Consider the following 51,071-nt stretch of genomic DNA (forward strand, 5'->3'; position numbering starts at 1 on the left):
GCAAAGCCAATTTGAGCTTGCCCGAAACCCGCAGCCCCTCCAGAAAGACGCCGTGGCTGCTGTTCATATCGCACAGCCACCAGGCGCCGCCGCTGAATTTGATTTCGCAATGGTGCCGGCTGACCGAGGGGTCCTGGATCACCACCTCGTTGTCGGCGGAACGGCCGACGCGAAAATCCTTGGCAAAGGTAAAATCGGCAACGGCGCGGCCGGAAGCATCCAATAAACTGACGACCAGCCTGCTGGCGCCGACCAGCAAAGTCCGGTCCGAATCGGCCTGCGCGGCCCCCGGCTTCGCATTCATCAGTACGGTTTTATCCTCTTCCATCGCTACCTCGTGACCGCCGTCGTCGAAAATTCCGGCAAAGAGTAGCCGATTTCTGCAGCCAACACAGCGCCCGCTACGCCGAAAACGGCCGCAATCCTGAGTCAACCGACGATAGAGGTGCCTTTGATCTGGGCAAACACCGGCATCCCCGGTCGCAGGTTCAACAACGCCGCCGATTTTTGGGTGATGTGGGACAGCAGAATTTCGCCTCCGGCCGCCAATTGCACAACGCTTTGGCCCTGGCCCAGATCCGCGACCGCGCGTACTTCGGCCGGCAATATATTCAAGATGCTGGAAGCCTGCGGCGGTTGCAGCGCAATGCTGACGTCGCGCGCATAAATTCTGATCCGTACCGGGCTGCCCGGCGCGGCATCCAGGTAGGGCAGACTGAGATTGCCGCCGGCAAATTCGGCATGACTGAGATGGTAATCGGCTTCGTGGCTCACTAGCCGGCCCTGCCAGACGCTGGCCGCCATCCGGTCCGCGGCCAGCGGCCCGTCCAGCCGGGTCAATGTCTCGGCCAGCGGTCCGCAGGCCACGGCTTTACCGGCCGCCATCACCAGCAAGTGGTCGGCCAGCCGATTGACCTCGTGCCGGGAATGGGTGACGTACAGAATCGGAATCCGCAGGTTTTGCTGCAGGCCGGTCAGATAGGGCAAAAACTCCTGCTTGCGTTCTTCGTCCAATGCCGCGAGCGGTTCGTCCATCAACAGGATATCCGGACTGGCCGCCAAGGCGCGGGCGATCGCCACCCGCTGCCGCTCGCCGCCGGACAGGCGCCCCGGCATGCGCGCCAGCAACGGCGCAATCGCCAATAATTCGATGGCCTGCTCCAGCGAAATTTTGCCTTCCCGGCAACGCATGCGCCGGACCGCATAATCCAGATTGCCGCGCACGCTCAGATGCGGAAACAAATTGGCATCCTGGAACACATAACCCAGGTTGCGCCGGTGGGTCGGCAGAAACAGGCCACGCTCGCTGTCCTGCCACAAGGTATCGCCGACACGCAGATAACCCTGCGGCGCCTGCTCCAAACCGGCGATACAGCGCAGCAACGTGGTTTTGCCCGACCCGGAATGGCCGTAGAACACGGTCACGCCGGCCGCCGGCAAATTCAAGTCCACATCCAACGCGAATCCGCCGTAGTTGAGTTGGAAACGAGCGATCAATTCGGACGCGTTCATTTGGCGGACTGACTCAAAGGCTGGGTATGTTTAGTACTGTACAAAACCAACAACACCAGAAACGAAAAGATCAACAAACCGCCGGCCAGCCAATGGGCTTGGCCGTACTCCAGGGCCTCGACATGATTGTAGATCTGTACCGACGCCACTCGGGTTTTATCCGGAATATTGCCGCCGACCATCAGCACCACGCCGAATTCGCCGACAGTATGGGTGAAGCCGAGTATGCCGGCGGTCAGGAACCCCGATTTGGCCAGCGGCAACGCCACCGAGAAAAACCGGTCCAGCGGTCCGGCGCCGGCAGTCGCAGCGGCTTCCAACGGACCGTTGCCGATGGCGACAAAGGTATTCTGCAAGGGCTGCACCACAAACGGCAGCGAATACAACACCGATGCCGTGACCAAGCCGCCGAAGCTGAACGGCAACGTGCCGAATCCAAGCCACTGGGTGAATTTGCCGACGACGCCGGCCGGCCCCATCAATATCAACAGGTAAAACCCCAGCACGGTGGGCGGCAACACTAAAGGCAAGGCAACGAGACTGTTGACGACACCCTTCCACCGCGAAGGGCTACGCGCCAGCCACCAGGCCAATGGCGTACCGACCAACAACAGCAGTAAGGTGGCAAGCCAGGCGACCTTAAAAGTCAGCCACAGCGCGGCGTAATCGGAAGAATCGGGCATTGGTAAAAGAATCGAGTCAGGATGGGGCTTATTCTCGCCAAATCACAGGCAACAAAGCCAGAAAATAGTTAAGGCGGACTGTCGCGCAAGGCGACAACGGCGCCGATGTCGGGATCGCTGGCCAATCTCCCGGCATCGGCGCCTGATTGCAGTATGTTACTTGATCAAAGCCTGCAGCCGACTCTCGACCTTGGCCGCTACCAGACTATCGTAGTGGCGTTGCAGCATCGAATCGGTCGGCCGCGGAAACAAAGCCGCTTCGATCTCGCTTTGCAATTGCGCGAGAAAATGCCTTCTCAGAATCGAATCCTCCGGCACCACCGGCGCAGTCTTGCCGCTATCGGCAAACGGCTTGTCGGCGTCGGTCTGCTTCGCTTTGGCGTAAGCCGACAAAAAACAACCCAACGGTGCAAAGGCGCATGCCGCGACGATCACCATGATCAAACCAACCAGAACAACTTCGCTCATCTCATCACCTCGAAGATATCGCCATAAACACAATGGCGGCAGGCGCTGGCACTCGCCTGTCGCCCTTTTGAAAGCCCAGTGGTTTTCGATGATTTCTCTGCAATATCAATGCCATGGACATAACCTTACGAAACACAAGGTCTAATGCGGATTTGTCGGCGAGACTGGAATGATTAGCGGAATATTTCAGTGCAGATTTACGACAAGCCGACACCAAAACCTGGAGATTGTGGCCGATCCGACAACCGCGCCGTCATGCGGCGGGCAGCTTTTTCACGATTTGCGGTTTGAAACACAGGTGCAGCAATAACAGATTCTGGCAACGGTGGATTAGCGCAAAACCACTTAGCAGGCTGATTAAGGCAATTTCGGGAAGATATTCGGTGTTGTCCGACGAAGGCAGCCAAGCCTGGGCCAACCCAACCCCGCTTAGCATTAACAGTAGCGGCGCCAAATACAAAACCAGAGACGTCAACAACAAATGGCCGTTGTCGATCGCAACCACGACCCGGTCTCCTGCTTGCAGCGCGATATCGGAATCGACCGCAAATTCGCGTTTAGGCAAGACTTTCGCCAACGTCGCAGTGCCGCAGGACGGCTGTTGCATACAGCCGCTGCAGGCACTGCTTTGCAGGCTTTTGATCCAGGTTCGGCCGTCTGTGCCGATGCGGGTGACGACGGCCGCTTCTTCGATCATGGCAAGCTCAAACTAGGCCCAAGCCGACGCGATCGATTCCAGCCAGGCGTTCAAGCGACCTTCGCTGAGTTCCTTTTGGTTGTCTTCGTCCAAAGCCAAACCAACAAACTGATCGCCCAATAGTGCCTTGGATTTTTTGAAGTTGTAACCTTCCGGGCTGGTCATGCCGACGATGGTGGCGCCGGCATCGGCAAAGGCGTCGTACAAAAAGCCCAGCGCGTCGACGAAATGGCCGGGATAACCTTCCTGGTCGCCTAGCCCATACAGGGCGACGGTTTTACCGGAGAAGTCGGCGCCACCCAGGGTTGGCAGGAACTCTTCCCAACTCTCGTTATCATGGCCGGCGCTCAAGCCCGGCAATTCTCCCTCGCCATAGGTCGGCGAGCCGACGATCAACACATCGTAGGCCAACAGATCGTCGACGCTGGCTTTATTAATGTTGACCGGTTTGTCCGCGACATCGCCCAATTTAGTGGCGATCGCCTTTGCGAATTTGCGGGTGTTACCGGTATCTGTGCCAAAGAAAATGCCTACTTTTGCCATAGTGCTTACTCCGTGTTATCCAAAAATTAAAGCTGAATCTGCAACAAACCGGGGTTGGCAGCCGGTTGTTGTGCGGCCCATTCGGCCGGGGTATGGGTTTTCAAGGTCACGGCATGCAGCCGGCCGTTCGCCAGCGGCTCGCTCAGCGTCGCCATCACCCCCTGGTGTTGTTTGATCATGGTTTGGCCGGCGAAAGCCTCGCTGACCACGCTGATACTCAAATCGCAGCCGACGCCTTCGATACCGATGGTTGCTCCCGGATACTCGGCCAAAATCAGCGCCTCCACTTCGGAATGAGTGATGGTTTGGCTCGGTTCTGCTCCGGCGGCAGGCTGAACGGCGGTTTGCAGCAACGGCAACAGGCTGCCGTCCTTATGCATCGCCTCGACGATATCGGCCCCGCCGACCAGCTCGCCTTTGACGAACAATTGCGGAAAAGTCGGCCAGCGCGAAATCGACGGCAATTTCTCGCGGATGAACGGCGATTGCAGCACGTTGACGTAGGCGTAAGGAATCTTGGTTTCGTTCAGTATCCCCACCGCCTTGGCGGAAAACCCGCACTCCGGCGCGCTGGGCACGCCTTTCATATAAATAATCACCGGGTTCTCGGCGAGCTGTTTTAGGATTTTTTCTTTGACGCTCATAGTGGGTTCCGCAATTCAATATTGAACATGGTTTCGCTACCGCGAAGCTGTTTTAATCGGGTTCTCGCACCCGAAGGCGAGATACTTTTCTTTGCTCCGCCAAAGAAAAGTATCCAAAAGAAAGGCGGCCCGGATGCCGCTTATTCCCTGCGCTCCTCGCTTTTGAACGGGGTTGCCGAAAGGGGCTCCTGCCCCTTCGGCAACGCGCCGCTTCCCTGCGGCGCCCCTAACGGGCTGGTCCGTCCAAAAGCTCCGGTGCTCGGCGCGGCAAACGGGAGAAACCCCAACGCGCATTTCAAAACCGATTTGAGCCCATAGAAGCCTAACATTTTGATTTAAAATGGTTTCATCAAGGCTTCCGCCGGAAGCTAAACCCGACATACTTAAAAACAAACTCATCGCACCAACAACACCGACTCATTCCCGTATGCCGCGCCGAGCACCGCAGTGTTTATCGAGTACAGCCCGAAGGGGCGCCGCAGGGATGCGGCGCGGCGGCGGCGGGGCTGGGAAGCCCGTTCTGCCGGCCCTCGATAAACACTGCGGAGCGCAGGATCAAAGCGGCATCCGGGTGGCCTTTCTTTTGGTGACTTTTCTTTGGCCAAGCAAAGAAAAGTCACTCGGCTGTCGGGCCGAAACCCGACTTCTAAACGATCCCTCGCGCCAGCGAGGCCTCAAGCAAATGTCAAAAATGGCAACTCACTCCCCACCCGACAACCGCTTCAAATCCGCGGAATCAGTAACGCCATCCCGCTCCACCGTTTGGATCTCGCCCTCGCCGCGAATCACTTCGGCATTGACGATGCAGCGCTGAACGTTGGTGCGGGACGGTAAATCGAACATGGTTTTCCGCAGCACTTGTTCCATGATGCCGCGCAGGCCGCGGGCGCCGGTGTTGCGGGCGATGGCTTTTTCGGCGATTTCCACCAGGGCGTCCTGGGTGAACTCCAGATCGACTTCGTCAAAGGCGAACAATTGTTGGTATTGCTTGACCAGGGCGTTTTTCGGTTCGGTCAGCACTTGGATCAAGGCATCGACATCCAGCGGCTCCAGCGGCGCCAGCACCGGGAAACGGCCGATGAATTCCGGAATCAGACCGAAGCGTTTCAAATCGTCCGGCTGAGTCGCATTCAACATCTGTTCCAGACTCGGTTTATCGTCCGGGTTGCTGACTTCGGCATGGAAACCGATCGCGGTTTTCGGCGGCTGCAGGCGTTTTTCGACATGTTTTTCCAAGCCCGGAAAGGCGCCGCCGGCAATGAACAAAATATTGCTGGTATCGACCATCACCGAATCGCTGCCGCTGTGGTCTTTGCGCCGGCCCTTGGTCGGCACTTTGACCTGCGAGCCTTCGACCAGGCGCAGCAAGGCTTGCTGCACGCCTTCGCCGGACACGTCGCGGGTACCGAAGGCCTGTTCCGGGCTGCGGGCGATTTTGTCCACTTCGTCGATATAGACGATGCCCCACTCGGCCCTGCTGATCTGGCCGTCGGCCACGTCCAGTAGCCGCACCAGGATGTTTTCGACGTCGTCGCCGACATAGCCGGCCTGGGTCAAGGTCGTGGCGTCGGCCACCGCGAACGGCACGCCGACGATCTTGGCCAGCGTCGAGGCCAGCAAGGTCTTGCCGGTGCCGGACGGGCCTATCATCAGAATGTTGGATTTGCCGATTTCGACGCTTTGGTCGGCCTCACCCAAGCCGCCGGTTTTGTTGCCGACGTGCTTCAGGCGTTTGTAATGGTTGTAAACCGCCACCGACAGAATTTCCTTGGCCAAATCCTGGCCGATCACATACTGGTCCAGCATGGCTTTCATTTCCGCCGGCTTCGGCAACGGCCCCTGCATGTCGGCCAGTTCCTTCTTCTTGCCCCAACTCGACACCACCTGGCTGGCCAGCATCACACAGGCCTCGCAGATATAGCCTTCGGTGCCGGCAATCATCGGCACGGAGGCCGACGCTTCAATACCGCAAAACGAGCAATGTTTGGGTTCTTTTGTCATGTTAGGCTCTCCTAGTGGCGGCGGGTAGACTGGCCAGCCAAGTACGCTGGCAATTGCGGCGGTAACGGTCTTGCATGATCTGCTGAATCTTGGGCGTGGCTTTTTTCAGGGACATGGTCTCGGCCGGGCTAATCTTCAGGCATTGGATGACATGAAACCCGATCTCGGATTCCAGCACCTCGCTGACGGCTTGTTCCTTCAAAGCGAACAGGGCTTGGTCCAGTTCGGGGTATAGCACACCTTTGGTCACCGCGCCCAATTCCCCACCCTGCATGGCGGTCGGACACTCCGAATATTTCAGCGCCAAATCGGCGAATTTATGCGGTTTGCGTTTCAGCGTTTCCAGAATCTCCTCGATCCGGCGGCGGGCGTTGTCGCGGGTATTCTCCGGATAATCCGGGTTGATGCTGATCAGGATATGGCGGGCGGAACGCTGCTCCGGCTTGTGAAACTTTTCCGGATGCGAGTGGTAGAAAATGCCGATTTCCACTTCGTTGACCTTAGGCGCCCGTGACCCGACTCGCTCCAGCACGGTATTGACCTTGCATTGCCGGCTCAACGCGGCCCGGAGCTGATCGACGTCCAGATGGTTGGCTGCCAGTGCGGCCAAAAAAGCCTCTTCATCGTCGAAGCGGCTGCGAATCTCCTGATAAGCCCGTTCCAATTCGATGTCGGATACCACGACGCCGGCCGCTTCGGCCGAACTCAGCACCCTGCTTTCGATTTCGAATTCGTTTTTGGCCTGCACCTCGACTTGGCGCAGCTGCAATTGCTCAAGTTCCGTCGGCGACTTTTTGAACAGACTCAAAGAGGCCCGCAATAAAGTGTAAGGTTCGATCATGACTTCAGCAGCTTGATTCATGCTACTCCTCCGGTTCGCGAAAGTTGGCCGGATCGGCGGGGTCCAATACGGCTTCCGGGACCTGCATGGTCTTACCCGGAAAGCGCACGTGGTACAGCAAGGGTTCACGGTCGCGCAGTATTTTCATTACTTCGCCTTCGGTACCGGAGGCTATCACGCCATCGGCAGTCGGTAAATCGCGGTTGCACCTGACTTTATCGCGAAATTCAAACCGACTCGGATTCCAGGGCGCTTCAGCCGGAATCAGTTCTTCGGCTCGGCAGCCGATCATTTTGCCGTGGTCCAGAAAATGTACCGTGTAGATTACCTGGTCCTGCAAAAAGGTACCGACTTCGATGACGTGACCGACGCTACCGCGGCGGATCAGCAGATCGCCGATTTCCCGGCCCGGATAAGTCCCGTCGTTGCGCACGTTGCGGGTAACCCGCACCGCCTCGCCGAACTCGAACCGTTCTTCGTCATAGCGTTCTTCAATCATGTCTTAATGTCGCCCAAGGAAACGAATACGGTTTGCGGTTCCATCATCTTGAACACCTTGAACACCTTTTCGGTCTGGGCATCCGACTCGACGAAATCGCTGTAAGCCCGCTGCAGCAATTTTTTATAAATCTCGCGCAAAGCATCTTCGTCATCCGGCATGTTGTCGCTGGCCTGACTCAGATAGTCGTGGAACCGTTGCAGGATATGCAGCCGGTTGACGTGAACCACGGTCGCGTCGTATTCCAGGCCGAAATACACCATAAAGTCTTCGGCCGATTCCATTTCTTCCATTTCTTCCAAAAAAGTCATCTCGTTACCTCATCATCAGGTGATCCAGGTGGGCGGGCTGTTCGCCCAGCGCATACACCACTAACAACACCACCAGCATTACCGCAGTCTGGGCTAGAAACGGATCGGACTTCAGTTGTTTTTTCATGGCAATCACCTTCGGGTTAATTGTGCGGACGGGGAAAGCCCATCGCGGTTGGGTTCATTTATCGGGCGGCTTCACCCGAACAAGCGGAAAATCCCTTCATCGGCTTCCTGGCGCCGGACCACCATTTCCAATAAGCCCTTGGCGCCGATCCGGTCCATGTCGTCCAACTCCACCAGTTTTTCGAAAATGGCTTTGGCCAACTCCAGATTTTCCAGCCGCATATTCAAGAAACCGATCGATTTCAAGGTAAACAGATACAACCTGACTCGGGTCAACAACTCTTTCGGCGCGTCACTGATCAAGCCGAGGTTTACGTCTCGCCAGTCTGCCGGGAAACCGATGCCGGGCCGGATCAGCACCAAGGCTTTCTCGGAGATCAGCAAGGCTTCCTGCAACCGATGCTGGTAGTAATAAAACCGGTTCAACGACACCAGCACGTTCAACGACTCCGGCGCCCGCAAGTAGGCTTGCAACAGCGGCAACTCGGCTTCGCCGGTCGCGTAACGTTCGGAGGCGTACTTGATCAATTCCTGGACTTCCGGGCTGTCTTCCTGCTCGTAGTACAAATCCTCGGCTTCGAACTGCAGCAAATCCATTACTGACCACCTGCCGCCTGTTTCAATTGCACCACCTCGTCGCCATGGCAGACGCCTTCCGCTTCGCAACTGCCGCACGTGTCTTCGGCGACGACGAAACGCTTTTGATTGTGCTCCAGCTCGTCCAGACGTTCGACCAGGCAGTTGATGGCCTTGCCGATCGGGTCCGGTACCAGGTGGTGGTCCAGATCGATGCCACGCGGGTCTTGAATCTTGACGCCTTTTTGCTGAATGATCCGTCCCGGAATGCCGATCACGGTGCAGCACGGCGGCACGTCCTTGACCACCACCGAGTTGGCGCCGACCCGGACGTTATCGCCCAACGTGATCGCGCCCAGAATCTTGGCGCCGGCGCCGACCAGCACATTGTTGCCCAAGGTCGGATGGCGCTTGGTTTTATGCCAGGTGGTACCGCCCAGCGTCACGCCGTGGTACATGGTCACGTCGTTGCCGATTTCGGCGGTCTCGCCGATCACGACACAGGCACCGTGGTCGATGAAGAAGCGTTTGCCTATGGTCGCGCCGGGATGGATATCGACGTTGGTCAACCAGCGGCCAAACGCGGCCAGAAACCGCGCCGCAAATTTCCACTCCGCCAGCCACAGCCGGTGGGTAACCCGATAGATCAGCACGGCGTGTACGCCGGGATAGGCGAACAACACTTCGAAGACATTGCGGGCCGCCGGATCGCGGGCGAAAACGCACGCCACGTCTTCCCGCCAGTCCTGCCAAAGGCTGGGTTTGGGCGCAAGCCGCGACGGCGAGAACAGCATCATTTTGCCAAGCTCCAGGTGGTTTTACCCGGCATCGGCACGCCCGGCACCCGGAAAAACGTACCCGGATAGCGCTCGTCCGGCAGCTCGCGTTGCGCCGGATTGGCGGCGGGCGCTTCGACTTTGTTTGCGGTTTTAACGACAGATTGTTGGCGGTTACTACTCATCGCACACCTCGCTATAGGCTGTGTAAAAACTGGTTCAAATCGGTGGATTGCGGTTCGCGTTTGTGCAGGCTGACGAATTCGCGAATCAGCGGCAGCAGGCGGCCGGCCTGCCAGCGGTTAATCTGGATACCCAATTGCCGGTAGGCATGCATCACGCCCTGGCTGCCGGAATGCTTGCCCAACACCAGCCGGTGGCTGCGGCCAACCAAGGCCGGATCGACACCCTGGTAGTTGTTGGGGTCTTTCAGCAAACCGTCGACATGGATGCCGGCTTCGTGGCTGAATACGTCGCGGCCGATCAGGCTTTTGCGGCTGCCGATGGTGTCGCCGGAGGCGGTCGCCACCTGATGGGACAATTCCGGGAAATTGCGCAGATCGACGCCGGTTTCGAAGCCGTACAGTTGTTTCAGGCCGACCACGACTTCTTCCAGCGCGGCGTTGCCGGCGCGTTCGCCCAGGCCGTTGACGGTGGTATTCAAATGGGTGGCGCCGGCAAAGGCGGCGGCCAGACTGTTGGCGGTCGCCAATCCCAGATCGTCGTGGGCGTGCATCTCGATATCCATATCGGTGACGCTGCGCAGCTTGCGGATCGCTTCGAAGGTGCCGAACGGCTCCATAATGCCGACCGTGTCGGCAAAGCGAATCCGAATCGCACCGGCGCTTTGCGCGGCTTCGGCCATTTGCGCCAGGAAATCGCTATCGGCGCGGGAGGCGTCTTCGGCGCCGACGCAGACCTGCAAGCCGGCATCGATTGCGGCTTTGACGCAGCGGTCGATAGTGGCTAACACCCAGGCCCGGCTTTGTTTCAATTTGTGTTGGATATGCTGGTCGGAAGCGGATATCGACAAATCCACCATGCCGACGCCCAAGCCCAGACAATGTTGCAGGTCGTCGTCGCGCATCCGCGACCACACCAGCAGATTGCAGGGCAAGTTCAGCGCCGCAATGGCTTCGATTTCGGCCCGTTCCTGGCCGCCCATCGCCGGGATGCCGATTTCCAGTTCCGGCACGCCCAACGCCGCCAGCCGTTGCGCAATCGCCAGCTTTTCCTCCAGCGAAAACACCACGCCGGCCGACTGTTCGCCGTCGCGCAACGTGGTGTCGTCGATGATGATGTGTCGGTTTTGAGCTTGCATTCTTCACCTCTGGCGGAACGTCGATTGCGGTTTTGCTGGGGTAACGCCTTTGTCAGAGATAATGCAAAACACTTGCCAACTGCCGGAAACCGGCGTTCTGCGGCATTGGCAACTGCGGTTTGGCGGGATAACGACAAGAAAAACCGGAATCGAAAAAACACATTGTCGGAAACCCTACAATGGCTAATGAAGTTGGCGGCACCGCCTGATTAGGCCGAGTCCGGCCATTGATCCAGCCGCATCAATACGCGCTGGCTCAATCGATGTGAAATGGAACCGTGAGAGACGGGGCCGCCAAGCACCGTGCTTGGAGCCCCGAGAGGGTATGGTAAACGTCGTATCGCAACCCTAAAGATGAGACTGCGGCTGGTATCGTGTTTCTTTAAGCGTAGGCTGCGAGCCGCGCCAGAGCGAACGCCATCTACCAGCCGAACGCTAAACCGGCCGCGAAATGCTTGCCAACCGACGCTTAGGCGCAATAGCCGCCAGACCGACGGCGAACAATGCCAAGGCCGGCGGCAGGGGCACCGGTGCATAGCTATAGCCGCTTTGACTGGTCAATTGATAATTTGGATCGAGCACGCTGATAAAGGTGCGCGCGGTATGGCTGAAGTCAACTTGCGAGCGCTTCCTGAATGGATCGAACAAACCGAGGTAACCATCGGCTCCGGCAGCAACGCTCAGTAATCCGCTTATCGAAATATCGGTATTGGTACGCAGGGAAAAGATAGCCGTACCATCGCAAGCCCCGGTGTCGCCCGACCAGGTGCCGCAGGTAAAGGCAGGCGCAGAGTAGTACGATTGCGCAAAGTCAATTTTGCCTTGACTACCGCCAAGTTCGACAAATCCGGATGCGCCGCCGGGACCGCTAATGCCGCCCTCGACACGAAAATTGAGCAAAACCTGCACAAACCGCAGATTGCTGGATCCATTTAACCTGATGGTGTCGCTAAAGATCGATTTAGCAAATGCAGCGGAAGTTGACGTTCCGCTCTCTACGCTGGCCGCCGCGTAGGCTTTCAACACCCCGGCATTCGCCGAGGCAAAAGCGCTGGCGGCATAGCCTTCGTAAGTTGCCAGTGCCGATGCTACCGCGGGCAAATCCACATGTGCATCGACATTCAATTCGCTGTCCACACCGTTTGCCGCACTGGCACTGGCTTCGACCGAAGTCGAATAGGCCGTCGCCGAAGTGCTGACCGATAGCAAACTCGCCATTACCAAGCAATAGATTCTGTTCATGATTCCCTCCCGGCTTAACCGGCCAAATTTGAGCGACGCTTGCCAAAACCCAGCAAGCCCAAACCACTAACGAACAGCCAGGTCGCCGCCGGCAGCGGCACCGCTGCATAGCTGTATCCGCTTTGGCTGCTCAACGAATAATTGGGATCCAGCACGCTGATGAAGGTCCGCGCGGTATGGCTGAAATCAGTTTCCGCGTGTCGTTTCTTTGGGTCGAACAATCCGCCGTAGCCATCGGCAGTCGCCGCTACCTGTAGTAAGCCGCTAATCGCGAGTTCGGTATTGGTGGGAACCCAAAAGACCGAGACGCCATCGCATGCGCCGGTGCCGCAGGTATATACAGGCGCGCTGTAGTAGTTGTGCGCAAAGGTAATATTGCCGCCGGCGAAGTTGATGAAACCGCTGGCTGCACCGATACCGCTGATGCCGCCCTCCACCCGAAAATTCAGCACGATTTGAGTCGACCGCGCAGCGCCGGATCCGCTAATTTTGATGGTGTCGCTAAAGAGCGACTTGGCGTAGCTGGTCGAATCCAGCGCCCCTTTTTCGATGTTGGCCCCCGCATAAGCCTTCAACACGCCGACACCGGCAGAGGCGAACGCACTGGCAGAATAGCCGTCGATGCTCGCGGATGCCGAGGTGAAAGAGTCCTGGTCGATATGGCTGTCGGTGTTCAAGTCGCTCGCCAGCGACCGTCCGGACGAGAAACCCGCACTGGCTCCGGTTTCGACGGAAGTTGAGTAAGACCAGGCGGAAGAGCTTGTTATCAGCAAGCACGCCAATGTCGTGTAATGAAATCGATTCATGATCGCTCCGAAATTCTCAGAAAATGCGATGCGCTGCCTCCAGCCACCGTCGGCCGGGAGTGTAATGCCATATGGATACCAAAACAATACCAAATATTACCGTGCGTCTGTCGGCGTTTGGCTTTAGGCTATTGGCTTTAGGCTATTGGCTTTAGGCTATTGGCTTTAGGCTATTGGCTTTTTTAACTCCGTCAGGACGCTTCATGCTAACGCTGGTTTTAGGCAGCTATGTGCAGGCCAATTGTTTACAAGTTCCGGATTTACCGGCAGCCGGCCAATCGTTGCTGGCCGCAGGTTATTGGTCGGAACATGGCGGCAAAGGCTTGAACGTCGGCGTGGCTTTGCACGCCCTGGCGGCTGAAACGGCATTACTGCTGCCGGTCGGCGACGACAACGGCGGCCGGCAAATTAGCGCAGAGCTGTCGCAGATGGGGCTTGATACGCGCTGGGTAATTGTTTGCGCCGCGCAATCCGGCTACGGCGTGGGCTTGATCGACGCCCGCGGCGATAATGTCATCGCCGTGTTCCCCGGCGCCAATGCTCACCTCACTCCAGCTATGGTTTGCGACGCCTTGGACCAGTCGCGTCCGCGCCGGGTTTACGCCCAACTGGAAATCCCGCTGGAATCGGTCTTGGCGGCATTTTCGGCGGCGCGCCGGCTCGGCAGTTACACGGTGCTGAATCCGTCGCCGTGGCGGCCGATTACGTCGGAATTGCTTGCGCTTACCGACACGATGATCGTCAACGCCGCCGAAGCGGCGGCGCTGTTTGCCGATAACGGCGCCCGGCTGACTTTATCGGCGGAACGGTGGCTGGAGCTGCTCCCGGCAATGGCCGATACCATCGCTTGGCAAGGCGATTGGTTGATCGTGACGCTGGGAGACCAAGGCTGCGTCGCACTGGGGCGGCAGGAAGTAATCCACGTCGGGGCCTGGCCGGTCGAGGTGCGCGACGCCACCGGCGCCGGCGACGCGTTCAGCGCCGGATGGCTGTGGGCGCAGGATCGTTACCCGCCCGAGCACGCCCTGCTTGCAGCCAATGCCTGCGGCGCCTATATCGCCGAGCGCGATGGGGTTTTGGCACATTTGCCGGACAATGCAGCACTGACAGCGTTTATGGCTAGCCGGCCTGCGCCTGGGATTCGACGGATCAGCCGGGCATTTTGAGCTCGACCCGATAGGTATAGGCGTCGCCGCGAAAGGTGCCTTCGACGTACTCGACCATCGTGCCCTGGTCGGTATAGGTTTTTCGCTTCAGCAGCAAACAAGGGCCGGGCTGTTCGAAACCGAATACCCGCATTTCCGCCTGGTTGCAGATGACGGCTTCGATGGTCTGGTCGGCGCGTTGCAAGCTCAAACCGCAGCGTTCCTGTAAAAATTGGTAGGCGGAACCGTCTCCGCTCCATTGCGCGAAATCCGGGGCCGGGGTCAAATCGTACCAAGCGACTTCGCGCGACATCGGATTGCCGTCGCCCAGACGCAAACGCACAATTCTAAAAAAACGGTTGGATGCCGGCCGATTGAAGATCGAGGCAATGGTGCGGTCCTCGACGATGCCCTGCTCCAAAATCCGGGTCGACGCCACCATGCCGAGTTCACGCATTTCTTCGGTAAAACCCTTCAACCGCCCCATTTCCGGCGCGATCCGTTGCGGCGCCGCTTTTACCGTCACCCCGGCGCGGCCATGGGTATCGATATGGTCTTGCGCCCGCAATTCTTCATAGCAGCGGCGGACGGTGGTGCGACTCAAAGCCAGCGCTTCGGCCAGGGCCCGCTCGGATGGCAAGCTAAAGCCGTCGCCGAGCTCGCCTGACTCGATCAATTGCACGATGCGGCGCAACAACTGTTTATAAACCGGTTCGGCAACGCCACTGTCGGGGCGGATTTTGTCGATAAAGGCGGTGCTGTCGTTGGCCGCTTGAGGTTGCGGTTTGACAGAGGATCGGCTTTGATTCATAGATGGACAATGCAGGCGGCAGCGCTTCGATACCGGGCAGATTAGCACAGAACATCCGAGTTAGGCCTGTTAGCCCAAGACACCTCAACCCATTACCGGCAAGTGGATTCGTCCGGAATTTGTGCGCACGATGGTCGAAACAATATAAACCTACCCGACATAACGCACCGCTCAGCTTAGGAGATTGCGCCTCAACCTGCCCAAAAAATTTGCCGGCCGGCCGAAATCGGCGCATGATCCGGGCCGCACGCCCCATCCAGCCACCAGGCCGGGCGCCGAGCGTACCGGCCGCGAACCCAGCAGCGAGGTCAGCATGTCATTAGGATATTACCGCTACATCAAAGGCCGTCTCGTCGTGCGACAACGGCAATCGCCGGACGGCGACAGCATGCGTTTCATCGCCGACGACATGACCTTGTTCCAGGGTCTGCCCCGCTTCGCTCAGCCCAGCGAGGCCGGCGGCCAGGAAAGTTACCAATTGCGCTTTCAAGCGATAGACGCGCCGGAACTGCACTACGGCGGCGCCGAACAACCGCACGGACTGGAAAGCCGCAACGGTCTGCTGGAGTGGTTGGGCGTCGATCCCGCCGGCTGGGACTGGACGGTCGCCCCCAGCGGCTTCGCCTGGGAAACCGAGGCGGCGATACTGTGCGACGGTTTCGAGGGCCACGGCCGACCCATCGCCTTTGTGTTGCCGCGGCAGAAGATCAAGGACGGCGCGGACGTGAAACTGACCAAAGCCCTGCTCGGCAAAACCTACAATTTTCACGCTGTCGCCAGCGGTCTCGCCTACCTGGGCCTGTACTCCGGCGGCCTGTCCTTCGACAGCCAGACCCGGCTGATCGCCGCCTACCAACAAGCCAAAACCGCACGGCGTGGCATCTGGCGACTGGATCGCAGCAAGCGTTTCACCGTCTCCACGCTGGACGACCTCGGCCCCGAAACCGGCGTGCTGGTCTACCCCAAAATCTTCCGTCGCTGCGTGGACGCCCTGCGCTGGGTCGGCGGCGAATTCGAACCCGGCCGCGACCTGGACAACTTCCTGGCCGCACGCAGCGGCGAAGACGACCAGTTCCTGGTGCGTGCCCTCCACGGCGGTCAGGTCAAAACCCGGCTCAGCCAGGCTCTGGAACAGGTCAACAACCAGATCAGAATTCAGGTGGACTTGAATACGGTCGAGTTCGTTTCCAAATAAACGGCGTCTCCAAGCGATTGGGGACGGCGCGGAAGCTTGGCGAAGCCGCCGCGACACCGCCGATCAAAGCGGTGTCGCGGTATTCGCCATCAGGCGTAGGTCGGCTGGAAGGCTTGCTCGGGGTCGGCCACCGGGCAGTTGTTGATACTGTCCCAGTACGGCGACAGCTTGCGCAGGTTGGCGACGATGGTCGGCATCACTTTCAACACCTCGTCCACTTCGCTCATGGTGTTGTAACGCGAGAACGAGAAGCGGATGGTGCCGTGGGCGGCGGTGTAAGGGATGTCCATCGCCCGCATCACGTGCGACGGTTCCAGCGAGCCGGAAGTACAGGCCGAGCCGCTCGACGCGGCAATGCCGGCCTTGTTCAGCAGCATCAGGATCGCCTCACCTTCAATGTATTCGAAGGCAATGTCGGTGGTATTCGGCAAGCGGTTGTTCAGGTCGCCGGTGATGAAGCAATGCGGAATCGCCTCGACCACGCCTTGCTCCAGCTTGTCGCGCATGGCCTTGACTTGGGTGTTCTCGAACTCCATGTGCTGCAGCGCCAGTTCGCAAGCCACGCCCAGACCGACGATTGATGCAGTATTCTCGGTGCCGGCCCGGCGGCCGCGCTCCTGGTGGCCGCCGCGCAGCAAGGGCCGGAAGCGGGTACCGCGGCGCAGATACAACACGCCGATACCTTTCGGCGCGTGCAATTTGTGGCCGGACAGGCTGAGCATGTCGATCTTGGTATCCTGCAGCATCATCGGAATTTTACCGACCGCCTGCACCGCATCGGTATGGAACATCACACCGGCAGCATTGGCCATCTCGGCCATTTTTTCGACCGGGAAAATGGTGCCGGTTTCGTTGTTGGCCCACATCACCGAAACGATGGCGACCTTATCCGACAGCATGGCCTGATAGGCTTCCAAATTAATCCGGCCGCGCTTGTCCACCGGCAGCCGGTGGATGGTGTAACCTTCTTTTTCCAGGTTCTCGACCAGATTCAAAATCGCCGGATGCTCCACCGCCGTGGTGATGATTTCCTTGCGGTTGGGCTGGCATTTGATCGCCGACAAAATCGCGGTCGAATCGGATTCGGTGCCGCAGGAGGTAAAAATAATCTCCGAGTCGTGCTCCGCGCCCAGCAATTCCTGCACTTGACTGCGGGCCTTCTTGATCGCCCGCGCCACGCCGTCGGCGAAGCGGTGAATCGACGACGGGTTGCCGAAGTATTCGGTGAAATAGGGGATCATCGCATCGACGACGGCCCGGTCCACCTTGGTCGTGGCGTTGTTATCCAGATAGATATCAGGCATGACCGGCCTCCTGGATATTCACCAGTTTCGGCATTTGCGACGCCGGCACGACTTTGATGAACTCGCCCATCACTTCGATCAGGCGTTGCTGAATACCGGCGATGGTCATCGCCGACATTTGGCAGCCGTTGCAGGCGCCGGTCATGTTGACGTAAGCAGTCTTGTCGACCACTTCCACCAACTCGACGTCGCCGCCGTCGGCCATCAATTGCGGCCGGAACGACATGATCACTTCCTCGATTTTTTTGATCCGCTGCAAATTGGTCATCGGTCCTTTCTCGGCTACCACCGGCGCCGGTTTGGCGACCGGAGCCGCGTTCGGATCGAAGCTTTCGCCGCGTTCTTTCAAGACTTTTTCCAGGAGGCCTTCGATGTCTTCATGGCAGGAAGCGCAACCGCCGCCGGCCTTGGTGAAGTTGGTGACGTCCTCGACGGTACGCAGCTTGTTGGCCCACACCATCTCTTCGATCATTGCCGCATCGATACCGAAGCATTTGCAGATCAGCGCGCCTTCTTCATGGTCGTCCTTCCATTCTTCACCGCGATAGTTGGCGACGGCGGCTTGCAGAGCTTCGCGGCCCATTACCGAGCAGTGCATTTTTTCCGGCGGCAGGCCGTCCAGTTCGGCGGCGATGTCCTGGTTGGTCACTTTCAAGGCTTCGTCCAGCGTCATGCCTTTGATGATTTCGGTCAACACGGAAGACGACGCAATCGCCGAGCCGCAGCCGAAGGTTTGAAAGCCGGCGTCTTCGATGACTTCGGTGTCTTCGTTGACTTTCAAGGTCAGACGCAAGGCGTCGCCGCAACTGATGGAACCCACTTCGCCAATCGCATTGGCCCCGGCGACCGCACCGGCATTTTTCGGGTTGAAGAAATGGTCTTTAACTTTTTCTGAATAATCCCACATGGCAATAACCTCGCAAACTTAAGAACAGGATTTAGGGGCGCCGCCGTTGTCGCCGGTGGTAAACGACGAACCGCAGGCACAGCTTTTCACCGCGTTGGGATTGGTAAATTTAAAGCCTGAACCTTCCAGGCTATCGACGAAATCGATAGACATGCCGTCCAACTTGGGCATGCTCAACGGGTCGACGAAGACTTTGACTTCGCCGCAGTCGATCACGGTATCGGCTTCGCTTTCTTTCGCTTCCAGGCGCAGGCCGTAAGACAGGCCGGAACAGCCGCCGTCGGTCACTTCGATGCGCAAACCGCCGGTGGGCTTGTCGGAACTGCTGATAAAACGGCCCACGGCTTTTATCGCGCTTTCGGTAAGGGTAATCATGGATAAGTCTCCTGAAACGGGTTGGCATTGATCTTGTAACTCGTTCAAGCAACCAGCATGCCATGCGCGATTCTCCAGCTTAAGCTATTGAAAAAACTAGCAACAGCGTGCCGGCCATCCCTGATCGGCAAGCCGTTTCCCAACATTTTGTCGGCTTTGCTACAAACCACTCACAGGAGTACAGAATGAACGTAGAAGACTTGGATTTGGGCGACGTCGTGTACGCAGCGCATACGATTATCGACGACGGCAGCATGCCGGACAGCGAAGAAGGTGCGATACTGGCCGAAGCCGGAGCGCGCGGCGTCATCGTTATGAAAGGCCATGTCGAAGAAGACCCGGGGCTGACCGTTTTTTTGGTACGCTTTGAAGACAGCGAACTGAATTTGGGTCGGCCGATCGGTTGCTGGACCGAGGATCTGATCGCTCCGGACCTGGAGCCGGTAACGACGCATTGATACACGCGCGACTAACCGGCGGGACACCCGGCCGCAATGCCTCTCCGCAAGGCCGCCAGTCCCTGCCCCACCCAATTTCGCACCAACAGGCTATGAGCGACGACTCCCAACAGGTACTTGCGTACCACCAACGCACCAAACACCAACTGAATGCTTACGCCAAAGGCCCGGCATCGCTGGACTGGGACGACCAGCCCAGTCCGTTCCGCCGGTTCGACGGCTGCGAAACGTTGGCTTTACCACAGCCAGGTGCGGAACTGGACTGCAAGTTCGCCGAGCTGGATGCGCCGGGGCTGATTCCCGTTCAACCGCTAAATGTCTCCAATCTCGGCTTGTTACTGGAACTCAGTTTCGGCCTGTCGGCCTGGAAGCAATTCGGCCCGGACCGCTGGGCCTTGCGCTGCAACCCGTCCAGCGGCAATTTGCATCCGACCGAAGCCTATCTGCTCAGCACGGCCCCGGAGGTATTGGCGCCGGGCGTGTACCATTACGTCAGCCACGATCACCTTCTGGAACGGCGCTGCCGGTTCGATGCCGCCGGTTTGCCGGCCGGCTTGTACGTTGGCTTGTCGTCCATCCATTGGCGCGAAGCCTGGAAATACGGCGAACGCGCATTCCGCTATTGCCAGCACGACATCGGCCATGCCCTGGCGGCGTTGAGCTATGCCGCCGCCTGCCTGGGCTGGCACGTTGAGTTGCTCAGCGAAACCGGCGACGCAGAGCTCGCCGCCTGGCTGGGTTTGGATCGCGACGCGGATTTCGTCGCCGACGAGCGCGAAACGCCGGACCTGTTGTGCCGGATCGATACCGGTGACGGCTCCGAGGGTGAATTTTCCGGTCCGGCATTGTCGCAAGCGCTACAGTCCGCCGAATGGTTCGGTAGCACCAAACGTTTGAGCGGCCGCCACTTCTACCGCTGGCCGATTATCGACCAAGTCGCCGAGCACACGCTCAAACCCGCCACGCTACGGGAACGGCTCGAATTCCCGGCCGCCTCGCTACCCGCTGTCAGCCACGACCAGCTCGCCAGCCGTTTGATCCGCCAACGCCGCAGCGCGCAACATTTCAACGGCAAATCGGCGCCGCTGCCGCTGACCGACTTTTACCGTATCCTCGCCGCACTACTCCCCGCCGCAAAGCCGCCGTTCACGGCCTGGAACTGGCCGGCGCAGGTGCATTTGGTGTTGTTCGTGCATCGCGTCGACGGCCTCGAACCGGGCCTGTATTTCCTGCCGCGCAGCACGGAAGCCTTGGCAGAAATCCGCCCCGCCTGTTCCACAGACTACAACTGGCAACGTATCGACGCCCCGTTCGAGTGGTACCGACTGCAAGCCGGCAACGTGCGTCAGGCGGCGAAAACCTTGTCCTGCCATCAGCCGATTGCCAGCGACAGCGCCTTCAGCCTGGGCATGCTGGCCCGCTTTGCCGACAACGTCTCGGCCGAGGCTTGGCGCTACCGCCGGCTGTTTTGGGAATGCGGCCTGCTCGGCCAGATTTTGTATCTGGAGGCGGAAGCGGCCGGACTGCGCGGCACCGGCATCGGCTGCTTCTTCGACGATGCCGTGCATGGCGTGCTGGGGTTAAAAGACAACGACTGGCAAAGCCTGTACCACTTTACCGTCGGCGAGCCGCTGGACGACAGCCGCCTACAGACGTTCCCGGCGTATGCTCATCTCAACAGTTCCGCGTCAGACAAGGTGTAAAAATAATTGGCGGCCAAGCGGTTCGATTGCGATTAGAATCATCGGCTTACTTCCATCCACCGTTGAAGGCCCACTATGAGCTTAGCAGCCAATTTAATCCGATTCGCCATCAAAATAACGCCCAACTCGCTGATCGTTTGGGTCGCCAACCACGTCATGAAAGGCATCGCCGAATTGACCCAGTTCAATTTCGATCTGGATGCGCGCAAGGTCTATGTGCAAAGCCGCTTGTACGGCGAGGATTTCACGATAGACGTGGTATTGGAGGATTTTGCCGTGTTTAACGACGGCGAAAGCTACCGTTTCATTCTGCACCACGCCCATTCCGACCGCCCCTGGTTGCAGAACATCCTGGCCAAATTCGTCGGCAAGGCCTGGAAAATTCCGGCCATACCGGGCCTTACCAAGCCCTTGGCATTGGCCGCAGAAGTATTCGCAGCCCAAGCGCCGGCATTGCAATTGATAGAAGGTGAAGCTTCCGCCGAGTAATCCCCAACTCCCCGCCGCCAGACTCGACTGGCGGCGTTGCCAAACCAATCTATCGCCCCGGCTAAAGACTATTCTCTTGATGCCCTTCCGGTTACTAAAGGCGTCGACAGCCGGCAGCCTCCGGCTTCGACACGCCCAATCCGAACGGAATACCGGTCAAAAACAGGGTGGGTTATAACTGCGAACGGCAAACCGGCCGATCCCGTCCCATCTGATTCGCCCTCTCCCGGCCAACCGCTTTAGTCGACGACGCTTGCCGGCATACCCGCCTACCACGCTTTGCTGTCGCCATCAAGCCAGCCATTTCACCCGCTCCGTATTCGCTAGTCCATCGCATTGCGAATAGTCCGATAGGACAATTGAACCTGCAAATTATTAGTGTTTGACAATCGTCAAATCAGGACTACTATAAGCCCGCACAGTTCGTCGGATTGGGCTTTTGTCAAGGGGGGAAACGTGAATAACATCGCTTGGCTCAAAAAAATTTTCCAGCTTCTGCTGGCTTGCTTCACACTAACTCTTGCCGTAAACCCGCAGAGTTATGCGGATAGCGGCATCAATACCGGATCGATGAATACGCTGGGCCAAGCCGGTGTCGCCAGTTCCGGCCAACTTGCGGTATTTCAAGCCATCAGCTCGCAGTGCGGCGGCCCTATCACTACGCTGCAGGCGCTTTGCGGCTCAAATTCGGGCGTTGCCCTACAACAGCTGTCACCGCAAGCGGCGCTGCAAGCAGACTCGATTGCAATCACGTCACCGTACGATTTCGTCAAAAAAATCAATACTCGCTTGCAACGCCTTAACGATTGCGACGCGGCCGATAAAACCGCCAAAGACCGGGAAGATTGTCGAAAACGCGGCGGCGGCAGCGGCGATGCCAGTTACATAGGGCCATTCGGCATCTCGATTAGCGGCGGCGGCGGCTTCGGCGACCGCAACAATGTCCGCGGTCAAACCGGTTTCGACGTCAACACCCAACATGCCAACGCCATTCTGGATTACCGCTTCGACAAGCAATTTGCCGGCGGCCTTTCTCTGGGCTATCTGCATTCCGACCGCGATTTGAATTTCAATAGCGGTTATCTGAACTCCGACGCCTACCGAGTAGCTCCGTTTCTGGTTTACTCTCCTTCCTCGCAAAGCTATGTCAGCGTTCTGGCAGGCTACAGCCGGCTGGAATTCGACTCCTTGCGCTCAGTCAACGCATCCCTTGCCAACAACGTAACCATCGGTAACGCCTCAGCCAGCTATGGTGCCTACCAGTTTTTCACCAGTCTCGGGGCCGGCTACATAGAGCAAATGGAATGGTTCAATTTACGGGGCTTCGTTCGCGGCGACTACAGCCACACCGAAATCGACGGATATACCGAACAAGGAGCGGCCGTAGTAGATGGCGGCGGCGCGCTAAGGGGCTCTGCTCCCATCCAAATGAACGGCCAAGCGATCGACTCGTTCACAACCACGGTCGGCGCCGAACTCAGCCGCGCCTTCAGCGTGCCCAGCTTATATACCGTATTCATCCCCCGTTTTCGGGCCGAATGGGTCCACGAATTCGAAAACCGGAGCCGGCAAATCAATGCCTCGCTGGCCGGGACCGTTCTGAACCCAATTACGACCGGAGCGCCCGAACGCAACTGGGTCAATCTGGCCACCGGCGTGCAGATGCTGTTGCCGCAAAACATTACCGCCTTCGTCGATTACGAAGCGTTACTGATCGAAAACGGCAGCAACCAGATCGTTTCCGGCGGAGTAAAGATTCAATTTTGAGCTAGGCCCATTAACGCAAAGCTGAGTCGAGGCCGACCTTTCCGAAAAGACCTCGATCGTCCCGACCATAACAAACGGCCGCTAACGGATCGGATATCCGGCAAACCAGTACCGGCCACTAAATAAAGCATCAACGCTAGAGGGGGAATCATGCGCAACAAAGCCATTCTGAGAACGGCACGCCAGCCGGCGTCCGATCGCGCCCAACCAAACCGTTGCAGTCCGGCAAAGCCGCAGTCATTCGCCCGGCCGGAATTGCGACGGACGGCAATCGCCAAAGCCCTGCTACCGTTTGCCCTGATTTCATGTCTCGCCGCTTGCACCACGCTGACGCAGGAATGGGCCGAAGACGAAGAAAAAATCACGGCCGGTATTTTTCTGGAACCCGACGAGCGGGCGGTATTGCCGCCCGGCATGGAACTCAGGCCGATTTACGACAAGGGCCTGGACCTGACCAAATTCATGGAAGGCTTCAGAAGCCTGCCCTACCACGACGTGGCCTACTTCTGCACCATCGGTTACGGCCATCTGATCAAGCAAGCCCGCTGCAACGGCACCGAACCGGCCGAGTTCCGCAACGGCATCAGCGAACCGCGCGGCGGCGAGCTATTGGTGTCCGACATGGAACGCGCCCAAATCGCGGTACTGACCAAAACCAAAGTGCCTTTGACTGACGGCCAATACGCCGCGCTATGCGATTTCGTCTACAACGTCGGCACCGGCAACTTCGCCAAGTCCAGCCTGTTGTCGGTGGTCAACAAGCAACAATTCGACCGGGTTCCGGCCCAATTCCGCCGATGGAGCAAAGCCAACGGCCGGGTCATCAAGGGCTTGAAAATCCGCAACGAAAAACGGATCGATCTGTTTTTCGACGGGATCGGCGTCCCCCGCGCGGTCCCGGAAGCCGAGGCGGAATTGCCTGAAATCGATATTCGCTTGGGCGAAACCGGGCGATAACCGAACTTTTCATTCAGAGGCAGCAATGCCCAGCGATCACGCACCTTAGGAGAACCCCATGGCAAGCACCCATTTCAAATGGCTGATATTGGCAATCGTTACCGCGTTGGCAGGCTGCGACCTGTTCCCGTCCTGGATCAACGTCACGGTAAATTTCAGCGATGCCAAATCCATCAAACCCGACGATCCGGTCGAATTCAACGGCGCCGTGATCGGCAAAGTCACCGGCTTAACCCCCATCAGCAGCGGCGTCACGATTGCGCTGGCGCTGGAAAAAGCCAAAGCCGCACCGGTACAAGCCAACGCCCGGGCCGCAATCGCCGTCGAGCCGCCGCCGGCCAAAATCGTTATCACTAATCCGCCGGAATCCGCGCCGCCCTTAGCGGACGGCGGCGTGCTGACGGCGTTGGAACCCAAATCCGGATTCGGCGCGATTTTGGGCGCCATTTCCGATATGAAACAGGCGGTCAGCGAGGCCGCCAAAAACCTCGGCGACTATTTCAAAGACGCCAACCAGGAATGGGCGGATTCGAAACAGAAAATGAACGAATCGCTGGCGGCATGGCAGCAGGATGCCCAATCCACCGAAACCGAAATCCGCGACCGCTACCAAAAACTGGTACAGGAAATGGAAGCGATCCGCGGCGAAGCCGGCGAACAAAGCAAACAGATTTTTCAAGATTACGACGAGATCGAGAAAGCATTGCTGGCCAAACAACAGGCGCTCAGAGACCAGGGCCAAGCCAAAGCCGCCGAAGCGCTGCAAACCTTCCGCGACGAACTTAAACACAATGTCGACAAGCTGAAATAAAACAGCGCCGGGCTAAGGCCCGGCAAAGTCTCCGACCACAGCTTTCGCCGGGAGTCGAAACCATGAAACGCTCCAACCGCCTCGCGCTAGAGATTTGTTGCAGCCTGCTGGGTTTTTATCTGGCAGCGGCCAGCCCATGCTTTGCCGCGATTCAACAAATTCCGGGCTGCGCCATCGAACAAACCACCGAATCCGGCGGGGTCAGAAAGCTGGCTTTGGTCGTCGGCGTCGGCCAATACATCTCGGACAAAGTCCCGGATCTGGCCGGCCCGCCGGCAGACGCGCGCCGGATGCAGGAAATATTGTCCGGCAAGAACGGTTACGGCTTTCCGAGAGAAAACGTCTGCATGCTGCTGGACGACCAGGCCACCGTACAAAATCTGCAGGCAGCGTTCGACAGCTTTTTGTTGCCGCGCTTGAAAGAAAAGGACATCGTCGTGTTCTACTACGCCGGCCACGGCTCGCAAACTGTCGATAAAAACGGCGACGAACCCGACGGCCAGGACGAAACCCTGGTATTGCACGATTCGCGTACCGAGCAAAACGGCGCCAAAATCGGCGATTTTACTGACGACCGCTTGAACGGCCTGTTGGCCAAACTCTATAAAAAGAGCGACAACGTCACCGTCATCCTCGACTCCTGTAATTCCGGCACCGCGACCCGCGGCGACCGGGAAACCATGGTCGCCCGCTTCGTCGAACCGGCCCCGGATCAAGCCGACGCTCCGCAAACCGAAGGCGTCGGCGACGGAGCCGGCGATTTAGCGCCGGAATCGATGCCGAATCTGATTGCGCTGACCGCGGCCAGCGACGGCACCAGCGCCCTGGAACAAGCCGGTCGCGGCATATTTACCGACGCCTTGTTGCAAGTGCTCGGCCAAGGCAGCAACCAAGCCCTGACTTACGCCCAGGCCGCCCGGCAAATTCCGGCCCTGGTCGCCGCCCGCAGTTACCAAATCCCCTATTTCCAAGGCAAGCTGGACCGGCCGGTATTCGGCAATAGTCTGCGTACGGCGCCGGTGGCCTGGGAAGTCACCGAATTGGGGCCACCGCTGAAACTGGCCGGTCCGCCGTTACCGGGACTGGGCGCCGGCGCCGAACTCCGTATTTACGACGGCGCGCTGAGCGGAGCGGATACCCGCGATCCGGCCAAGGCCAAAGCCAGCGTGGCAATCGACACCATGACCGGCCTGACGGCGACGGCCAATATCGTCGGCAAAAATGCGTCGGCGACCGCGCTGGCGGTCGGCGACATTGCCGTGCCGGTACGACCGGCCGACGACTACGTCCGCATCAATGTCAGGATCAAACCCGAATCCGAACCCGGCGGCGTGCCGCCGGACCGCGCCGCCGCGATCAAACAGGCGATCGCCGACGATCCGGATGCGAAAACCTTACTCAACGTCGGCGACGGCCCCGGCGACTTCGAATTAAGCCTGACCTCCGACGGCTTATTGCAACTGAAAGGCCCGGAAAACCGGGTGCGCAACGTCTTCGGCCAGGATAGCGACGCCGCCCACAACTTGTGGCAGCACGCCCGCCAAAAAGGTTTGCTGCAATTGCGCGGCGAAGGCGGTAGCGAGTTTAGCGATAACCAGAGCCTGCAAGTCGAAGTCATACCCTCTTCCAGACAAGACGACTGCGCCAAAGGCGTGTGGGAAGCAGCCGCGCCGAATGCCGACCAGGTCATGCCCTTATGCCACCGCTGGAACGTCAAAGTCACGCTGGACAAGAACGCACCAGCGCCGCTGCTGGTCGGCGGCGTGGTGCTGTCCACCGACGGCAGCAGCTTCGGCTTCCCGGCCGACGGCCGCCGCGAACTACTGAAACCGGGTGAATCGACCACCTTCAGCGCCGCCGGCGAGACCTTTCGCGCCGGTTTGCCTTTGGATGTTTGGGACCAACTGATCGTGTTCGGCACCAAGGAAAAAAATCCGGTGCGCTGGGATTTGCTGACGCAAAGCGCCCGCACCCGCGCGGCCGACCCGGCCAAAACCGGTTTGTATCGGGCATTGGACCGCTATCTGACCGGCACCCGCGGCCAGATGCAAGACAGCGACAGTGCGGAAGACACTACCTGGACCTTGAGCAAAATCAAATTACGGGTCGAGGCCAATTCCCGCTTTCAAAAAGCCGGCGACCGCGGACTCGCCGGGTTCAGCCAGACCCGCGAATTCACCATCCCGCATTTCGATATCCGCCCCTATCTGCCCGACGACCGCGACACGGCACTCTACAAAGTATTGCAAAAAGCCGATTGGCTGGCGCAAGCCGCGGCCGGCGACGGTTTCGGCTACAAAGGCCACGCCTGGAACGCCGCGTCCGATCTGGACAATTTAAAACGCGGCATCGATTGTTCGCGGGCGATCTGGTTTGCCTTTACCCGCGCCGGCCTGCCCTACAACGCCGGCGACAAATACCTGAACACGGCCGACATGGTCAAAACCGACAGCCCGCTGGCGCAGCATTTCGAACGTTGCGACAGCGCACCGCCGCAAACCGGCGACCTGTTGGTGTACCGCGATCCGAAACGCGGCGACGGCCACGTGGTGATGGTGGTCGACCCGCTGAAGCGGATCGCCTGGGGTTCGCACGGTTACGACGGCAACGCCAAAGAACTGAAAGTCAAACCCGATATCGGCGTCGAATACCAATTGATCAAATACAAAAAGGATTGGGAACGCTGGGACCGAAAAACCATGCGCCAAAAAGCCTGCTGGCGTTACCGGCAATTCGGCGAAGAAACCCGCAGCGCCCGCGGCCTGCCCGGCGTCAAAGCCCTGGCCAAGGCTTGCGACATCAAAAGCCGCTGCGGCAACTGACCGGAACCGAGCCATGAGCCCCGATTCTCTCTATCTCGACCGACGCACCTTTCTGAAATACGCGGCCCTAGTGGCCGCCTATGCCGGAAAAATCGGAGTCTCGGGCTGGTCAGAAGCCTATGCCGCCGAACTTGCCGGCGCCGACTCGTTGCCGCTGGCATCTATCGTCTACGCCGAATTCAAAGACGATTTCGCCCAAGCCCGGACCAAGGCGGAGACTCAAACCGCAGCCGCCCGAACCGCAGCAAATCCGGAACGGTTGGCCGATGCGCTGCTGGGTTTGGGCGTCGTCCGCTTAATGCAAGGCGAAGCGGCCGCTGCCGCCGGCCATTTCCGCGAGATCGAAACCTTGGTGCCGGCCGATTCGCTGCGCCAACTGCGGGCGACCAGCTTTACCGAGATGGCCGCTTACCAGCAATTCAACCATTTTCCGAACGAAAGCGGCGGCAGCGTCTCCGACATGGAATCAGGGCAAACCCAGCGTTTCATGGCACTGCTGGCGGAAACCGGCAAACGTAAGTCGGCATTGCGCACCCAAGTCTCGGCAGCGCAAGCGCTCCAGGAAAATGCCTTCGTCGGCGAAGAGCTGGACGGCATCAAATCGCTGCAGTCGGCGCTGGATTCGGCGGCCACGCTACCGATGACCCCGCAACAACGCACGCAATTGCTGAACCAGGTATTGACGATGCTGACGCCGGACAGCCAAACGGGCTACCCGCCGGCATGGCAAGCCGTGGTGTTGCGTAACCGGGCCGATCTCTACCGCCGCGGCGGCGACCCGCAAACCGCGCTGGTTTATTGGCAGCAAGCCAAACAACTTTATCTGCAAATCGGCGACAAAGCCGGTGCCGGCGCCTGCTGGCTAGCGGAAGGCGACGCCTACGCCGCGCCGTTATCGTCGCCGCTGGTATTCAATACCGCGCTGAACCCGCCGCCCAACGCCGACAGCAGTTTGTCTTCGCAAGCGATGGAACGCGAGTTGGACCGCTCCGCCGTCGATATCCGGCGAGCGACTGATGCCTACGCCCAAGCCGCGGCACTATTCGCGGCGGCCGGCGACTGCCCGCGCGGCGAAGCGGCAGTTAGCTTGCGCCATGCCTATTTGGCGGCGTTGGCAAACGACACTGCCGCAGCGTTGGCCAAAGCGAGCAGCGCCCGAGAGCAGTTCCAAGCTGCCGGCGACGGTTACGGTTACCGGACCGCCGCCGCGCATGTCGCGTTGCTGAAAGTCGCCGACGGCCAAGTGCCGGAACCGCGCGAGATCGCCGCCGGCATCGGCGAGTGGGGCAAAACCGCCGGCTCGTTCAGTTATGGATTGGGTCTGGGATTCCTGCACAGCCGCCTCGGCTGGCACTGGCTGTTGCGCGATGCCGATTTCGAGCGGGCGCTGGCCTGTTTCCGTCTGGCGGAATCGCTGTATACCGGCCTGGGTTCGACGCCGCGGCGGGTGCAAAGCCTGATGGACCAGGGCTATCTGCTGCGTAAGCTGGGCGAGCGCGACGCCGCCATCGTCCACCTGCAACAGGCGGTCGAATTGCAATCGGCAGCCCAAAACTCGGCCAAGCTCGACGCCAACGCGCCGCTGCGGCTGCTGTTGTCGCTGCACGGTCTGTGGCAGGCCTATCTGGACGCTATGGACGCCGACAATATGGAGACCATCGCCGGCAAACTGCAAACCCAACTCGATTGGTTGAAGACTCACCCGATTAGCGACAATACCGGCGCCGGCTCCTTGGTGACGCAACTGGCGCAGGAGGCCATCGAATACACCGCCGTCAATGCCCCGTGTTACCGGGCGCTGGCCGCACGCAATGCCGGCGATCGCACGGAAGCGGAGCGGCAATTTGCCATTGCACTGGCGGCAGCCGACAAAACGGCTCAACACCACCGCGACTTTCAGTTGGCGATCGTACACGCCCAACGCAAAGACTACCCTGCCGCCGCCGCAGCCTATCGCCGCTATCAGCCAAAACAAATCGGCGCATCGCCGTTACTTAGCGGCATCGAAGCGCTGGCAGCGCAGATCGGCGGCGAAGCAATCCAGGCCGGCATCCAACAACAATGGCGCAATAGCCAGCAGCAGGCGGCGCTGTTCTTCTGCATGATCAAGGCCTATGCCGATTCGGCCAACCATCTCGGCCAATTGGAAAGCCGCTTCGGTAAAGATTGGTGGCAAAGCGAAGACAAGCCCTGGGAGAGTCTGCAAACCTACGGCGAAGTCGCCGAAGGCCTGGAAAATTTAACCCAGGCGGCCGAGTACTATGCCAAAGCGCTGGATGCGTTCGAACGTTCCCGGCAATTGCTGCGGCGGGACAACTTCAAGACCGCCTTATCGTCCGCCTCCAGCTCGCAATACCTGTATTTTTTGCCGGCCAGAAACGCGTTGAAATTGGCGGCATCGCAACCGGCGTCAGCAGCCAGCCACCGGCAAACCGCCTACCACTATGCCGAGCGCGGCAAAGCCCGCGCGCTGTTGGACCTGATGGCTAACGGCGCCAATCGGCCCGAGCGTAACGCAGATGAAAGCGTCCGCCGCTGGCTGCAAGATACGGCCAAGCTGGCGACCTGGGGCAGCCTATTGGCTGGCGAGCGCGGCGCGCAATCGCCGGATGCCGGCCGGATTGCCTATCTGGAACAAAAGATTGCCGCCGCCGAAACTCAATTGCGCCAGACCGAAACCCAACTGGCCGCAGCAAATCCCAGCTTCTACCGCTCCGTCAATCGCCAGGCGCCGATCGCCGACGTCGGCCAAATTGCCGGCCTGCTGCCGGCCGGCACGGCTTTGCTGCAATACGCCTTTCTCGGTGAAGACCTGCTGACCTGGGCAATCGACAGTCAAGGTCTGATTACGGCAGGGCGGCAGAACATCGACGCCAAGCAACTGGACCGCCAAGTACGCGATTTCCATACCGCCTGCGAACGCCGCGGCGACTACCGCCAAACCGGCGATCAGCTCAGCGCATGGTTGCTGAAACCGTTTGCCGACGTCCTCGCTACGCACAATCGCCTGCTCATCGTACCCTACGGTTCGACCCACGGCCTACCGTTCCATGCCTTACCTTGGCAAGGCCGGCCGCTGATCGCCGGCCACAGCGTGTCCTATCTGCCCAGCGCCAGCATTCTGCAGTTTCTCGCCAAGCCCGATAACGGCACTAAACCGAAGGTGTTGGCAGTCGGCAATCCGGCCAAGATGGCCTACCAAGCGCCGTTTGCCGAGCATGCAGTAGCCCAACCGGCGCTGCCGGCCGCCGAAACCGAAGCCGCCCACATTGCCCAGTTAAACGATAACAGCCTCGTCTTGACCGGGTCGGCGGCGACGGTAGCGGCGGTAAGGAAGGCGTTACCGGATTTCAATGTGCTGCACTTTGCCACCCACGGCGTACTGGCGGAAAACGCGCCGCTGTTGTCGTCGATTCTGCTGGCCGACGGCGGCGCGTTGACCGTACAGGACTTGATCGGGCTGCGTTTGAACGCCGATTTGGTGGTGTTGAGTGCCTGTCGCACCGGCCAAGGCAAAGCCGCCGGCGGCGACGATGTGTTGGGCTTCAGCCGCGGTTTGCTGGCGGCCGGCGCCCGCGCCGCGATCGTCAGCCTCTGGCCGGTGGACGATTTGGCGACCAGCCTGCTGATGGCCGAGTTTTACCGGCACCTGCAGGCCGGCGAGACACCGGGCTCGGCGCTGCAGGCAGCACAGCTTCATTTACAAACCCTCAGTCCGGATGCGATCAAATCCGGCCGGCGCGAGGCGTTAAACAGCCGCGGCGTATCGGTGGATAGCGACGCCGCGCCGGCCGATTACCGGCACCCGTACTACTGGGCCCCCTTCGTGCTGGTGGGCTGAAACGGACCTCGGCGGATTTAGGAGAATTGAATATGCAACGGCAAAGCCAGCCTCCAATGACGACACCCTTTGCGGCAAGCGCAATCGGCCGCTTCGCTGTCTGGCTCGGCTGCGTTTTGCTGCTGGCCGGCTGCGCCGGCGGCATGTCGCGCTCGGGCGGCATGCAATTGGCCGGCTGCCCGGTCAACGGCAGCCGGGTCGGCGACCCGGCGGAAGGCAGCAACCGCAGCGCCGAGGAACGGATGATCGTCGATTGCCAACTGCCCGGACTGCACATCGAAGTCGGAACCGGCATTTTCTATACCACGCCGCCGCGCCCGGCCCGTACCAGTTTATGGCAATGCCGGGCTAGCGGCGGCCAGCATGTAGCCTTCGACGCCGCCAATTTGCAGCAGGTCGCCAACGTCTGGAAAGAATGCGCGGAAGCCGGCGATAAGATTGCCCAAACCTATCTCGGCGAGTTCTACGAACGCGCCGCCGATTACACCAATGCTGCCGTTTGGTACCGCAAAGCCGCCGAGCAGGACTATTCCCGCGCCCAGGCCAACCTGGGATTTTTACTGGAAAAAGGGCTGGGTACCGGCAAAGACCCCAATGCATCGATGGAATGGTATCGCAAAGCCGCCGGTTTACCGGCTCAAGCTCCGCCGACAAAGGACAATGCCGAAACGGCCAAATTGCGTAATGAACTGGCCCAGACGAATCTGTTACTGGTTAACGCTCAAGCCGGCTTGAAGCAGCAGATGGCCGAGAAGGAAGCTCTGTCTTCGCAAATCAAACAAACAAGGCCTGTGCTGGCCAATCAGGCCGAACAGCAGCGCAACCGGCAATTGCAGCAACGGATTACCGAATTGGAGCAAAAAGCCAAATCTGATCAAAACACCATCGCCGACCTACAAAACAAGATCGCCCAAACCGAAACCCAATTGCGCGGCCAAGGCATGGAAACCGAAACGATCGCCGCGCCCGCCGTCGGCCGCTATTTTGCGCTGGTGATCGGCATAGACGATTACACCGCGATGAATCAACTGCAAACCCCGGTCAACGACGCCAAAGCGGTGGCCGAATTGCTGCGCGCCAAATTCGGCTTTACCTCGATCACGCTGCTGCTGAATCAAGAGGCTACCCGCTCGCGAATCTGGCAGGCGATTTTCGACTTGCGCCAGCAAACGACCGAGAACGACAACCTGCTGATTTATTACGCCGGTCACGGCCAGGAAGAAAACACGGCGGGGTTCTGGCTGCCGATCGATGCCGACAAGCCGCCGCGCAGCGATACCTGGATCAGCGATTACGAAATTGCCCGCAACACCGCGCCGCAAGTGATGCACGCCAGACACGTACTAATCGTGGCCGACTCCTGTTTTTCCGGATCGTTACGCAATACCGCCTTGATGTCGACCCCGCAATTGACCGCCGCGACCGGCCAGCCCGGTTCGATTGTTGCGCTGAAATCGTCGCTGATTTCGCGCAAATACCTGACCTCCGGCGGCGACGAACCGGTGTTGGACAAGGGCCGCGGCAAACATTCGGTGTTCGCCGCGGCATTCATCGACTTCTTGAAAAATTACAAAAAACCGGACCCGATCTCGGCCGATGCTATTCACGACCAGATCGAAGAAACGGTTTACGACCAGTCTTCCCAGCTCGGCCATCCGCAACGGCCGTTGTACGGCCCGATTCAGGGCGCCGGCGACACCGCCGGCGAGTTTTACTTTCGACCCAGCGGACAGACGGCCGCCAACCAAGCCGAGACAAATTGGCTTAGCACCCGGTTGCTTTCTGCCGGTGAAACCGGCCTCAGTACCGGGGTTTCCGGCAATCAGTCGTACAGCCGATTCAGCGCTGCCGGCCGGGGGAGATTTTAAATGTTCGAACAAACCGACCAAAAATTATCGGCCTGGGTCGGCGCCGTCGCCGCCGGAGCCAGGATATCGTTCGAGCCGCCCGGCGTCCCGGCCGCCGAACCGACTGTCGTGTTGTACCTGCTGGATTTCAGACGTCTGACTTCATCTGCGGCCGCGCGCAGCCCGCAACCGCAATTGCTGTTGAACTATCTGATAACGGTGCAGGCCGCCGATCAAACCGCGGCACACCGATTATTGGGCACTCTGGTCGCGGCAGCCGTGCAACAAACCGAATTCGAATACGAGTTTGCGCCGCCACCGCTCGAAGTCTGGCAAGCCTTCGCCGCCAAACCGGCGCCGGCTTTTACGATCAAGGTTCCGGTAACGCTACCGCTGGCCGAACCAACGGTGCCGCGCATCAAAGCACCGCCACAGGTCAGGATGGGCCCGGTCGCGACTTTCAGCGGCCGCCTGCTCGGCCCCGGCGAGATTCCATTGGCCGACACCGACGTCGAGCTGGTGGCGGCCGGCCGTTACACCCGTACCGATGCCGCCGGAAATTTCAGCTTTGCCGGCATCGATCCGAACCAACACCGCCGCGGTTATCTGATCCGCGCCAAACGACGCGAGTTATTAGTGGAACCCGCTAATTCGACTCAAGAACCCGTAGTAATACATTTCGAGCAATTGGAGATCTGACATGGCTACCTATCTGACACCGGGCGTTTATATCGAAGAGCTCTCGACCGGATCGAATTCTATCGAAATGGTGGGATCCGAAGTCGCCGCTTTCCTGGGCGTAGCACCCGCCGCGAACAAGCACCTGAACGAAGCCTTCGCCTGCAACAACTGGCAGCAATTCGTCCGCGAATTCACGGCCGAGGACAGCGAAAGTACCGATCTGGCCCGATCGGTGTACGCCTTTTTCTGTAACGGCGGCTCGCGCTGTTATGTGGTCAATGTCGGCAAAGGCGGCTCGGTGGTCGGCGATGCCCGCAAACGCACCGGCCTGTATTGTCTGGAACCGATCGACGAAATCGCCATCGTCGCCGCACCGGGCTATACCGACAAAACCACGCAGGAAGCCCTGAAAACCTTCTGCGAGAATCGGCAGGACGTGGTGGCGATCCTCGATGCCTCGCGCGACGCGGAAAAGAACATTGACGCGCTGAAACAGATCGGCAGCGAAGAAGCCAGCGACGCCGCTGCCAAGCCGGCCGATGCGCCGGCCGTGAAAGGCTTGTTGCCGAGCGGCTCCGACCGCGGCTTCACCGCGCTCTACTTCCCCTGGGTAGTCGCCGCCGACCCGCTGAATCCGCTGCAAAAAGTGGCGACGCCACCGTCCGGTTTCATGGCCGGGATCTACGCCAAAACCGACGTCCACAAAGCGCCGGCCAACCAGGTGCTGAACGGCGCGCTGGGTTTGACCTACATGCTGACCCACCAGGAACAAGGCGAATTGAACCGGCTCGGCGTCAATTGCATCCGCTCGTTTCCGACTTCCGGAATCCGGGTGTGGGGCGCCCGCACTTTGAGTTCGCGCAGCGAGTGGCGCTACGTCAACGTCCGCCGCTTGTTCAACTCGGTGGAAGAATCGCTGGCCAAAGGCACGCTGTGGACCGTGTTCGAACCCAACGAACGCATTCTGTGGAACTCGGTGGTGCGCAACGTCTCGGCTTTTCTGACCCGATTGTGGCGTAGCGGCGCCTTGAAGGGCGCAACGCCGGAGCAGGCCTTCTTCGTCAAATGCGACGCGGAAACCAATCCGCAGGAAGTCATCGACGCCGGCCAACTGATCATCGAAATCGGCATCGCGCCGGTGAAACCGGCCGAATTCATCATCTTCCGCATCGGGCAATGGGCCGGCGCGACGCCGGTAGAACCGCAAAACGCGGCATAGATCAATCAGCGACCAAGCAACCAGGAGAACGACCATGGCAGAAGCGGAAATTTACCGAAATTATAATTTCATCCTCGAATGGGGCGGCCAGAACGGCGCCTATTTCACCGAAATCGACGGCCTCAGCATCGACGTCGAGACCATCGATTACCGAGAAGGCGGCGCCGCACCGGCGGTACGCAAACTGGAAGGCCGGGTTGCCTACGGCAACGTGGTGCTGCGTTGGGGCGTTTCCGACAATAAAGACGTCTGGAATTGGTTGATGCAATCGACGCGCGGCAAAGCCGACCGCCGGGAAATATCGATCATTTTGCTGAAGCCTTACGGTCAGGCCGAGGAAGCCACCCGCTGGAACCTGCACAACGCCTGGCCCTGCAAATGGAAAGGCGCCCGGCTGGAATCGTTGGGCCAGGGCGTGGCGATCCAGACCCTGGAAATTGCCCACGAAGGCTTGGAACAACGCTAAGCGGGAACGGCTATGGGACGTACGCTGCTGATGAACCTGGGACACTGGCTGCAAAGCTGGGGCAATCGTTTAGTCGAGCGCTACCAGCCCGTCAATCCGGCCGGCGATCTTGCCGAAGCAGAGGATGGGGCAGCGCCTGTAGCAGGCTCATCCGCCAGGGTACCGCCGCCGCACTGGGTGGATTTGGTCCAAGCCGAGGCGCCGTGGCTTTTGGAAGATTACGTTTGGCCGGAGACCGGCGCTTATCAAACCGCGACCGAGCCCAGCGCCGCGACCCGCGCCGGCCGCCCAGAAAACAAACCGGAGCCGAGCCGCCGAGCGCCAGCAGCCCCTGTTCGGGCAACGAATGCACCTGAAGCGGCAGTGGCCGCCTCGCCGTTAGCTGGCGGTCACTCCGTGCCGGAAACCACTACCGCGAGGCTCCACAGCCAAGCCCAGCCAGTGCCCTCGCCTGCCAAGCTCTGGCTGCGCCGGCACAGTAAGGTCAAGCCGACACTCCCCGGCCAAACCAGCAGCACCCGGCAGTCCGCACGGCCCAGTGCAACTATCGAACCCGGCGTTGGCCCCTCCCGGCGAGCTGAAACACCGCGCACCGACCCGCCGGCCCGACCCACGCCGATTTCAACCGAAATGGGTTCGGCAAAGCCCGCGTCGGCTGCCGCGACTCGGCGCCGGATCGAAAGCCACCCGGCGCCTGCGGCTGCATACCGCAAGCAACAGCAAACAGACCGTCATCGGTTCGAAGTGAAACCAGCGCCGCGGCCTGCCACGATCGAATCGGAATCGGCGCCGCGTACCCGGCAATTTGCCGGCCAAACCGAAGCGGCCGGCAAAGCGCACTGGCAAAATCCGCCGGCCGCTAGCCGGCGCCTGATTGCGCTGGCTCAAATACCGGCAAGGCCGCAGCAGATCGTCCCGATCCAGGGCAACGCCACCCGCTCGGCCGATCCGGCCGCAGTTTCCCGCAACCCGCTGCCCGCAACCCAGCCTTTGCTTGGCGCCGTTCCGGCCAAGCCGACGCTAGCAGCCGAGTCACAGCCGGCCGAACCGGCCAAACCGGAAAACTGGCAGCGGCAAAACTGGCCGCAATTACCCGACGAATCGGCGGACCAATTCGCGCAACGCTGCCAACGCTGGCCGGAACTGCCGGATCAATTTTCGGAAACCGGCGCCCAAACCCAGCGCCCAGCCGAGCCGATGGCCCGCGAACTGGAACGTAACCGCCGGCTGGCGCAGGAACAAAGGGGGCTGGCATGGAACGAGTAGCCTTCGTACTGGAACACAGCGGCGAACAATTACGCTGCCTGTTGAACCCGGAAACGCTGGTGATGCGCCGCAAAGCAGGCATCCAGCCCCGGCAGTCCTCGGCCGCGATCCTGACCGGCCACGGCCTGGCCGACGATTGCTATATCCAGACCGGCGGCGGCACTACCGTTTTGGAGCTGGATCTGCTGTTTGATATCAATATCGCCGGCTCGTCGATCGGCAGCGAAGACGTGCGCGACCTGACCCGGCCGTTCTGGAATCTGGCCGAGAACAACGCCAAAACCGGTGGCAGCGGCCAAGTCCCGGTCTGCCGTTTCGTCTGGGGCAAAAGCTGGAACATTCCCGGCGTGGTGACCGCCGTCGCCGAACGACTGGAACATTTCAACCAGGACGGCGTCCCGCAGCGTTCCTGGCTGCGGATGCGGCTGCTGCGAGTCAACGAACCGCCGATGCCGACCGACGCCGATTTTCCCGAAGCGATGGCTATCGAAAATTTCACTTACCCCGGTAACGCGCCGCTCCCGGCCGGCGGTTTGCAACACATGATTGCCGCAGCCGAAACCGAACTGGCGGAGGCCGATGCTGCCACCGAAAATAGCAGCAGCGATCGCCCCGACCTGTTGTCCTTCCAATATCTCGGCGATCCGGGCCGCTGGCGGGAGTTGTTTGCCAACACCGTCGTTGCCGACCCGTTAAACATTGCCTCCGGGACTGTGCTGGAAATCGGCCCGGCCGCCCCCTCCGCCGAGCCATAGCCATGGAAGCGCTGCTGAACCCGCCGCAACTGCAGATCGAATTGGCCGGCAAGCCGTTGGCAGCCGGCGACGCCCAATATCTGACCGAACTGCAAGTCAGCGAACGCCTGTCCTTGCCCAGCCAATGCGAACTGGCGTTTCGGGGCCTGCCGGATTTGCTCGGCGAGCTGGCCTCGGTTGCGGACGGCGCCGAGTTGATTGTTCGGACCGGTCCGGGCCGCTGCCTGTTTCACGGCAAGGTCACCGCACTGGAATACGAATTCGCGCCGGGCAACAATCTAGGCTTGCGCATCCGCGCTTACGACCGGCTACACAGCTTGCGCCAGCGCCAGGCGCCGCGCTCCTATGTCGATTTGACCGTCACCGAATTGGCCGCGACCTTGGTCGGCGATCTGGATATCGCGGTCGCAGCCGACGAAACCGGACCTATCTGGCGGCTGATCATGCAACACGAGCAATCCGATCTGGAATTGCTGGCCGAATTCGCCGAACGCGCCGGTCTGTATTTCCATTTGCGCGATTCGGTATTGCAGTTCGCCAGTCTGGCCGGCCGCCCCGGCAACGCGTTGTTAACCCTGGGCGAAAATCTATTCGAAGCCAAAATCGAAGCCAATAGCGGCAAAAGCCGGCAAGCAGTGACCAACCTGGCCTGGGACCCTTGGCAGGCCGCCGCCCGCCGCGGCCGGGCCGATACCGCCCGCTGCGGCCGCTGCTTGGCCGCCGACGCCGCTTTTCACGCCGATTCGGCGCCGGAATTCACTTCGACCGACGACAGCGTGCAGGACGACAACCAGGCCGAAGCTTACGCCCAGGCGCAACTGGACCACAGAACGGCCGCCGAAACCGTGTTTTGGGGCATCGCCGCCGGCAATCCCGAGCTGATGCCCGGTCTGGCAGTCAAGCTCGACGGCTTGCCGGGACCGGTAAACGGCCAGTACGTGCTCAGCGCGGTGACTCACCGCTTCGATAGCCGCCAGGGCTACGTCTGCGAGCTGGATTCTGCGCCACCGCCATTAAGGCCGCGCAGACGCGCCACGTTGGCCACGGTCGGCGTCGTCACCAGGGTCGACGATCCGGACGGCCTGGGCCGGGTCAAGGCCATGCTGCCCTCTTACGGCGAACTGGAAACCGACTGGATCGAAGTCGCCTGTGCCGGCGCCGGCAAAGGCAAAGGTCTGCTGCTGCTGCCGAATCTGGGCGATAAAGTGCTGTTGGCGCTGATTCGGGAAGATCCGGCCCAAGCTATCGTCATCGGCGGCTTGTACGGCGATAGCCCGCTGCCGGACGACGCCGTGGTCGATGCCGATATCGGCCGCTATTTTCTGTCCACGCCGGGTGGCCAACGCATCAGCCTGGACGACTCCGAGCGCTCGATCCGGCTGCAAACCCAATCCGGCCAACAGGTGGAACTGCAGCCGGACAAGATCCGCCTGCAACTGGATTCCGGCAGTTTTTTCGAACTGGCCGATAACGGCACCCGGCTGCATGCCGAGGCCGATCTGGAGATCGAGGCGCCGGGGCGCACCATCACGATTCGCGGCCGGGCCATTAATTTCGAGCAGAAATCATGAAACTGTTAACCGAAGACGCCACGCTGGTTTGCGCCCATGAGTTGGGTTTGGTCGGTATTGTCCCGACCCAGTCGTTTGTCACCGTCAACGGCCGCCGCCTGTTGGTCGAGACCAATCCGGAGCAACGACCGGTCGTCGGCTGCCCGAACGCCGGCCCGGCGATAAAACCCTGTACCTCGACGTTGGCGGTGAAGCACGGTTATTCGAGCTGGATCAGAATCGGCGGCAAACGGGTTTGCCTGGACACTGTGACCGGCCTGACCGACGGCACCCCGCCGGGCGCCGTGCTGTATAAAGTACGCCAGCCGGGCCAATATTTCGTGGAGGAACGCTAATGCCCAGTACAGCCAGATTCCGGGCCTGGAGTTTTGCCCACCCCGATTTTCTGCATCCCGACGCGCCGGCCGGTCTGGAAATCTCCGCCGGCGGCGGCATCCGCATGGTCAGCGAGGATTTGTCGGTACGTCAGGCGATCCTGATGCTGTTGACCACGGTGCCCGGCGAGCGGGTCATGCGTCCCGACTACGGTTGCAGTCTGGATAAACTGGCCTTCATGCCCAACGACGCCACCACTCACGGCCTGGCGATCCACTTCGTGCGCCAGGCCCTGGAACGCTGGGAACGGCGCATCGAAATCCTGAAACTGGACGCCGGCAGCAATCCCGACGACCCGACCCGAATCGACATTGTTCTGGATTACCGGGTGCGGCGGACACTAGGCCGCGACCAACTACTATTTGGCTACCCACTCGTGGCAGGTTAATCATGACTTACTTGACGCCGCCCAACCTCGACGACCGCCGCTTCGCCGATTTGCTACAGGAAGCCCGCGACCGCATTCGCCAGCAATGCCCGGAGTGGACCGATCTGAGTCCGAGCGATCCGGGCATGGTGCTGCTGGAAGCCTTTGCCCATCTGACCGAGGTGATGATCTACCGCTTGAACCGCTTGCCGGAAAAAGCCTATATCGAGTTCCTGAACCTGATCGGCGTGCGCTTGCAACCGCCCGCCGCCGCGGTCACCAAATTGGTGTTTTCGATTCCGAAACCGTTGGGCCACGCCGTTGAAATCCCGAAAGGCGTAAGGGTGACCTTGGGCCGCGCCGGCTCGGGCCGGGAACCGCCGATCTTCACCACCAGCGAGGCGGTAACGATTCCGGCCGGCAGTACCAGCGCCGAAAGCATTGCCTACCACTGCGACTGGGTGCGCGGCGAACTGGCCGGCAAGAGCAACGGCCAACCGGGATTTTTCGTCAACGCCAAACGGCCGCCCATCGTCGCGCCGAACCGCGACGGCCTGGATTTGGTGGTGGGGGTGGAGGCCGGAGCGGACGAAATCGAAGACCATACCTCGGCGCTGGAATACGAAGGTAAGTCCTACATCGTCTGGCGCGAAGCCGAGAACTTCGCCAATCCGGGTTCCGACGGCAGAATCTATCTGGTCGACCGCCTGACCGGGAAAATCGTGTTTACCCCGGCGCTGCGGCTGCCCGATCCGGCCGGCGGCATGACGCCGTTGCAAACCCTGGCGCAAGTGCCGGCGGCCGGGCGGGAAATCCGGCTTTGGTACCGGCGCGGCGGCGGCGCGGAAGGCAATCTGGCGGCGAATACGCTGAACACGCTGAAAGATCCGCTCGTCGGCGTTGCGGTGACCAACCCGGAACCGGCCGCCGGCGGCAAAGCCGCGGAAACGCTGGAAAACGCGCTGATCCGCGGCCCGCAACAAATCCATTCCTTGGAACGGGTAGTGACGGCCCGCGATTACGCGCTATTGGCGGTGCATTGTTCCGGTGCCGCCAACCGGGCGAAAGCCTTTACCCGCGCCGACATCTGGAGCCACGCCAGACCCGGTACCGTCGAAGTCCTGATCGTGCCCAACCTGCCGGCGCCGGACGACTACAGCGCGCCGTTGACTGCCGAACAACTCTACGCTTTGGAAAGCGAAGAAGCCCGGCTGCGGATTGAAAACGCGCTGGCGGAACGCCGGCCGCTGGGTACCGAATGTCAGGTCAGTTGGGCGCGCTACAAAAACGTCACGGTGCGGGCGCAGATCGTCACCCACCGTGAAGAAGACCTGCTGCAATTGAAACAGCGCTTGTTACGCAAGCTCTACCGCGGCATCAATCCGATCGAAGCCAACTCGGCGCAACCCTGGCCGTTCGGCCAACCGTTACGGGTGTTCGACGTCTACAAAATCCTAGGCGACGACCCCGGCGTCAAATCGGTCAACAATGTCCGGCTCTCGGTGCAACACGCGCCTAACGCCAATGTCGCCGCCCTGTGCGCCGACGCTTTCCAGAGCAAAACCTGGTACACGGCAACCCCGGCCGGGCTGTTCCGCTCCTCGAACGACGGCGACGGCTGGGAATTGATCGAGCGGTTTGTCGGCGAAAAAATCGACGCGATCAAGGCCTGGCCGAAACAGGCCGGCGCCGATCCAAAACATGCCGGCTTGCTGGCGATCAGCTCGCGCCTGCTCGACAGCGACGGCGTCAGCCGGGTCAGAGTCTCGCTCGACTGCGGCGAAAGCTGGCTGGATTACGCGCAAACCAATTTTCTGGTCGAAGACATGGCCTGGATCGAGCGCGACGCCAAACTGGCGCTGCTGCTGGCCACCGAGAAAGGCCTGTTCGAACTCGGCGTGCCGTGGGACCCGGCGGCGGGCCCGAAACCGGTGCAGTTCGATGCCGAGGACAACGAAATCCCGTTATACGCGGTTGCGGTCGCGGCCGACGCCTCCGGCTTGGTCAGCGTCGCGCTGGCTGCCGGTAATAATCGGGGCATTTACCTGTCCAACAACGGCGGCCGCCCCGGCAGCTTCAGCGCCATCGGCTTGAAAGGCGAGCTGGTCCGGCTGCTTGCGGTGCAAAACCAGGGCGGACACAGTTATTTATGGGCCGGCATCGGCGCACCGGGCACCGACCCCGGCAAAGGCTGCTTCCGCTGGCGACTGACCGGCACCAGCGATAACAACGAGGGCTGGAAAGGCTTTCAGGCCGGCTGGCAAGCCGGTAGTTGCAACGGCCTCGCTTTCGTCGGCGAAGAGGTATTCGCCGCCAGCCAACGCCTGGGCGTATTGAGCCTGAACACCAATTCCGCCGCGCCCGCCTGGAAAGCGCCCGACGCCAAATGCGGCTTGCCGGTGCGCGATGTCGGCCGGTTCCAGGCCGTCGATGCGATTGCCGCCGCTCCGGCCGGCAAAGCGCTATTGCTGTGCGGCGGCGTCGAAGGGCTTTATCTGCGCGGCGCGGCCGGCGATTACCGCAATTGCTCGGCGGACAGGTTTCCGGACATCGTCACCGTGCCGTGCAATTGGTTGCTGTGTTCCGCCGCGCACGAACTCGAAGTGATCAGCGAAGATGAAACGCCAAGCGATTGAACGCCTGTTGCCGGGCATATTCCAGCGCGGCCTGACGCCGCAATCGCCGCTGTTCGCGATTCTGGAGATTATGGAAGCGCTACACGCGCCGGCCGAAGCGATTCTGGAAAACGTCGAAACCCGTTTCAACCCGTATCTGGCCGACGAGCGTTTCGTGCCGATGCTGGCGGCCTGGGTCGATCTGGACCGGCTATCGCCCTTATCCGGCGCCGGCCGCCCGAACGGCGCGCCGCCGATTTCCACCGGCATCGAGCGCTTGCGCGAACTGATCGCGTCGGCCACCTTGCTGTCGAAGTGGCGCGGGACCGCCTACGGCCTGAAATTATTTTTACAGACCGCCACCGGCGACGCCGGTTTCGAGCTGAGAGAAAACGCCACGGCCGACGGTGCCGCCCGGCCGTTCCATTTGTGCGTGTTGGTGCCGGAACGGCTGCGGCCGCACCGCGGCTTGATCGAACGGATCGTGGATCAGGAAAAGCCGGCTTACGCGACCAGCGAGGTTTGTTTCGTCGCCGATGGCGGAACTTGAACCCGCTATCCGGGCAACTCGGTCGAAGCGGCTGGTAGCGCCGACAGCGGCGGCTAACAGGCCGGTATTCGTTTTATTTAACGTCACAGGAGATAACTACAATGACCGCAATCGTCAGTATCAAACAAGCGTCAGACAAGGTAAGTTGCGATAGCAACGGCAACGGCAATTGCAAGTTTTTCGTCACCAACGCCTACACTGACCGGCAATTGCTGCTCAAAGCCCGGGTCGTCACCGGCAGCGGCACGGATGAAAAATGGATCTCGTCGATCCAGGCCGGCGCCAACGCCAAACCGACCGGCGGTGCGATTTCAAACGAATGGAAGCTGGCGCCGAGCGCCACCGAGGAAATATCGGTCAATTTTCAAGTCCCCAAATCGGTTGCCGACGGCAAATATCCGTTCCACTTGCAGGTGTTCTCGGTGGATAGGCCGGACGACGACTTCAAGGACGGCGAACCGGTTTATCTGCAAATCCAGAACGCAGTGGCGCCGCCTCCACCGCCCAAACCATTCCCCTGGTGGATTCTGGTGTTGGCGTTGGTGGTGCTGTTGACCATAGGCGTGGCGGTTTGGTTGATGATGAAGCCCGACGACAGCGGCCCGGTGGTCGAGAAAGCCAAAGTTCCGGATTTAAAAGGCATGATCTGGGACGAAGCTCAGCAACGCCTGAAGCAGGCCGGCTTGAGTAAATTTGAAACCAGCTTCAAATTCGACCCGAGCAAACGCGATCCGATCGTGCTGGATCAATCTCCGTCTGCCGGCTCAGCGGCCGAAGCGGAAACGACGGTGTCGGTGGTGTTGAGCTTTCCCGGCATCGCCGTGCCGGACCTGAGAGGCAAAACACTGCTGGCCGCCGCACAAACCCTATCCAACAGCAATCTGGTGTTGGGCGAAGCCAACTCGCAACCCACTAACGCCCAGCCGGAACAAACGGTCATTGAGCAAAACCCTGCTCCCGGCCAAGCCGTGGATAAAGGTACTCCGATCAAGCTGACCGTGGCAACCACGCCGACCCGGCCGGTGATTATCTGGGACCGCGATTTGACCAAGTTGATGACCAGACAACAACAAATCTTCAAAGTCATGCCGCGCGGCATTGAACCGGCGGAACAGTAATCACAGATTGAAATTCGGAGATTCGATCGATGGAGCAAAACAAAGGCGTGATCATCGGCTTGGTTTTATTGCTATGCCTGTTTGCGCTGGCGTTGGCTTTGGGGTTTCGCCCCCGAGCCAACGACAAACCGGCCGACGCCGGCAGCCAGAACAGGGAGGCCTCGCGTTTAAGTAAGGATAGTTGGCTGAGTACGATGGACGACCTGCTGGCGCCGCTGGCGCCGGCGGTCAAGCCGGCCGAAATTCACCCGTTGGATAACCATTGCCGGCGCGACGGCGACTCATTGGCGCTCAGCGCCAATGAGTCCTGCCTGATCAAAATCGACCCGGCCACAGCCGAACGCAGAACCTTGAACCTGCGCGGGTCCGACAATTATCAGTTGCTGATCCCGGTCGCCGCCGGGGAGACTTGTCCGCAAAACTCGGCGCCGGTCCGGGTCCGGGTCAGATTCGAATTGAACGACGCCGATTCGAAGTGGGAAGAACCGCTATGTTGGAAACCGGCCCGCAAGCCGCAGCATTTCAAAGCGCCGGTGCTGACCAAAGGCGCCAATTTGAGACTGAGCTGCGAAACCTGCGGCGATGGGCAAACCGCGCGCTTAACCTTGGAATAAGCTCAGGCCAGCGCCCGATCCACCCGCAAGGCCTTGACGATGGCCGGTAGCGAGCCGATCAGCAACACCAGGCTCCAGATCGCGCCCAGCACGCCGATCACCAGCGCCGCGATACAGTCGGTGATGCTGACCAGAAAACCCGGCACCAGCCCGTGCAGGAAAGTGACCAGGATATTCGCCAGCAAGGCCGTCAGCGTCAATAACACCAGCCCCTTGTTCTGCAGGAACTGCTGCTGGGCCGCCACCAAAAATCCGCAAAAGCCCAGCTTCAACAGCATGATCAGCGCCAGGGTGGAGCCCGCCGCGGCCTTGGCAAAATCGGCGAATCCGGCGAAATACAGCGCGGTGCCGAACGGCACCGCCAACAGCAACGACACCATGACCCCTAACAAGGCGATGGCGGCCATAATCATGCCGATCGACGCGATCAGACTGATTAAGCCGACGATGAAAGTCACGATGCCTTGGACGCGGCCGTGGATGCGTTCCGGTACCAGCAGCGACACGCCGATCAAGCCCACCGTGTACAGCAACAGCCCGTCGACCAGGGCCAGGTAGGGAATCCCCAAACCCGGCCGCGGCAGATCGCCCGGACTTTTCTGGCCGCTTGGCGCGGCGAAATCCAGAAACGAAGCGCCGATGTCGATCAAAAACGCCAGCGCCAACAGCACTAGCGCGACAGCAAAAAACGGCTTTCTCATGGTGTCCAACATAGCGGTACCTCGTTAGCGGCTGCGCCCATTCGCGTAAGACCGATACTACACCGAAATCGCCGAATTCGCCGATAGTGTTTAGCAGGCCCGACCGGGCGGGTATTGCGTAGCCGCTCTGTGGCGGTCGAGGGAAGGCAACTGAAGTATTCGAGCGGATTCGAAAATTAGTGTCTGAATATGGGCCAAGTTTTCCAAGCCTGTTTCGCAGACGTGTGGATTCATAAAATAAACTTGAGTAACTTTGGCCCAGGGCCGCGCGACGGCGATACCCAGCTTCAATGGCTTCCAGGCCGAACAGCCTGGAATTAAATCGATCAATACAGAATCTATTAAAATGTAAAATATATATTTAAATCAAGCAATTACTAAGACATTCTTCTCAATCAGGGCACAATTTTGGGCACAAATCTTCACGAAAAGGCAATCGCAATCTGAGTTATGCAAACAGAGCTAATTGGATGTCACTTCCGTACTGACCGCAAAATTCGATACACTATGCCAGTGGTTTGCGCCTCAGAGTTCCAAGGCAGTTTCTGATCCCATTCTCTTGGAATGGGCAAGGGTAGCTACTAGCTGCCATAGGTTCACGGTTGCCTCGGTCTACGGCGCGGACCACGCTCTATGAGCTTTTTCGGCGACGTGCGATTTCGTACACGGAGTAGAAGATTACGGACTCGTTAATCCCATCATTTGTTCGCTCCACTATAACCCTTACGACCGCCTCCTGCCGCTCACTGAAAATTATTCTAGCAGTTAACGCTTCATAGCCGCGCTCGCGAGTTTGTTCGTTCGGACGCTTAGTTGATAGCACTGGTTTCATGCGCTGAACAGAAACCGGTATTATGCCGCTCGATGCGAGCAGGATTCGTGCTGCTGCAGGAAGTAATAGAAGCGACTGCTGCTTCGTGCGCACCGGACGATCTCTCCGGGTAATGTGCTCCCAGCCGCGCCAGGTTATTGAAGCCTGAAAGCTAGCTCCGTTTGATGCCGCCTTTTTCCAAACTTTGAAGTAATTGCGAGTCACTTTCAAGAGTGATTCTTGGCCTAAGTAATACATGGTTGGTTCGCCAGGGAACGCTGGCCTTGTCTGATCAAGGTATATAACCGGTAACTTACGGAACTCAGCCCATCTCCAGCATAGATTGTAGATGCTGGACTTCGCGGACATATCGAAACGGTTTCTGAATTTGAACTCAACTTTGTTTGGATACGCACCAGGGGAACATTTGAGGTCCGCCCAGTATGCAACGGGAGTCTGGCCGGTCAGCCGCCTCGGCACCACATTAATCATCAAGGCCGGCCCAGGATAAGCGGCCCATTTCGAGCGCCATCTTGCCATCTTGTCAGTATCAAAAGATAGGGTATAGTCTCCAGTAGGGGGAGCTTGTAAGTAGCCAGTTTTGATCTGCACGAAAATCAAGTCACCAGTGGAGCCGGTATACCTTTCCAGTCCCAACCGACGCTTCAGAAGTATTATTGCATCTACTCCGTCGTCGTTGCTTGCTGACACAACTTCCAAGCCACAACCCCACAAGCCTTCTACTATCCAACGTACCCAAGCAACACCTTCTTGACCCTGCCGGTTGGTGTCAACCATCTTGCGCATATCCGACACCTTTTTTTTATTCTTCATTTTTTCCTTCTTAGTTGTAACAAAAGCACAGGGATCTAGATTTTTTTATTTGAATTCGTTGGCTAAGCTAGCTTTTCAAACACTTATCGCAATTGTGTGTGATTTCAAGAATTCAGTATCTCCGATTCAGTCAAGCGAAAAGGGTACATTCTTTCTTGTTCCCCAGGCGTGTTCCAGGTTATTCGATTTCAGCGAGAAATATTTGCCCATCCAATTCTGAGCATCAACTCATCAATTTTTCAATCTCGGCAAATTTCAGACCCAGCCGTTTTAACGTCACAATCATCCCACGGTGAACATCATTTGCGTAGCGCAATTGCTTAAGCATCAAGCGATTGTAAGTACGCCAATGCATCCCCTTGGGTTTGCCCTCCGGTGGATTTGCAATTCCAACCGGCCAACCCAATTTCGTGCGGATTTTATTGGCGCCACGATGCCCACGATCTCCCTTGTCTTCACGTTGGCTTTGATACGCCAATTGATAGCAATCCCGGCAAGCGAAGTATTTTCCGCCTAAGTAAAGTATCGCTACCCGGCGGCCACAACCTACAGCCGGGCAAGTAAACCAATAACGCGCACCGCCATAATGGCAGGGCGTGGTTTGCAGTCGAACCGGATAATCCAGCGGCTCCCAACTTTCAGAACCAGGCGCGCGATAGTTGTAGATCAGACGCAAGTGTCCTGTTTCCACCTTGGCCGCGATTGAGGCGATCTTCTCCCCGTTGCGTGACCATTGCCAGTTGATATGACTGCCAGGAGTTAAAAGCCCATCCCGCTGCCAGCGCCGAATATCGATTTGCCGATAATCGTCCGTGACATTCGCACCAAATTTTCGACCGCTACCCAATCCACCCATTTTTATTTTTCCGAAATCATTAGGCAAATTAACCGATTTGTTCACCATCAAAATCGGCTCCAGCCCTTGCCGGCTCTAGCGTAGACGGTGTTTCCAAGATCGGTATTTTTTCGGCCAATTCTGCGGCCACTAATGCCTTGATTTGCTCTTCAAATCCGTCGTCATCGCGCGAAAAAGGATTGTTATGCTGGCTGATAACCCGTTGCGACAAGCGATTGACCAGGGGATTCTCACCATTCAGTTGTTGCACCACCACGGTTAGAGGCGTCGGGGCTTTGCCGGCCGGCTTGCCGACCAAGTATTGCCCTAGCCAAGCCCGCGCTTGGGCATCGCCCTGTTTGGCGGCTGCGACCGTACTGGTCACGACGGCTTGCCAGTCCTCTAAGGTGACTGTTTCCAACAAGGTCGACATATAGTCGGCTTCCGTGCGACGGTGCTTGGCGGTGCCTTTGATAAAAGTCTGGGATTGTTGTTTGCGTTTTGCCATGGATTTACCTCGTTGAATGCAGCCCAGGCCAGCGTTGCCGGCCGGTAAGTTGATCGGAAGCATCGGGTTTTGGTGCGAAGCCCTCGCAGCGCCTGGGAAGGTCATCGATCGGGTGGTAATGGCTTCCGGCCACAATTTCGCCACGCCAAGCCGCCAGACAACGCCCTTTACTGGTCAGGTTGCTGCACTCACGGCAATAACGCCGATCATCCAAGGTATCGCGTTGCTTGGTGAGGGTTGAAACCGGGCTGGTTTCGGAAAACTGCCCAGTATCGCTAGTGCCAAAACTGTCAAAAGGGTCGTCGACTGGGCTTTTGGCAGTTAAGGCAGTAGCAACGGGCGCCGCTTTTGTCGAATCCAAGGCTTTGAGACGTTGCAAATAATTCATGACTGCAAACCTTTCGGGTTGGCTTCATAAATCGTCGCCGTCCGCCCCGCCGTTTCCTGTCGGTGACTGCGCAGCCAATCCAGATCGGTCAGGAGTTCGAGGGCATCCGCGACCAATTGCCGGTCTGATAAATTAGCCCAGCCCGGGCGCCAAACATCGCGGCTTGAGAAACTGGTTTTTAAATCACCTTTACGAATGCGCTGAATAATGGCCTTGGCGGCAGCCACCTCCGGCGACGATACGCTGGCATACGCCCGTTGCGCATGGGTTTCCAGATATTCGGCCCAGGCCAAGGCCTGCAAGGTGGCTTTTGCCGAAACAGGACCGCTGTGACCTTCAGCCAGGTGCAGGATCAGCGCCAGCCCCGGCACCAGCTTGCGGTACTTCGCCAGATGCGATTCCATGGCCGGATGTAACTCGCTGCTGCGCAACCGAGTTTCGAGTTGCGTGCGCCATTCCAGAAAGATTTCGGCGGCTGCAGCGGTAAACCGTAAATACGGCAAGCCATCCGGCTGCCCGTTAGGGTCCGTATCCTGCGAGGCGCCAACCTGTCCCGGTTCCAGTTGGTCCAGGTAATCGAACACCCGATTCGCCTCGCGTTTGGCGGCACAGTCCGGCACTCGATCGACGTTACGCCATTCGCCGCCGATATCGGGCCAGACCAACAAGCCGAAGCGTTGAATCAAGCCGTCATCGCCGGCACCACCGCGCACCGCATGCCGCACATAGTCGGCGATTCGGCCCGGTTGGGTTGATCCCAACAAGGACAGGCACACCGCCGGAATATGCAGATTCATACCGCGCATGATGCGGTCGAACGTGTAAGGACTATCGCCATTCCAGCCGGTCAGATAAAACCCTCGCGCTTCGGCGTTGTCTTCACGATCCAGCGCTTTCAGCAGGGAAACCAGTTCGTCGCGAAACACCAGCAAACCGTTGTGATTTTGCCGGTGTAATTCGCCCAACGCGGCGGCCGTGGTGTCATTGGCGATATAGCGGCGTAAGGCGGGTGCTTCGATGTCGGTATCCCGTAAATACTGGGACACATCGGCATTGGCATCCTGGGACAAAAGCTTCCGCGCAGCCTTCTCACTTTCATCAGCCCGTAACTTAGCCAGCTTGGCGGCAACCTTGTGATCCTGCATGTCCATCCGATGTAGTTCGGTAGCTTGAGCGGCCAGGCGTTTCAGCGGCGACAAGGCCGCTTCCATGGCCGGCGATTTCAATACACCCGGTCGGCCGACGACCAACGCCCATTGATTCGGCGTGACCGTCCAATCGGTTTGGCTTTGCGGGCGCATGCCGATTTTTCGCCCCAACACGGTCCCCAGCGCGGCCATGATCGTGACGGCGACAAAATCCGGGGCGCACTGCACGCGATCCACAATATCGGCCACCCAAGGCTTCAAGGTTTCCGGCAATAAGGCAAAGTCGAATGCCGCGACCGGCGGCAAGCCATCCGGCAACGGTTGCGGTTCCGGCCAATCCGCCAAAGGATCGACAAAACTCAACTGGTCTAAGCGCGCCTGCAAACTCATCGCGACACCTCCGAGTGCAAACGCATCACGCTCTGAAACGCCTGCTGAACCCGTTGCTGATCGTTTTCCGATAACACCTTGCCCGCCAATGAATCGCTCCAGGCCAGCGCCAAGATCACCGCCTCCTGTACTAACAGCGGAAATAGTTCGTAAGCGCTAAATTTGGGCACATTCGGTTTTGGACCATACGGATTAGCCAAACGGTCTGGAAACAGATCGGCCATTTGCAAGCCCACCGCTTGCAAGACTTGCGATGTAATGGTCAACAAAAACCGGACACCACATCAGGCAGCGTTTCTATAAAATTCCTGCTCGAATTCAAGCGGGGATTGATAGCCCAATGTTGAGTGCGATCGGCGGCCGTTATAAAAAGCCAAATAA

General features: G+C 59.3%; 53 protein-coding genes (1 of these 53 cut by a window edge). 23 read left to right on the plus strand and 30 right to left on the minus strand.

What is annotated here, in order from left to right; genetic code table 11:
• The 19 genes from AC0IM9_RS13505 to AC0IM9_RS13595 all read right to left on the minus strand — a co-directional run.
• A protein-coding gene (locus tag AC0IM9_RS13505) for an FHA domain-containing protein (protein ID WP_482804350.1) crosses the window boundary here: on the minus strand, positions 1–328 show its start. Its footprint begins 1,349 nt before the window's first position; the window shows 328 of its 1,677 coding nt (coding positions 1–328); it begins with the start codon at positions 326–328; its stop codon lies beyond the left edge, outside the window.
• A gap of 101 nt (positions 329–429) precedes the next feature.
• On the minus strand, positions 430–1,512 hold the full coding sequence (gene modC / locus AC0IM9_RS13510) for a molybdenum ABC transporter ATP-binding protein (RefSeq protein WP_278210824.1): 1,083 nt from the start codon (positions 1,510–1,512) through the stop codon (positions 430–432).
• On the minus strand, positions 1,509–2,195 hold the full coding sequence (modB, locus tag AC0IM9_RS13515) for a molybdate ABC transporter permease subunit (RefSeq protein ID WP_482804351.1): 687 nt from the start codon (positions 2,193–2,195) through the stop codon (positions 1,509–1,511). Before modB ends, modC begins: the two co-directional genes overlap by 4 nt.
• Before the next feature lie 156 nt (positions 2,196–2,351).
• On the minus strand, positions 2,352–2,663 hold the full coding sequence (locus tag AC0IM9_RS13520; RefSeq protein WP_140911705.1) for a hypothetical protein: 312 nt from the start codon (positions 2,661–2,663) through the stop codon (positions 2,352–2,354).
• A 253-nt stretch (positions 2,664–2,916) separates the two neighbouring features.
• Positions 2,917–3,360 carry a SoxR reducing system RseC family protein gene (locus AC0IM9_RS13525; protein ID WP_482804352.1) on the minus strand — a complete coding sequence of 148 codons (444 nt, stop codon included), beginning with the start codon at positions 3,358–3,360 and terminating at the stop codon, positions 2,917–2,919.
• 12 nt (positions 3,361–3,372) lie between these two features.
• Entirely contained in the window at positions 3,373–3,903 is a 531-nt protein-coding gene (locus AC0IM9_RS13530) for a flavodoxin (RefSeq protein WP_278210820.1), read from the minus strand.
• Between the two features lie 26 nt (positions 3,904–3,929).
• Positions 3,930–4,547 carry a Grx4 family monothiol glutaredoxin gene (gene grxD, locus AC0IM9_RS13535; protein WP_140911702.1) on the minus strand — a complete coding sequence of 206 codons (618 nt, stop codon included), beginning with the start codon at positions 4,545–4,547 and terminating at the stop codon, positions 3,930–3,932.
• Between the two features lie 36 nt (positions 4,548–4,583).
• The gene (locus AC0IM9_RS13540) at positions 4,584–4,946 is read right to left on the minus strand and encodes a hypothetical protein (protein ID WP_186289515.1); all 363 of its coding nucleotides are present in this window, start codon (positions 4,944–4,946) and stop codon (positions 4,584–4,586) included.
• A gap of 300 nt (positions 4,947–5,246) precedes the next feature.
• The gene (gene clpX, locus AC0IM9_RS13545; protein WP_482804353.1) at positions 5,247–6,548 is read right to left on the minus strand and encodes an ATP-dependent Clp protease ATP-binding subunit ClpX; all 1,302 of its coding nucleotides are present in this window, start codon (positions 6,546–6,548) and stop codon (positions 5,247–5,249) included.
• Position 6,549: 1 nt separating this feature from the next.
• The gene (nifM, locus tag AC0IM9_RS13550) at positions 6,550–7,410 is read right to left on the minus strand and encodes a nitrogen fixation protein NifM (RefSeq protein WP_482804354.1); all 861 of its coding nucleotides are present in this window, start codon (positions 7,408–7,410) and stop codon (positions 6,550–6,552) included.
• 1 nt (position 7,411) lies between these two features.
• Entirely contained in the window at positions 7,412–7,888 is a 477-nt protein-coding gene (locus AC0IM9_RS13555) for a nitrogen fixation protein NifZ (RefSeq protein ID WP_140911699.1), read from the minus strand.
• Positions 7,885–8,199 (minus strand): nitrogenase-stabilizing/protective protein NifW, encoded by a 315-nt coding sequence (gene nifW / locus AC0IM9_RS13560; RefSeq protein WP_140911698.1) that lies wholly within the window; start codon positions 8,197–8,199, stop codon positions 7,885–7,887. Before nifW ends, AC0IM9_RS13555 begins: the two co-directional genes overlap by 4 nt.
• Positions 8,200–8,203: 4 nt before the next feature.
• Positions 8,204–8,326, minus strand: a complete 123-nt coding sequence (locus tag AC0IM9_RS13565; RefSeq protein WP_260839241.1) for a hypothetical protein — start codon at positions 8,324–8,326, stop codon at positions 8,204–8,206.
• A gap of 71 nt (positions 8,327–8,397) precedes the next feature.
• Positions 8,398–8,922 carry a hypothetical protein gene (locus AC0IM9_RS13570; RefSeq protein ID WP_482804355.1) on the minus strand — a complete coding sequence of 175 codons (525 nt, stop codon included), beginning with the start codon at positions 8,920–8,922 and terminating at the stop codon, positions 8,398–8,400.
• Positions 8,922–9,698: a serine O-acetyltransferase gene (gene cysE, locus AC0IM9_RS13575; RefSeq protein ID WP_278210817.1), complete on the minus strand. Its 777-nt coding sequence runs from the start codon at positions 9,696–9,698 to the stop codon at positions 8,922–8,924. The genes AC0IM9_RS13570 and cysE overlap by 1 nt, the downstream gene beginning before the upstream one ends.
• On the minus strand, positions 9,695–9,862 hold the full coding sequence (locus AC0IM9_RS13580) for a hypothetical protein (protein WP_256611383.1): 168 nt from the start codon (positions 9,860–9,862) through the stop codon (positions 9,695–9,697). Before AC0IM9_RS13580 ends, cysE begins: the two co-directional genes overlap by 4 nt.
• Positions 9,863–9,873: 11 nt before the next feature.
• Positions 9,874–10,998, minus strand: coding sequence for a homocitrate synthase (nifV, locus tag AC0IM9_RS13585; RefSeq protein WP_482804356.1), 1,125 nt, complete (start codon positions 10,996–10,998; stop codon positions 9,874–9,876).
• A 435-nt stretch (positions 10,999–11,433) separates the two neighbouring features.
• The gene (locus AC0IM9_RS13590; RefSeq protein WP_140911695.1) at positions 11,434–12,240 is read right to left on the minus strand and encodes a hypothetical protein; all 807 of its coding nucleotides are present in this window, start codon (positions 12,238–12,240) and stop codon (positions 11,434–11,436) included.
• 14 nt (positions 12,241–12,254) lie between these two features.
• Complete coding sequence (locus AC0IM9_RS13595) at positions 12,255–13,046, minus strand: hypothetical protein (RefSeq protein ID WP_482804357.1); 792 nt, start codon at positions 13,044–13,046, stop codon at positions 12,255–12,257.
• A 203-nt stretch (positions 13,047–13,249) separates the two neighbouring features.
• Here AC0IM9_RS13595 and AC0IM9_RS13600 point away from each other — a divergent pair, with 203 nt between their 5' ends.
• Positions 13,250–14,212, plus strand: a complete 963-nt coding sequence (locus AC0IM9_RS13600) for a PfkB family carbohydrate kinase (protein WP_482804358.1) — start codon at positions 13,250–13,252, stop codon at positions 14,210–14,212.
• On the opposite strand, the gene AC0IM9_RS13605 is transcribed toward AC0IM9_RS13600, so the two are convergent.
• Positions 14,196–15,002 (minus strand): GntR family transcriptional regulator, encoded by an 807-nt coding sequence (locus tag AC0IM9_RS13605; protein WP_482804359.1) that lies wholly within the window; start codon positions 15,000–15,002, stop codon positions 14,196–14,198. The two genes, AC0IM9_RS13600 and AC0IM9_RS13605, sit on opposite strands and share 17 nt — an antisense overlap.
• A 313-nt stretch (positions 15,003–15,315) precedes the next feature.
• Here AC0IM9_RS13605 and AC0IM9_RS13610 point away from each other — a divergent pair, with 313 nt between their 5' ends.
• On the plus strand, positions 15,316–16,197 hold the full coding sequence (locus AC0IM9_RS13610) for a thermonuclease family protein (RefSeq protein ID WP_482804383.1): 882 nt from the start codon (positions 15,316–15,318) through the stop codon (positions 16,195–16,197).
• 89 nt (positions 16,198–16,286) lie between these two features.
• On the opposite strand, the gene nifS is transcribed toward AC0IM9_RS13610, so the two are convergent.
• The 3 genes from nifS to AC0IM9_RS13625 are packed head-to-tail and all read right to left on the minus strand — an operon-like array spanning position 16,287 to position 18,783.
• Positions 16,287–17,501 carry a cysteine desulfurase NifS gene (gene nifS / locus AC0IM9_RS13615; protein WP_445371478.1) on the minus strand — a complete coding sequence of 405 codons (1,215 nt, stop codon included), beginning with the start codon at positions 17,499–17,501 and terminating at the stop codon, positions 16,287–16,289.
• Entirely contained in the window at positions 17,494–18,408 is a 915-nt protein-coding gene (nifU, locus tag AC0IM9_RS13620; protein ID WP_278210810.1) for a Fe-S cluster assembly protein NifU, read from the minus strand. Before nifU ends, nifS begins: the two co-directional genes overlap by 8 nt.
• A gap of 18 nt (positions 18,409–18,426) precedes the next feature.
• A complete protein-coding gene (locus AC0IM9_RS13625; protein WP_140911688.1) occupies positions 18,427–18,783 on the minus strand; it encodes a HesB/IscA family protein in 357 nt (118 codons plus the stop codon).
• Positions 18,784–18,968: 185 nt separating this feature from the next.
• On the opposite strand from AC0IM9_RS13625, the gene AC0IM9_RS13630 reads away from it, so the two are divergent.
• From AC0IM9_RS13630 to AC0IM9_RS13730, 21 genes are all read left to right on the plus strand, one after another.
• Positions 18,969–19,241: a nitrogen fixation protein NifZ gene (locus AC0IM9_RS13630; RefSeq protein WP_278210809.1), complete on the plus strand. Its 273-nt coding sequence runs from the start codon at positions 18,969–18,971 to the stop codon at positions 19,239–19,241.
• A gap of 92 nt (positions 19,242–19,333) precedes the next feature.
• Positions 19,334–20,944 carry a SagB/ThcOx family dehydrogenase gene (locus AC0IM9_RS13635; RefSeq protein WP_482804360.1) on the plus strand — a complete coding sequence of 537 codons (1,611 nt, stop codon included), beginning with the start codon at positions 19,334–19,336 and terminating at the stop codon, positions 20,942–20,944.
• Positions 20,945–21,019: 75 nt separating this feature from the next.
• Positions 21,020–21,433, plus strand: a complete 414-nt coding sequence (locus tag AC0IM9_RS13640) for a hypothetical protein (RefSeq protein WP_482804361.1) — start codon at positions 21,020–21,022, stop codon at positions 21,431–21,433.
• Positions 21,434–21,889: 456 nt separating this feature from the next.
• Complete coding sequence (locus AC0IM9_RS13645) at positions 21,890–23,200, plus strand: autotransporter outer membrane beta-barrel domain-containing protein (RefSeq protein WP_482804362.1); 1,311 nt, start codon at positions 21,890–21,892, stop codon at positions 23,198–23,200.
• A gap of 150 nt (positions 23,201–23,350) precedes the next feature.
• A complete protein-coding gene (locus AC0IM9_RS13650) occupies positions 23,351–24,157 on the plus strand; it encodes a lysozyme (protein ID WP_482804363.1) in 807 nt (268 codons plus the stop codon).
• 58 nt (positions 24,158–24,215) lie between these two features.
• The gene (locus tag AC0IM9_RS13655) at positions 24,216–24,968 is read left to right on the plus strand and encodes an MlaD family protein (RefSeq protein WP_482804364.1); all 753 of its coding nucleotides are present in this window, start codon (positions 24,216–24,218) and stop codon (positions 24,966–24,968) included.
• 62 nt (positions 24,969–25,030) lie between these two features.
• Positions 25,031–27,790, plus strand: coding sequence for a caspase family protein (locus AC0IM9_RS13660; protein ID WP_482804365.1), 2,760 nt, complete (start codon positions 25,031–25,033; stop codon positions 27,788–27,790).
• A 13-nt stretch (positions 27,791–27,803) separates the two neighbouring features.
• The gene (locus AC0IM9_RS13665; RefSeq protein ID WP_482804366.1) at positions 27,804–31,631 is read left to right on the plus strand and encodes a CHAT domain-containing protein; all 3,828 of its coding nucleotides are present in this window, start codon (positions 27,804–27,806) and stop codon (positions 31,629–31,631) included.
• 56 nt (positions 31,632–31,687) lie between these two features.
• Positions 31,688–33,499, plus strand: coding sequence for a caspase family protein (locus AC0IM9_RS13670; RefSeq protein ID WP_482804367.1), 1,812 nt, complete (start codon positions 31,688–31,690; stop codon positions 33,497–33,499).
• Positions 33,500–34,177 (plus strand): hypothetical protein, encoded by a 678-nt coding sequence (locus tag AC0IM9_RS13675; RefSeq protein WP_482804368.1) that lies wholly within the window; start codon positions 33,500–33,502, stop codon positions 34,175–34,177.
• 1 nt (position 34,178) lies between these two features.
• Complete coding sequence (locus tag AC0IM9_RS13680) at positions 34,179–35,378, plus strand: phage tail sheath family protein (RefSeq protein WP_140911677.1); 1,200 nt, start codon at positions 34,179–34,181, stop codon at positions 35,376–35,378.
• A 34-nt stretch (positions 35,379–35,412) separates the two neighbouring features.
• The gene (locus AC0IM9_RS13685) at positions 35,413–35,844 is read left to right on the plus strand and encodes a phage tail protein (protein ID WP_140911676.1); all 432 of its coding nucleotides are present in this window, start codon (positions 35,413–35,415) and stop codon (positions 35,842–35,844) included.
• 12 nt (positions 35,845–35,856) lie between these two features.
• On the plus strand, positions 35,857–37,110 hold the full coding sequence (locus tag AC0IM9_RS13690) for a hypothetical protein (protein WP_482804369.1): 1,254 nt from the start codon (positions 35,857–35,859) through the stop codon (positions 37,108–37,110).
• A complete protein-coding gene (locus tag AC0IM9_RS13695; RefSeq protein WP_482804370.1) occupies positions 37,098–37,865 on the plus strand; it encodes a CIS tube protein in 768 nt (255 codons plus the stop codon). The genes AC0IM9_RS13690 and AC0IM9_RS13695 overlap by 13 nt, the downstream gene beginning before the upstream one ends.
• A 2-nt stretch (positions 37,866–37,867) precedes the next feature.
• The gene (locus tag AC0IM9_RS13700; RefSeq protein ID WP_482804371.1) at positions 37,868–39,436 is read left to right on the plus strand and encodes a phage baseplate assembly protein V; all 1,569 of its coding nucleotides are present in this window, start codon (positions 37,868–37,870) and stop codon (positions 39,434–39,436) included.
• A complete protein-coding gene (locus AC0IM9_RS13705) occupies positions 39,433–39,771 on the plus strand; it encodes a hypothetical protein (RefSeq protein ID WP_482804372.1) in 339 nt (112 codons plus the stop codon). Before AC0IM9_RS13700 ends, AC0IM9_RS13705 begins: the two co-directional genes overlap by 4 nt.
• Complete coding sequence (locus AC0IM9_RS13710) at positions 39,771–40,199, plus strand: GPW/gp25 family protein (protein WP_256610314.1); 429 nt, start codon at positions 39,771–39,773, stop codon at positions 40,197–40,199. Before AC0IM9_RS13705 ends, AC0IM9_RS13710 begins: the two co-directional genes overlap by 1 nt.
• A 2-nt stretch (positions 40,200–40,201) precedes the next feature.
• On the plus strand, positions 40,202–42,814 hold the full coding sequence (locus AC0IM9_RS13715; RefSeq protein ID WP_482804373.1) for a baseplate J/gp47 family protein: 2,613 nt from the start codon (positions 40,202–40,204) through the stop codon (positions 42,812–42,814).
• A complete protein-coding gene (locus tag AC0IM9_RS13720; RefSeq protein ID WP_222101876.1) occupies positions 42,795–43,343 on the plus strand; it encodes a phage tail protein in 549 nt (182 codons plus the stop codon). Before AC0IM9_RS13715 ends, AC0IM9_RS13720 begins: the two co-directional genes overlap by 20 nt.
• A gap of 101 nt (positions 43,344–43,444) precedes the next feature.
• Positions 43,445–44,461: a PASTA domain-containing protein gene (locus tag AC0IM9_RS13725; protein WP_482804374.1), complete on the plus strand. Its 1,017-nt coding sequence runs from the start codon at positions 43,445–43,447 to the stop codon at positions 44,459–44,461.
• Between the two features lie 29 nt (positions 44,462–44,490).
• A complete protein-coding gene (locus tag AC0IM9_RS13730; RefSeq protein WP_482804375.1) occupies positions 44,491–45,075 on the plus strand; it encodes a hypothetical protein in 585 nt (194 codons plus the stop codon).
• A gap of 2 nt (positions 45,076–45,077) precedes the next feature.
• Here AC0IM9_RS13730 and AC0IM9_RS13735 read toward each other — a convergent pair whose 3' ends face one another.
• The 7 genes from AC0IM9_RS13735 to AC0IM9_RS13765 form a co-directional block, all read right to left on the minus strand.
• Complete coding sequence (locus AC0IM9_RS13735; protein ID WP_482804376.1) at positions 45,078–45,788, minus strand: hypothetical protein; 711 nt, start codon at positions 45,786–45,788, stop codon at positions 45,078–45,080.
• A 619-nt stretch (positions 45,789–46,407) separates the two neighbouring features.
• Positions 46,408–47,421: a DUF4365 domain-containing protein gene (locus AC0IM9_RS13740; protein ID WP_482804377.1), complete on the minus strand. Its 1,014-nt coding sequence runs from the start codon at positions 47,419–47,421 to the stop codon at positions 46,408–46,410.
• A gap of 223 nt (positions 47,422–47,644) precedes the next feature.
• A complete protein-coding gene (locus AC0IM9_RS13745) occupies positions 47,645–48,328 on the minus strand; it encodes a hypothetical protein (protein WP_482804378.1) in 684 nt (227 codons plus the stop codon).
• Positions 48,306–48,764 carry a hypothetical protein gene (locus AC0IM9_RS13750; protein WP_482804379.1) on the minus strand — a complete coding sequence of 153 codons (459 nt, stop codon included), beginning with the start codon at positions 48,762–48,764 and terminating at the stop codon, positions 48,306–48,308. The genes AC0IM9_RS13745 and AC0IM9_RS13750 overlap by 23 nt, the downstream gene beginning before the upstream one ends.
• Positions 48,765–48,768: 4 nt before the next feature.
• The gene (locus AC0IM9_RS13755; RefSeq protein ID WP_482804380.1) at positions 48,769–49,152 is read right to left on the minus strand and encodes a hypothetical protein; all 384 of its coding nucleotides are present in this window, start codon (positions 49,150–49,152) and stop codon (positions 48,769–48,771) included.
• The gene (locus AC0IM9_RS13760; protein ID WP_482804381.1) at positions 49,149–50,690 is read right to left on the minus strand and encodes a YfjI family protein; all 1,542 of its coding nucleotides are present in this window, start codon (positions 50,688–50,690) and stop codon (positions 49,149–49,151) included. The genes AC0IM9_RS13755 and AC0IM9_RS13760 overlap by 4 nt, the downstream gene beginning before the upstream one ends.
• The gene (locus AC0IM9_RS13765; protein ID WP_482804382.1) at positions 50,687–50,959 is read right to left on the minus strand and encodes a hypothetical protein; all 273 of its coding nucleotides are present in this window, start codon (positions 50,957–50,959) and stop codon (positions 50,687–50,689) included. The genes AC0IM9_RS13760 and AC0IM9_RS13765 overlap by 4 nt, the downstream gene beginning before the upstream one ends.
• Positions 50,960–51,071: the final 112 nt, after the last annotated feature.

The sequence above is a fragment of the Methylomonas sp. Uni0011 genome (genome assembly GCF_056850255.1).

What these genes read in the sequence shown, in the direction of transcription:
- AC0IM9_RS13650 (WP_482804363.1), top strand. Translation starts at nt 23,351, where the DNA reads ATGCGCAACAAAGCCATTCTGAGAACGGCACGCCAGCCGGCGTCCGAT.
- grxD (WP_140911702.1), bottom strand. Translation starts at nt 4,547, where the DNA reads ATGAGCGTCAAAGAAAAAATCCTAAAACAGCTCGCCGAGAACCCGGTG.
- AC0IM9_RS13520 (WP_140911705.1), bottom strand. Translation starts at nt 2,663, where the DNA reads ATGAGCGAAGTTGTTCTGGTTGGTTTGATCATGGTGATCGTCGCGGCA.
- AC0IM9_RS13735 (WP_482804376.1), bottom strand. Translation starts at nt 45,788, where the DNA reads ATGTTGGACACCATGAGAAAGCCGTTTTTTGCTGTCGCGCTAGTGCTG.
- AC0IM9_RS13555 (WP_140911699.1), bottom strand. Translation starts at nt 7,888, where the DNA reads ATGATTGAAGAACGCTATGACGAAGAACGGTTCGAGTTCGGCGAGGCG.
- nifM (WP_482804354.1), bottom strand. Translation starts at nt 7,410, where the DNA reads ATGAATCAAGCTGCTGAAGTCATGATCGAACCTTACACTTTATTGCGG.
- nifV (WP_482804356.1), bottom strand. Translation starts at nt 10,998, where the DNA reads ATGCAAGCTCAAAACCGACACATCATCATCGACGACACCACGTTGCGC.
- AC0IM9_RS13720 (WP_222101876.1), top strand. Translation starts at nt 42,795, where the DNA reads ATGAAACGCCAAGCGATTGAACGCCTGTTGCCGGGCATATTCCAGCGC.
- AC0IM9_RS13670 (WP_482804367.1), top strand. Translation starts at nt 31,688, where the DNA reads ATGACGACACCCTTTGCGGCAAGCGCAATCGGCCGCTTCGCTGTCTGG.
- AC0IM9_RS13760 (WP_482804381.1), bottom strand. Translation starts at nt 50,690, where the DNA reads ATGAGTTTGCAGGCGCGCTTAGACCAGTTGAGTTTTGTCGATCCTTTG.
- AC0IM9_RS13600 (WP_482804358.1), top strand. Translation starts at nt 13,250, where the DNA reads ATGCTAACGCTGGTTTTAGGCAGCTATGTGCAGGCCAATTGTTTACAA.
- nifS (WP_445371478.1), bottom strand. Translation starts at nt 17,501, where the DNA reads ATGCCTGATATCTATCTGGATAACAACGCCACGACCAAGGTGGACCGG.
- modC (WP_278210824.1), bottom strand. Translation starts at nt 1,512, where the DNA reads ATGAACGCGTCCGAATTGATCGCTCGTTTCCAACTCAACTACGGCGGA.
- AC0IM9_RS13605 (WP_482804359.1), bottom strand. Translation starts at nt 15,002, where the DNA reads ATGAATCAAAGCCGATCCTCTGTCAAACCGCAACCTCAAGCGGCCAAC.
- nifW (WP_140911698.1), bottom strand. Translation starts at nt 8,199, where the DNA reads ATGACTTTTTTGGAAGAAATGGAAGAAATGGAATCGGCCGAAGACTTT.
- AC0IM9_RS13635 (WP_482804360.1), top strand. Translation starts at nt 19,334, where the DNA reads ATGAGCGACGACTCCCAACAGGTACTTGCGTACCACCAACGCACCAAA.
- AC0IM9_RS13755 (WP_482804380.1), bottom strand. Translation starts at nt 49,152, where the DNA reads ATGAATTATTTGCAACGTCTCAAAGCCTTGGATTCGACAAAAGCGGCG.
- AC0IM9_RS13695 (WP_482804370.1), top strand. Translation starts at nt 37,098, where the DNA reads ATGGAACGAGTAGCCTTCGTACTGGAACACAGCGGCGAACAATTACGC.
- AC0IM9_RS13570 (WP_482804355.1), bottom strand. Translation starts at nt 8,922, where the DNA reads ATGGATTTGCTGCAGTTCGAAGCCGAGGATTTGTACTACGAGCAGGAA.
- AC0IM9_RS13715 (WP_482804373.1), top strand. Translation starts at nt 40,202, where the DNA reads ATGACTTACTTGACGCCGCCCAACCTCGACGACCGCCGCTTCGCCGAT.
- AC0IM9_RS13525 (WP_482804352.1), bottom strand. Translation starts at nt 3,360, where the DNA reads ATGATCGAAGAAGCGGCCGTCGTCACCCGCATCGGCACAGACGGCCGA.
- AC0IM9_RS13590 (WP_140911695.1), bottom strand. Translation starts at nt 12,240, where the DNA reads ATGAACAGAATCTATTGCTTGGTAATGGCGAGTTTGCTATCGGTCAGC.
- cysE (WP_278210817.1), bottom strand. Translation starts at nt 9,698, where the DNA reads ATGATGCTGTTCTCGCCGTCGCGGCTTGCGCCCAAACCCAGCCTTTGG.
- AC0IM9_RS13725 (WP_482804374.1), top strand. Translation starts at nt 43,445, where the DNA reads ATGACCGCAATCGTCAGTATCAAACAAGCGTCAGACAAGGTAAGTTGC.
- modB (WP_482804351.1), bottom strand. Translation starts at nt 2,195, where the DNA reads ATGCCCGATTCTTCCGATTACGCCGCGCTGTGGCTGACTTTTAAGGTC.
- AC0IM9_RS13540 (WP_186289515.1), bottom strand. Translation starts at nt 4,946, where the DNA reads ATGAGTTTGTTTTTAAGTATGTCGGGTTTAGCTTCCGGCGGAAGCCTT.
- AC0IM9_RS13625 (WP_140911688.1), bottom strand. Translation starts at nt 18,783, where the DNA reads ATGATTACCCTTACCGAAAGCGCGATAAAAGCCGTGGGCCGTTTTATC.
- AC0IM9_RS13750 (WP_482804379.1), bottom strand. Translation starts at nt 48,764, where the DNA reads ATGGCAAAACGCAAACAACAATCCCAGACTTTTATCAAAGGCACCGCC.
- AC0IM9_RS13630 (WP_278210809.1), top strand. Translation starts at nt 18,969, where the DNA reads ATGAACGTAGAAGACTTGGATTTGGGCGACGTCGTGTACGCAGCGCAT.
- AC0IM9_RS13640 (WP_482804361.1), top strand. Translation starts at nt 21,020, where the DNA reads ATGAGCTTAGCAGCCAATTTAATCCGATTCGCCATCAAAATAACGCCC.
- clpX (WP_482804353.1), bottom strand. Translation starts at nt 6,548, where the DNA reads ATGACAAAAGAACCCAAACATTGCTCGTTTTGCGGTATTGAAGCGTCG.
- AC0IM9_RS13680 (WP_140911677.1), top strand. Translation starts at nt 34,179, where the DNA reads ATGGCTACCTATCTGACACCGGGCGTTTATATCGAAGAGCTCTCGACC.
- AC0IM9_RS13565 (WP_260839241.1), bottom strand. Translation starts at nt 8,326, where the DNA reads ATGAAAAAACAACTGAAGTCCGATCCGTTTCTAGCCCAGACTGCGGTA.
- AC0IM9_RS13685 (WP_140911676.1), top strand. Translation starts at nt 35,413, where the DNA reads ATGGCAGAAGCGGAAATTTACCGAAATTATAATTTCATCCTCGAATGG.
- nifU (WP_278210810.1), bottom strand. Translation starts at nt 18,408, where the DNA reads ATGTGGGATTATTCAGAAAAAGTTAAAGACCATTTCTTCAACCCGAAA.
- AC0IM9_RS13675 (WP_482804368.1), top strand. Translation starts at nt 33,500, where the DNA reads ATGTTCGAACAAACCGACCAAAAATTATCGGCCTGGGTCGGCGCCGTC.
- AC0IM9_RS13730 (WP_482804375.1), top strand. Translation starts at nt 44,491, where the DNA reads ATGGAGCAAAACAAAGGCGTGATCATCGGCTTGGTTTTATTGCTATGC.
- AC0IM9_RS13660 (WP_482804365.1), top strand. Translation starts at nt 25,031, where the DNA reads ATGAAACGCTCCAACCGCCTCGCGCTAGAGATTTGTTGCAGCCTGCTG.
- AC0IM9_RS13705 (WP_482804372.1), top strand. Translation starts at nt 39,433, where the DNA reads ATGAAACTGTTAACCGAAGACGCCACGCTGGTTTGCGCCCATGAGTTG.
- AC0IM9_RS13655 (WP_482804364.1), top strand. Translation starts at nt 24,216, where the DNA reads ATGGCAAGCACCCATTTCAAATGGCTGATATTGGCAATCGTTACCGCG.
- AC0IM9_RS13710 (WP_256610314.1), top strand. Translation starts at nt 39,771, where the DNA reads ATGCCCAGTACAGCCAGATTCCGGGCCTGGAGTTTTGCCCACCCCGAT.
- AC0IM9_RS13665 (WP_482804366.1), top strand. Translation starts at nt 27,804, where the DNA reads ATGAGCCCCGATTCTCTCTATCTCGACCGACGCACCTTTCTGAAATAC.
- AC0IM9_RS13690 (WP_482804369.1), top strand. Translation starts at nt 35,857, where the DNA reads ATGGGACGTACGCTGCTGATGAACCTGGGACACTGGCTGCAAAGCTGG.
- AC0IM9_RS13530 (WP_278210820.1), bottom strand. Translation starts at nt 3,903, where the DNA reads ATGGCAAAAGTAGGCATTTTCTTTGGCACAGATACCGGTAACACCCGC.
- AC0IM9_RS13700 (WP_482804371.1), top strand. Translation starts at nt 37,868, where the DNA reads ATGGAAGCGCTGCTGAACCCGCCGCAACTGCAGATCGAATTGGCCGGC.
- AC0IM9_RS13740 (WP_482804377.1), bottom strand. Translation starts at nt 47,421, where the DNA reads ATGAAGAATAAAAAAAAGGTGTCGGATATGCGCAAGATGGTTGACACC.
- AC0IM9_RS13580 (WP_256611383.1), bottom strand. Translation starts at nt 9,862, where the DNA reads ATGAGTAGTAACCGCCAACAATCTGTCGTTAAAACCGCAAACAAAGTC.
- AC0IM9_RS13610 (WP_482804383.1), top strand. Translation starts at nt 15,316, where the DNA reads ATGTCATTAGGATATTACCGCTACATCAAAGGCCGTCTCGTCGTGCGA.
- AC0IM9_RS13595 (WP_482804357.1), bottom strand. Translation starts at nt 13,046, where the DNA reads ATGAATCGATTTCATTACACGACATTGGCGTGCTTGCTGATAACAAGC.